This window comes from Microlunatus sp. GCM10028923 (assembly GCF_042666975.1).
GTDB lineage: Bacteria > Actinomycetota > Actinomycetes > Propionibacteriales > Propionibacteriaceae > Microlunatus.
The window spans coordinates 53,882-108,190 of the sequence record NZ_JBHTFF010000020.1 but is presented as its reverse complement, the minus strand read 5'-3'; the positions used below and the strand labels follow the sequence as shown (position 1 = coordinate 108,190).

At 69.2% G+C, this 54,309-nt stretch carries 57 protein-coding genes and 1 tRNA gene (2 of these 58 only partly in view); 33 read left to right on the top strand and 25 right to left on the bottom strand.

Annotated features, from left to right (window positions below; genetic code table 11):
* The 4 genes in view from ACFQU4_RS34180 to ACFQU4_RS34165 are tightly spaced (at most 27 nt apart) and all read left to right on the top strand, a layout consistent with a single transcriptional unit that may run on beyond the window.
* Positions 1–72: the final stretch of a carbohydrate ABC transporter permease gene (locus ACFQU4_RS34180; protein WP_377500905.1), read on the top strand. 753 nt of this gene lie to the left of the window's left edge; the window shows 72 of its 825 coding nt (coding positions 754–825); its start codon lies beyond the left edge, outside the window; it ends in the stop codon at positions 70–72.
* A 26-nt stretch (positions 73–98) separates the two neighbouring features.
* Positions 99–1,478, top strand: a complete 1,380-nt coding sequence (locus ACFQU4_RS34175; protein ID WP_377500903.1) for an ABC transporter substrate-binding protein — start codon at positions 99–101, stop codon at positions 1,476–1,478.
* 27 nt (positions 1,479–1,505) lie between these two features.
* Positions 1,506–2,963 (top strand): S10 family peptidase, encoded by a 1,458-nt coding sequence (locus tag ACFQU4_RS34170; protein WP_377500901.1) that lies wholly within the window; start codon positions 1,506–1,508, stop codon positions 2,961–2,963.
* Between the two features lie 7 nt (positions 2,964–2,970).
* Positions 2,971–3,393, top strand: a complete 423-nt coding sequence (locus tag ACFQU4_RS34165; RefSeq protein ID WP_377500899.1) for a TIGR03668 family PPOX class F420-dependent oxidoreductase — start codon at positions 2,971–2,973, stop codon at positions 3,391–3,393.
* Here ACFQU4_RS34165 and ACFQU4_RS34160 read toward each other — a convergent pair.
* Entirely contained in the window at positions 3,350–4,237 is an 888-nt protein-coding gene (locus ACFQU4_RS34160; RefSeq protein ID WP_377500897.1) for an SDR family oxidoreductase, read from the bottom strand. The genes ACFQU4_RS34165 and ACFQU4_RS34160 overlap by 44 nt on opposite strands.
* Before the next feature lie 18 nt (positions 4,238–4,255).
* Between ACFQU4_RS34160 and ACFQU4_RS34155 the strand changes: the two genes are divergently transcribed.
* The gene (locus ACFQU4_RS34155) at positions 4,256–4,864 is read left to right on the top strand and encodes a TetR/AcrR family transcriptional regulator (protein ID WP_377500895.1); all 609 of its coding nucleotides are present in this window, start codon (positions 4,256–4,258) and stop codon (positions 4,862–4,864) included.
* 72 nt (positions 4,865–4,936) lie between these two features.
* Here ACFQU4_RS34155 and ACFQU4_RS34150 read toward each other — a convergent pair whose 3' ends face one another.
* The 6 genes from ACFQU4_RS34150 to ACFQU4_RS34125 form a co-directional block, all read right to left on the bottom strand.
* The gene (locus ACFQU4_RS34150) at positions 4,937–6,094 is read right to left on the bottom strand and encodes an ROK family protein (protein ID WP_377500893.1); all 1,158 of its coding nucleotides are present in this window, start codon (positions 6,092–6,094) and stop codon (positions 4,937–4,939) included.
* A gap of 86 nt (positions 6,095–6,180) precedes the next feature.
* Positions 6,181–8,106 carry a family 20 glycosylhydrolase gene (locus ACFQU4_RS34145; RefSeq protein ID WP_377500891.1) on the bottom strand — a complete coding sequence of 642 codons (1,926 nt, stop codon included), beginning with the start codon at positions 8,104–8,106 and terminating at the stop codon, positions 6,181–6,183.
* A complete protein-coding gene (locus ACFQU4_RS34140) occupies positions 8,103–10,337 on the bottom strand; it encodes a family 78 glycoside hydrolase catalytic domain (RefSeq protein WP_377500889.1) in 2,235 nt (744 codons plus the stop codon). Before ACFQU4_RS34140 ends, ACFQU4_RS34145 begins: the two co-directional genes overlap by 4 nt.
* Entirely contained in the window at positions 10,334–11,995 is a 1,662-nt protein-coding gene (locus tag ACFQU4_RS34135) for an extracellular solute-binding protein (RefSeq protein WP_377500887.1), read from the bottom strand. Before ACFQU4_RS34135 ends, ACFQU4_RS34140 begins: the two co-directional genes overlap by 4 nt.
* Before the next feature lie 17 nt (positions 11,996–12,012).
* A complete protein-coding gene (locus tag ACFQU4_RS34130; RefSeq protein ID WP_377500884.1) occupies positions 12,013–12,879 on the bottom strand; it encodes a carbohydrate ABC transporter permease in 867 nt (288 codons plus the stop codon).
* Positions 12,879–13,802 (bottom strand): ABC transporter permease, encoded by a 924-nt coding sequence (locus ACFQU4_RS34125; protein WP_377500882.1) that lies wholly within the window; start codon positions 13,800–13,802, stop codon positions 12,879–12,881. The genes ACFQU4_RS34130 and ACFQU4_RS34125 overlap by 1 nt, the downstream gene beginning before the upstream one ends.
* A gap of 113 nt (positions 13,803–13,915) precedes the next feature.
* Here ACFQU4_RS34125 and ACFQU4_RS34120 point away from each other — a divergent pair, with 113 nt between their 5' ends.
* The 4 genes from ACFQU4_RS34120 to ACFQU4_RS34105 all read left to right on the top strand — a co-directional run bounded on the left by ACFQU4_RS34120 (position 13,916) and on the right by ACFQU4_RS34105 (position 16,647).
* Positions 13,916–14,854: a hypothetical protein gene (locus tag ACFQU4_RS34120; protein WP_377500879.1), complete on the top strand. Its 939-nt coding sequence runs from the start codon at positions 13,916–13,918 to the stop codon at positions 14,852–14,854.
* Between the two features lie 64 nt (positions 14,855–14,918).
* A complete protein-coding gene (locus ACFQU4_RS34115; RefSeq protein WP_377500877.1) occupies positions 14,919–15,473 on the top strand; it encodes a dihydrofolate reductase family protein in 555 nt (184 codons plus the stop codon).
* A 36-nt stretch (positions 15,474–15,509) separates the two neighbouring features.
* The gene (locus ACFQU4_RS34110) at positions 15,510–16,106 is read left to right on the top strand and encodes a DUF402 domain-containing protein (RefSeq protein WP_377500874.1); all 597 of its coding nucleotides are present in this window, start codon (positions 15,510–15,512) and stop codon (positions 16,104–16,106) included.
* A gap of 91 nt (positions 16,107–16,197) precedes the next feature.
* Positions 16,198–16,647, top strand: coding sequence for an HIT family protein (locus ACFQU4_RS34105; RefSeq protein WP_377500872.1), 450 nt, complete (start codon positions 16,198–16,200; stop codon positions 16,645–16,647).
* Here ACFQU4_RS34105 and ACFQU4_RS34100 read toward each other — a convergent pair whose 3' ends face one another.
* The gene (locus ACFQU4_RS34100) at positions 16,648–17,379 is read right to left on the bottom strand and encodes a hypothetical protein (RefSeq protein ID WP_377500870.1); all 732 of its coding nucleotides are present in this window, start codon (positions 17,377–17,379) and stop codon (positions 16,648–16,650) included.
* 112 nt (positions 17,380–17,491) lie between these two features.
* On the opposite strand from ACFQU4_RS34100, the gene ACFQU4_RS34095 reads away from it, so the two are divergent.
* Complete coding sequence (locus tag ACFQU4_RS34095; RefSeq protein ID WP_377500868.1) at positions 17,492–18,454, top strand: phosphotransferase family protein; 963 nt, start codon at positions 17,492–17,494, stop codon at positions 18,452–18,454.
* On the opposite strand, the gene ACFQU4_RS34090 is transcribed toward ACFQU4_RS34095, so the two are convergent.
* Both ACFQU4_RS34090 and ACFQU4_RS34085 read right to left on the bottom strand, forming a co-directional pair.
* Positions 18,429–19,361, bottom strand: a complete 933-nt coding sequence (locus ACFQU4_RS34090; RefSeq protein WP_377500866.1) for a hypothetical protein — start codon at positions 19,359–19,361, stop codon at positions 18,429–18,431. The two genes, ACFQU4_RS34095 and ACFQU4_RS34090, sit on opposite strands and share 26 nt — an antisense overlap.
* A 9-nt stretch (positions 19,362–19,370) precedes the next feature.
* A complete protein-coding gene (locus tag ACFQU4_RS34085; protein ID WP_377500864.1) occupies positions 19,371–20,117 on the bottom strand; it encodes a GH25 family lysozyme in 747 nt (248 codons plus the stop codon).
* A gap of 188 nt (positions 20,118–20,305) precedes the next feature.
* Here ACFQU4_RS34085 and ACFQU4_RS34080 point away from each other — a divergent pair, with 188 nt between their 5' ends.
* Genes ACFQU4_RS34080 through ACFQU4_RS34060 form a run of 5 tightly spaced genes read left to right on the top strand, consistent with a single transcriptional unit; the run spans position 20,306 to position 23,116 of the window.
* Entirely contained in the window at positions 20,306–20,968 is a 663-nt protein-coding gene (locus ACFQU4_RS34080) for a hypothetical protein (RefSeq protein ID WP_377500862.1), read from the top strand.
* A gap of 33 nt (positions 20,969–21,001) precedes the next feature.
* Positions 21,002–21,541: a hypothetical protein gene (locus tag ACFQU4_RS34075; RefSeq protein ID WP_377500860.1), complete on the top strand. Its 540-nt coding sequence runs from the start codon at positions 21,002–21,004 to the stop codon at positions 21,539–21,541.
* 21 nt (positions 21,542–21,562) lie between these two features.
* Positions 21,563–22,087 (top strand): DinB family protein, encoded by a 525-nt coding sequence (locus ACFQU4_RS34070; RefSeq protein ID WP_377500858.1) that lies wholly within the window; start codon positions 21,563–21,565, stop codon positions 22,085–22,087.
* On the top strand, positions 22,084–22,665 hold the full coding sequence (locus tag ACFQU4_RS34065; RefSeq protein WP_377500856.1) for a DinB family protein: 582 nt from the start codon (positions 22,084–22,086) through the stop codon (positions 22,663–22,665). The genes ACFQU4_RS34070 and ACFQU4_RS34065 overlap by 4 nt, the downstream gene beginning before the upstream one ends.
* Entirely contained in the window at positions 22,655–23,116 is a 462-nt protein-coding gene (locus tag ACFQU4_RS34060; protein WP_377500854.1) for a hypothetical protein, read from the top strand. The genes ACFQU4_RS34065 and ACFQU4_RS34060 overlap by 11 nt, the downstream gene beginning before the upstream one ends.
* 27 nt (positions 23,117–23,143) lie before the next feature.
* On the opposite strand, the gene ACFQU4_RS34055 is transcribed toward ACFQU4_RS34060, so the two are convergent.
* Complete coding sequence (locus ACFQU4_RS34055) at positions 23,144–23,767, bottom strand: NADPH-dependent F420 reductase (RefSeq protein WP_377500851.1); 624 nt, start codon at positions 23,765–23,767, stop codon at positions 23,144–23,146.
* A 40-nt stretch (positions 23,768–23,807) separates the two neighbouring features.
* A complete protein-coding gene (locus tag ACFQU4_RS34050) occupies positions 23,808–24,542 on the bottom strand; it encodes an SDR family NAD(P)-dependent oxidoreductase (protein ID WP_377500849.1) in 735 nt (244 codons plus the stop codon).
* A gap of 139 nt (positions 24,543–24,681) precedes the next feature.
* On the opposite strand from ACFQU4_RS34050, the gene ACFQU4_RS34045 reads away from it, so the two are divergent.
* Positions 24,682–25,254, top strand: a complete 573-nt coding sequence (locus ACFQU4_RS34045; protein ID WP_377500847.1) for a TetR/AcrR family transcriptional regulator — start codon at positions 24,682–24,684, stop codon at positions 25,252–25,254.
* Positions 25,255–25,568: 314 nt separating this feature from the next.
* Here the strand turns inward: ACFQU4_RS34045 and ACFQU4_RS34040 are convergent, their stop codons facing one another.
* The gene (locus ACFQU4_RS34040; RefSeq protein ID WP_377500845.1) at positions 25,569–26,303 is read right to left on the bottom strand and encodes a hypothetical protein; all 735 of its coding nucleotides are present in this window, start codon (positions 26,301–26,303) and stop codon (positions 25,569–25,571) included.
* Positions 26,304–26,835: 532 nt separating this feature from the next.
* Positions 26,836–27,660: a hypothetical protein gene (locus ACFQU4_RS34035; protein WP_377500843.1), complete on the bottom strand. Its 825-nt coding sequence runs from the start codon at positions 27,658–27,660 to the stop codon at positions 26,836–26,838.
* A gap of 704 nt (positions 27,661–28,364) precedes the next feature.
* On the opposite strand from ACFQU4_RS34035, the gene ACFQU4_RS34030 reads away from it, so the two are divergent.
* Positions 28,365–29,285: a restriction endonuclease gene (locus ACFQU4_RS34030; protein WP_377500841.1), complete on the top strand. Its 921-nt coding sequence runs from the start codon at positions 28,365–28,367 to the stop codon at positions 29,283–29,285.
* Positions 29,286–29,635: 350 nt separating this feature from the next.
* Here the strand turns inward: ACFQU4_RS34030 and ACFQU4_RS34025 are convergent.
* Positions 29,636–29,709 (bottom strand) — tRNA-Gly (locus tag ACFQU4_RS34025).
* A 95-nt stretch (positions 29,710–29,804) separates the two neighbouring features.
* Here ACFQU4_RS34025 and ACFQU4_RS34020 point away from each other — a divergent pair.
* The 6 genes from ACFQU4_RS34020 to ppgK all read left to right on the top strand — a co-directional run bounded on the left by ACFQU4_RS34020 (position 29,805) and on the right by ppgK (position 35,401).
* Positions 29,805–30,608, top strand: coding sequence for a MerR family transcriptional regulator (locus ACFQU4_RS34020; RefSeq protein WP_377500839.1), 804 nt, complete (start codon positions 29,805–29,807; stop codon positions 30,606–30,608).
* 14 nt (positions 30,609–30,622) lie between these two features.
* Positions 30,623–30,967 carry a VOC family protein gene (locus ACFQU4_RS34015; protein WP_377500837.1) on the top strand — a complete coding sequence of 115 codons (345 nt, stop codon included), beginning with the start codon at positions 30,623–30,625 and terminating at the stop codon, positions 30,965–30,967.
* Between the two features lie 86 nt (positions 30,968–31,053).
* Positions 31,054–31,713 carry a DUF1707 domain-containing protein gene (locus tag ACFQU4_RS34010; RefSeq protein ID WP_377500835.1) on the top strand — a complete coding sequence of 220 codons (660 nt, stop codon included), beginning with the start codon at positions 31,054–31,056 and terminating at the stop codon, positions 31,711–31,713.
* Between the two features lie 33 nt (positions 31,714–31,746).
* Entirely contained in the window at positions 31,747–32,235 is a 489-nt protein-coding gene (locus ACFQU4_RS34005; RefSeq protein ID WP_377500833.1) for a PH domain-containing protein, read from the top strand.
* 15 nt (positions 32,236–32,250) lie between these two features.
* On the top strand, positions 32,251–34,593 hold the full coding sequence (locus ACFQU4_RS34000) for a PH domain-containing protein (RefSeq protein WP_377500831.1): 2,343 nt from the start codon (positions 32,251–32,253) through the stop codon (positions 34,591–34,593).
* On the top strand, positions 34,553–35,401 hold the full coding sequence (gene ppgK, locus ACFQU4_RS33995) for a polyphosphate--glucose phosphotransferase (RefSeq protein WP_377500829.1): 849 nt from the start codon (positions 34,553–34,555) through the stop codon (positions 35,399–35,401). Before ACFQU4_RS34000 ends, ppgK begins: the two co-directional genes overlap by 41 nt.
* A gap of 3 nt (positions 35,402–35,404) precedes the next feature.
* Here ppgK and argS read toward each other — a convergent pair whose 3' ends face one another.
* Positions 35,405–37,042, bottom strand: coding sequence for an arginine--tRNA ligase (argS, locus tag ACFQU4_RS33990; RefSeq protein ID WP_377500827.1), 1,638 nt, complete (start codon positions 37,040–37,042; stop codon positions 35,405–35,407).
* Between the two features lie 71 nt (positions 37,043–37,113).
* Here argS and ACFQU4_RS33985 point away from each other — a divergent pair, with 71 nt between their 5' ends.
* On the top strand, positions 37,114–37,629 hold the full coding sequence (locus tag ACFQU4_RS33985; protein WP_377500825.1) for an AAA family ATPase: 516 nt from the start codon (positions 37,114–37,116) through the stop codon (positions 37,627–37,629).
* Positions 37,626–38,231, top strand: a complete 606-nt coding sequence (locus ACFQU4_RS33980; RefSeq protein ID WP_377500823.1) for a hypothetical protein — start codon at positions 37,626–37,628, stop codon at positions 38,229–38,231. Before ACFQU4_RS33985 ends, ACFQU4_RS33980 begins: the two co-directional genes overlap by 4 nt.
* Here the strand turns inward: ACFQU4_RS33980 and ACFQU4_RS33975 are convergent.
* Entirely contained in the window at positions 38,215–39,207 is a 993-nt protein-coding gene (locus ACFQU4_RS33975) for a UbiA family prenyltransferase (protein WP_377500821.1), read from the bottom strand. The genes ACFQU4_RS33980 and ACFQU4_RS33975 overlap by 17 nt on opposite strands.
* A gap of 94 nt (positions 39,208–39,301) precedes the next feature.
* Between ACFQU4_RS33975 and ACFQU4_RS33970 the strand changes: the two genes are divergently transcribed.
* Entirely contained in the window at positions 39,302–39,895 is a 594-nt protein-coding gene (locus tag ACFQU4_RS33970) for a hypothetical protein (RefSeq protein WP_377500819.1), read from the top strand.
* 3 nt (positions 39,896–39,898) lie between these two features.
* Here the strand turns inward: ACFQU4_RS33970 and ACFQU4_RS33965 are convergent, their stop codons facing one another.
* A complete protein-coding gene (locus tag ACFQU4_RS33965) occupies positions 39,899–40,618 on the bottom strand; it encodes an SDR family NAD(P)-dependent oxidoreductase (RefSeq protein WP_377500817.1) in 720 nt (239 codons plus the stop codon).
* 51 nt (positions 40,619–40,669) lie between these two features.
* Here ACFQU4_RS33965 and ACFQU4_RS33960 point away from each other — a divergent pair, with 51 nt between their 5' ends.
* A complete protein-coding gene (locus ACFQU4_RS33960) occupies positions 40,670–41,278 on the top strand; it encodes a MarR family winged helix-turn-helix transcriptional regulator (protein ID WP_377500815.1) in 609 nt (202 codons plus the stop codon).
* Here ACFQU4_RS33960 and ACFQU4_RS33955 read toward each other — a convergent pair.
* A complete protein-coding gene (locus tag ACFQU4_RS33955) occupies positions 41,214–41,846 on the bottom strand; it encodes a class I SAM-dependent methyltransferase (protein ID WP_377500813.1) in 633 nt (210 codons plus the stop codon). The genes ACFQU4_RS33960 and ACFQU4_RS33955 overlap by 65 nt on opposite strands.
* A 123-nt stretch (positions 41,847–41,969) precedes the next feature.
* On the opposite strand from ACFQU4_RS33955, the gene ACFQU4_RS33950 reads away from it, so the two are divergent.
* Complete coding sequence (locus ACFQU4_RS33950; RefSeq protein ID WP_377500811.1) at positions 41,970–42,794, top strand: aldo/keto reductase; 825 nt, start codon at positions 41,970–41,972, stop codon at positions 42,792–42,794.
* 184 nt (positions 42,795–42,978) lie between these two features.
* Here ACFQU4_RS33950 and ACFQU4_RS33945 read toward each other — a convergent pair whose 3' ends face one another.
* Positions 42,979–43,503, bottom strand: coding sequence for a GNAT family N-acetyltransferase (locus tag ACFQU4_RS33945; RefSeq protein ID WP_377500809.1), 525 nt, complete (start codon positions 43,501–43,503; stop codon positions 42,979–42,981).
* A gap of 119 nt (positions 43,504–43,622) precedes the next feature.
* Between ACFQU4_RS33945 and ACFQU4_RS33940 the strand changes: the two genes are divergently transcribed.
* Positions 43,623–45,539 (top strand): glycogen debranching N-terminal domain-containing protein, encoded by a 1,917-nt coding sequence (locus ACFQU4_RS33940; protein ID WP_377500807.1) that lies wholly within the window; start codon positions 43,623–43,625, stop codon positions 45,537–45,539.
* Positions 45,540–45,619: 80 nt separating this feature from the next.
* Here the strand turns inward: ACFQU4_RS33940 and ACFQU4_RS33935 are convergent, their stop codons facing one another.
* Positions 45,620–46,402 (bottom strand): Fpg/Nei family DNA glycosylase, encoded by a 783-nt coding sequence (locus ACFQU4_RS33935; protein WP_377500805.1) that lies wholly within the window; start codon positions 46,400–46,402, stop codon positions 45,620–45,622.
* Between the two features lie 36 nt (positions 46,403–46,438).
* On the opposite strand from ACFQU4_RS33935, the gene ACFQU4_RS33930 reads away from it, so the two are divergent.
* Both ACFQU4_RS33930 and ACFQU4_RS33925 read left to right on the top strand, forming a co-directional pair.
* On the top strand, positions 46,439–47,077 hold the full coding sequence (locus ACFQU4_RS33930; RefSeq protein WP_377500803.1) for a vancomycin high temperature exclusion protein: 639 nt from the start codon (positions 46,439–46,441) through the stop codon (positions 47,075–47,077).
* A gap of 168 nt (positions 47,078–47,245) precedes the next feature.
* Positions 47,246–47,989, top strand: coding sequence for a hypothetical protein (locus ACFQU4_RS33925; RefSeq protein WP_377500801.1), 744 nt, complete (start codon positions 47,246–47,248; stop codon positions 47,987–47,989).
* 352 nt (positions 47,990–48,341) lie between these two features.
* Here the strand turns inward: ACFQU4_RS33925 and pgi are convergent, their stop codons facing one another.
* The 4 genes from pgi to ACFQU4_RS33905 are packed head-to-tail and all read right to left on the bottom strand — an operon-like array spanning position 48,342 to position 52,421.
* Entirely contained in the window at positions 48,342–50,018 is a 1,677-nt protein-coding gene (gene pgi, locus ACFQU4_RS33920; RefSeq protein WP_377500799.1) for a glucose-6-phosphate isomerase, read from the bottom strand.
* A 35-nt stretch (positions 50,019–50,053) separates the two neighbouring features.
* On the bottom strand, positions 50,054–50,662 hold the full coding sequence (locus ACFQU4_RS33915) for a response regulator transcription factor (protein ID WP_377500797.1): 609 nt from the start codon (positions 50,660–50,662) through the stop codon (positions 50,054–50,056).
* Positions 50,659–51,855, bottom strand: coding sequence for a sensor histidine kinase (locus ACFQU4_RS33910; protein ID WP_377500795.1), 1,197 nt, complete (start codon positions 51,853–51,855; stop codon positions 50,659–50,661). The genes ACFQU4_RS33915 and ACFQU4_RS33910 overlap by 4 nt, the downstream gene beginning before the upstream one ends.
* Complete coding sequence (locus ACFQU4_RS33905) at positions 51,822–52,421, bottom strand: hypothetical protein (protein ID WP_377500793.1); 600 nt, start codon at positions 52,419–52,421, stop codon at positions 51,822–51,824. The genes ACFQU4_RS33910 and ACFQU4_RS33905 overlap by 34 nt, the downstream gene beginning before the upstream one ends.
* 192 nt (positions 52,422–52,613) lie before the next feature.
* Between ACFQU4_RS33905 and ACFQU4_RS33900 the strand changes: the two genes are divergently transcribed.
* Complete coding sequence (locus tag ACFQU4_RS33900) at positions 52,614–54,005, top strand: MFS transporter (protein WP_377500791.1); 1,392 nt, start codon at positions 52,614–52,616, stop codon at positions 54,003–54,005.
* A gap of 23 nt (positions 54,006–54,028) precedes the next feature.
* On the top strand, positions 54,029–54,309 hold the beginning of the coding sequence (locus ACFQU4_RS33895) for a DUF899 family protein (RefSeq protein ID WP_377500789.1). The gene runs 505 nt beyond the window's last position; the window shows 281 of its 786 coding nt (coding positions 1–281); its start codon is at positions 54,029–54,031; its stop codon lies beyond the right edge, outside the window.

The following is a 54,309-nucleotide window of genomic DNA, read 5'->3' as shown; positions in this document are numbered from 1 at the left end:
CCGGTGATCTTGATCGTGATGATCTTCCAGCGCCGGATCATCAGCAACATCAAGATCGCCGGCCTGAAGTAGCCCATGAATTCACGAAGGAGTGCACCATGACCTCACCCACGCCGCGGCTGCTCAGCCGCCGCAATCTGCTCGCCACCAGCGCGATCGCCGGCACCGGAGCGTTGCTCGCAGGTTGCGGCTCCGGGACGCCCGGGCAGTCCGCCTCCGAGGCCCAGAACCCGCAGTCGCCCGGCTCGACCACCACGGTGCAGTTCTGGCAGTCCAAGCTGACCAACGCCGAGGACGCCTGGTACAAGAAGATGGTCGAGCAGTTCAACACGGCCCAGTCCGAGGTCAAGGTCGTCCTCACCCAGGTGCCCGGTGACGCCTGGGAGCAGAAGATCAAGGCCGCCCAGGCCGCCGGCAAGGCGCCGGACATGTACATCGGCGTCGGCAACAACGTCTGGGTGCAGGTGGAGAACGGCGAGCTGGCCGACCTCACCGACGTGCTGCCGAAGGAGTCCTGGGACGACCTGACCGACACCGCCCGCGAACTGGTCACGGTGAACGGCAAGCACTACGCGTACCCGATGCTGTTCGAGCCGCAGACCGTTCTGTACTACCGGAAGGACTTCTTCGAGGCGGCCGGCCTCGATCCCGAGGTGGCGCCGAAGAGCTGGGCCGAGCTGGTCGACTTCGGCGCCAAGACCAAAGCCGACGGCCGGTTCGGGCTGGTCATGGGCGTGACCGGCGGCGACTTCGGCTGGCAGTCCTGGCCCTGGCAGCGCAACGTGGCCGGTCACCTGCCGATCAGCGACGACTGGTCGACCGCGCAGGCCAACGATCCCGCGTATGCGAAGCTGGCCCAGCTCTACCGTGATCTGTTCGACGCCCAGGCGATCCCGAAACAGTCGCTCGGCCCGGCCAACGACTCGACGCCGTTCGGCCAGAACAAGGCCGCGATGATGATCAACGGCTCCTGGGCGATCAGCCAGATCCTGGACGAGTTCGAGGGTCTCCGGGACAAGGTCGGCGTCGCACCGATCCCGACCCACGACGGGACCGGCGCCGCACCGGCGACCAACGGCAACATGAAGTGGATGATCGACGCCAAGTCCAAGCACATCGAGGCCGTCGGGAAGTTCTTCCTCTGGGCGCTGGCCGGGCCCGATCCGGCGGTCATGCTGGACTACTTCAAGGTGACCGGGTTCTCCAAGTTCCCGACCCGCACCTCGCTGGTCGACGCCGTCGCCAAGGCGCCGGACGCGGACACGCTGAACCCGTGGCGCAAGGTCATCCAAGATCAGGTGCTGCCGTCGGCCGCGCTCGAACCGCAGTACGACTGGACCGTCGCGGAGGCGTTCGGCCAGGCGATGGAGAAGTCCATGCGCGGCGCCGACATCCCGAAGAGCCTGGAGGCGGCGAACAGCCAGATCCAGGACATCATCACCAAGCTGAAGCTGACCGGGAAGGCACCCAAGAACTAAATCCTCTGCTTGCGGCAGAATATGGGCATGAGTGACGAAGCCTCGGGTGATCATCCGCAGCCGCCCACTGACGATCTTGTGGTCACGACCCACCAGATCGGCAGTGGGCGGTCCAAGCTCAGCTACACGGCGACGACCGGCCGGGTGGTGCTGCGGGAGGAAGTGATCACCGACGGCAAGTTCACCGGACACCAGCCGCGGGCCCAGATCTTCCATACCAGCTACGTCCTCGACGACGCCGATCCGGCGACCCGGCCGGTGACCTTCGCCTTCAACGGCGGCCCCGGCTCGTCCTCGGTCTGGCTGCACCTGGGGCTGCTCGGTCCGCGCCGGGTGATCATGGGCGACGCCGGTGAGCTGGCGCCGCCGCCGTACAAGATCGAGGACAACCTCGAGTCGCTGCTCGCCGTGTCCGACCTGGTCTTCATCGATCCGGTCACCACCGGCTTCTCCCGGACCACCGAGGGACACCAGGCGGACGACTTCCACGGGTACGGGCGCGACATCGAGTCGGTCACCGAGTTCGTCCGGCTCTGGACCTCGCGGAACGGCCGCTGGCTGTCGCCGAAGTACCTGGCCGGCGAGTCGTACGGGACGACCCGCGCGGCCGCGCTGGCCGCCCGGCTGGCCGAGAACGACGGCCTGTACGTGAACGGGCTGATGTTGATCTCCTCGGTGCTCGACCTCGGGTCGGTGCACTACAGCGAGGGGAATGATCTTCCGTACGCGCTCTACTTCCCCACCTTCACCGCCACCGCGCACTACCACGGCAAGGTCTCCGGGCGGCTGCGCACGCGGGTCGCCGAGGCGGAGCAGTTCGCCGCCGGTGATCTCTGGGTCGGCCTGGGCCGGGGCAACCGGCTCTCGGTGACCGAGCGCAGCGATCTGGTGCAGCGCTACTCGGCGCTGACCGGCCTGGATCCCGAGTACGTGGACCGGGCCGACCTCCGGGTCACCCTGCACGGGTTCGCCGCCGAACTGCTGCGCGACCGCGGCCAGGTGATTGGCCGGCTGGATATGCGGTTCACCGGCTGGCCGACCGATCACAACCGTGATCACATGGACTACGACCCGTCGCACGCGGCGATCACCGGTCCCTACTCGGCGGCGCTCAACTCCTATGTCCGGTCCGAGCTCGGCTACGCCACCGACGTCGCGTACAACATCCTGACGCCGAAGGTGCAGCCCTGGTCCTACAAGGAGTTCGAGGGCGAGTCGGTCGAGGTGGCGACGGCGCTGACCAGGGCGATGCGGGCGAATCCGCACCTGCGCGTGCACGTCGCCTGCGGCTACTACGACGGCGCGACCCCGCACTTCGCCGCCGAGCACGTCTTCGCCCACCTGAAGCTGCCGGAGGACGCGCGGGACCGGATCGAATGGGCGTACTACGAGGCCGGGCACATGATGTACGTGCACGAACCGAGCCGGCTGCAGCAGTCGGCGGACCTGGCCAAGTTCGTCACCGAGACCTCCGAGCGGTCCTGACCGGACGATGAGGCTGGACGAGGCCACCTGCCGGCGCCTGGTGCAGGGCGCCGCGGTGGCCCGGCTGGCCACCACCGGGGCGGACCAGCTGCCACACCTGGTGCCGGTGACGTTCGCGATCACCGGCGACACCGTGATCATCGGGATCGACCAGAAGCCCAAGACCACCACCAGGCTGCGCCGGCTGCGCAACCTCGCCGAGAACCCGCGGGCCGCTCTGCTCTGTGATCACTACGAGGAGGACTGGACCCGCCTCTGGTGGGTCCGCCTGGACGGCACCGCCACGGTGATCACCGAAGGGCCGGAGCGAGTGGCCCCGGTCGCCGCCCTGGTCCGGAAGTACCCGCAGTACCGGGACGACCCGCCGGCCGGTCCGGTGATCATGATCACCGTGGAGCGTTGGACCGGTTGGTCCGGCGCGCCCGGCTGACCAGGGACCAGAAGATCATCTTGGCCAGTGCCGCCGGCCGGTAGCGGACGCCGCGGCGGAACGGGCCCTCGCCGCGCAGGATCACCTCGGCGCCGCCGTCGACGAAGATCAACTGGCCGGCCATGAACGAGTTCTCCGCGCCGACCGCCCAGGCGACCGCATCGGCCGCGGCCGCCGCCGGGCCGGGGAAGCCGAGCGGTTGCGGCAGCGCCTCGGCCAGCACCCGGGCCTGAGCCGAGTCGCCGAGCATGGTGCGCCGCGCGGTCTCCGTGTCCACGATCCCGGGCAGGACCACGTTGAGCGGGATGCCGCTGCCGGCCCAGTCCGGGCCGCCGGCGTGGCGGCGCACCCAGCGGTTGATCGCGATCTTGGTCGACCGGTAGATCACCGCGCCGCGGCCCCGGGCGATCGCCCGCTCGGCGGCCCGGTCGGCCGCCGCCTCGTCGCCGCGCAGGCAGGCGTGGATCAGGTCGGTGGCGCCGGCCGAGAGCGACGAGGCCGACGAGACCAGCACCGCCCGCGGCGCCGCGGACCGCAGCAGCAGCGGCCGCAGGGCACGGAGCACGGCGAGGCTGCCGAAGTAGTTCAGCCGTACGGTGCGTACCGACGGCTCCGCGATGCCGGCCACCAGCGCCACACCGTCCAGGCCGGCCGGAGCCAGCCGTTCCGCCGCGGCGGCCAGCCGGGCCGGCTCCGCCGGGTCGGACAGGTCGGCCCGGATCTCCATCCCGGGCCCGATTCCGCAGCGGATCACCGTACCGCCGGCTTCGGTGAGCCGATCCGCGACCAGCGCACCGATCCCGCTGTCCGCGCCGGTCACCAGATACGTACGCTTTCGGTGCATATGTGCAATATTACACTTGTGCAACCAGAAGGCTTACGGGAACGCAAGCGGCAGCAGACCCGGCAGGCGCTGGTCGAGGCCGCCACCACGCTGTTCCTCCGGGACGGGTTCGACGCGACGTCGGTCGCCGAGATCGCCCGCCTGGCCGGGGTCTCGCCGCGCACCTTCTTCGTCCACTTCGCGGCGAAGGAGGACGTCCTGTTCCACCACGTCGAGCGGTACGCCGAGCTGGCCGTCGCCGCCGTGAACGCACTCGCCGACGACGCCACCCCCTGGCAGGCCGTGCACGCGGCCATGATCGCGCTGATCGATGCCGCCGACCCGATCGGGGACGAGGCCGACCGGCTGGCCCCGGTCCGGGCCGAGCTGGCCCGCCGCGGCCACGGCGCCCCGGCCTCCCTGGCGCGCCGGCTGCAGGCTCTTCAGCTCACCGTCCTGGAGGCGATCCGGGCCAGATTCGGCCGCGCACCGGGTGCCGGCCGGGTCGCCGCCCACCTCGGTGCCGCCCTGGGCGCGGTCACGGCGACCGCCGTTCATGATCAAGTTCCGGGACAGAGCCGGCTGGCCCGGCGCCGGGCCATGCACCGGGCGCTGCGGCTGGCGGAGGCAGGGTTCTCAGCGCCCTGAGCCTGTCGAAGGGCCAAGGCTGATCATGGCCTGCCCTTCGACAGGCTCAGGGAGCGTTCCGTGCTGAAGAAGTCAGAGTTGGAGGAGCTGCTGGTCCATCCAGTCCGCGGCGACCTGGAGCGCGCCGCTGCGCAGGCAGTCGGCGCCGAGGTCGGAATAGATGATCTTGGTGTCGCCGTACAGATAGGGCTCGAGGGCGGCCCGGAACGGCTCCAGGAACACGTCGCCCGCCTCGACGATCTCACCGCCGAGGACGATCACCGGCGGGTCGAGGACCAGCAGCGCACCGACCCGGTCGGCGATCTGCGCCGCGTACCGGGCGACCAGGGTGCGGGCCCGGCCGGGCTTCAGCCGGGCGGTCCGGAAGACGGCGGCGACGGACTGGCCGCGCTGCTTCGCGTAGTCGCGGATCGCCCGGTTCGTCGCGGTCCAGGACCGGGACGGGTCCTCGCCGAAGAACTCGCCCGCCGCGCCGTGGGCGCCGCGGTAGAGCTCGCCGTTCAGCACCAGCCCGCAGCCGAGTCCCTCCCCGATCAACAGGCCGACCACGTTGTCCGGTCCGGCCAGGGTGCGGTGCTCGGCCAGGGTGGCCAGGTTCGCGTCGTTCTCGATCAGGACCGGGCAGTCGAACGCCTCGGTCAGCCGCCGGTGCGCGTCCTCGCCGACCAGCGACGGCAGCTCGCCGGAGATCTCGATCACCCCGCCCGCCGAGACGATCCCGCGCACCCCGAGGACAACGATCCGCAGAGCCGCTGCCGACTGGGCGCATTCCCGCAGCGCGTGGTCGACCGCAGCCTTGATGCACGCCGGCGGGTCCGGCTCCGCGTTCAGGTCGTCGAAGCTGGTCCGCCGCTCGCCGATCACCTGGTTGCGCAGATCCGCGATCACCACCAGCAGGTCGTGGTTGGTCACGGTCACCGCCGCGACGCAGCCCGCCCAGGCGTCGAACCGGAACTCCCGGGCCGGGCGGCCGCCGCGCGGCGAGCTGACCGTCTGGGTCGTCTCCAGCACCAGACCCCGGTCGGCCAGGTCACGCAGCGCAAGATCAACGGTCGGCCGGGACAGCTCGGTCTCCCGGGCGATCACCGAGATCCCGTGCGCCTCGCCGGATCTGCGGAGGAACCGGAGCACCGCATTCCGGTTCAGATGCCGCAGCAGCGAGGTCTCGGCCCCGTAGACATCGATCGCGTCCTTGAGGCTCACCGCCGGTCTGCCGGACCGCTCCTGCATCTGGTCAACCCCTTCCGGTCCGCTCCGACGACCCTTCGGTCCCCACGATAGGCGGTTATTCGTATCACCGAGCCTTCTCCGGCCGGTCAGGCCCGCCGGGTCTGCAGGATCGAAAGGTACGCGACCGCGGTGATGAACAGGTTGTCCCAGTCACTGTCGATGATCAACTTCAGGTAGCGGCCGGAGATCTCCGGGAACCGCACCGCGTGGGCGGGCTGCTCGTCGGGCAGGATGCCGGACCAGGCCGGGCGCCAGGTGCGCCGGTCGGTGCTCACCTCGACCCGGATCGCCTTCGGTCGCGCCTTCGTGTGATGGAAGTTCTCGACCACCTTGCCGTCCTGGCGCGGCCAGACCTCGATCCCGGCCAGCGGCCGGGCGGCACCGGTGTCGATCACCACGTGGTGCGGGGTGATCATCAGGTCGTCGCGGTACTGCGTCACCCACTGGGTCTGCGGGTCCGGATCGAGCAGGTGCTGCACGGAGCCGTCCTCGTCCTTGAGTTCCTCGCTGCTCGCCTCGACGACCCGGCACTCCCGGACCAGGACGGCGGTGCGTTCGTCGTCGGCCGCTCCGATCGCGTCGGCGCGGGCATAGAAGTCAGTCGCCGACGCGGCGGCCGGGCCGCCCCAGGTCCGGTCGGCCAGCACCTGCAGCGGCCGGTGCGAGAAGAAGTGCACCCACGAGGTCGAGCGCGCCTCGGACTTGTCCATCCAGCGGCCCAGCCGGTGCCCCTCCAGCAGGTCGTCGCACGGATAGTCGTCGTCGGCGTAGATCCGTTCGGCCGGCATGTGGCCCTCGAACCCCTGCGGCGAGGTGCCGGTCGGCGTGGTGCTGTAGCCGGGAGTGACGTAGTTGCCACCCCAATTGACGCCGACCGTCCGATAGCCGCGCCGGGTCAGCTCGGCCGGATCCCCGTCCAGCCACTTGCTGATCCTGATGTCGGCGGCCGGGGCGATGCTGGCCGGTTGATCTCCGTAGTTCCACCATTCCCAGAGTTCGGCGCGCTTCCCGTGCTCGTGCAGCGTCGCGGCAAGATCATTGGCGAAGTCGATCAAGGCGTCACCGGAGTAGCGGAGCCCCTTCGATTGCGCGTACGCCAGCAGGGCAGGATCCTGTTTCTCCGCCGTCTGCAAGGGAATCTCGTCGCCGCCGATGTGAACGTACTCGCCACGGAACAGGCCGGCCAGCTCGATGATCAACCGCCGGACGACGTCACGCGCGAACTCCGAGGTCAGGTCAAGGGTCCAGCCGCCGCCGAGGCCGCCGGGCCAGCCGGCGTAGTCCATCGCGGGCGACCGCAGCCGGAGCCGCGGCTCGTACCGGGTCAGCCAGACGGCATGGCCGGGCAGGTCGAGCTCGGGGACGATCGTGACGCCCCACCGGGCGGCGTAGGCGTCCAGGTCGCGCAGCTCGTCCTGGGTGTAGTGATCGGCCGAGGCCAGGCCGGGGAACTCCAGGCTCTCGAACCGGAAGCCGTTCCATTCGGTCAGGTGCAACTGCAGGCTGTTCAGCTTCAGCCAGGCCATCCGGCGGATCTCCGACCGGAGGTACGTCAGCGGCAGGAACTTCCGGCCGACGTCGATCATCTGGCCCCGCACGGCACAGCGCGGCCGGTCCACGGTCCGCCCGCAGGGCAGCGACCGGCGCTCCGGATCCTGCTTGATCAACTGGCCGACGGTCTGGCAGCCGTAGAGCAGACCGGACCGCCCGGCCGCCCGGATCTCGACGCCGTCGGCGATCTCGAGCCAGTAGCCCTCCGGGCCGAGTTCACCGGTCAGCCGCGGGTCCATGATCAGCCGGATCTCGGCCGTCGCCGGATCGGAGTCGATCACCGGCCGGGCGCCCCGGAACAGCCGCAGGTCGTCGGCGAGCAACTCGGCGACGTCCGCGGCGTCGTCACCGGAGTGGCCGATCACGCCGGGACTGCCGAGCAGGCACCGGCCGACCCCGGGTGACCAGGTGCGCAGCGCCGGCAGGGTCGCCGGGACCAGCTCGGCGGGCGTCGACGTCATCGGGTGGCCTCCGCTCGGGCCGGCCGGGTGATCACGTGCTCACCGGCGCCGACCCGCTGCCGATGTCCGTCCGGGGTCTCGATCAGGCAGGACGACTCGTCCGGCACGGTGGCCCGGAGCCGGAACACGTCGTCCTCGATCCGCCACTCGACGGCGAAGACGCCGCGCTCGGTACGGTGGCTCGCCCTGGCCCAGTCGATGCCGCCGCACGGCCGCGGCCGGATGATCAACTTCCGGAACCCGACGTCGCCCGGTTCCTGCTGCAGCCCGGCCAGGTGCGCGAAGAACCAGTCGTCGATGGCACCGAGCATGAAGTGGTTCTGGCTGATCCCGTAGGTCGGGCCGTCCCAGGTCTCGGTCAGCGATGTCGCGCCGTGCCGCAGCTGGTAGCCGTAGCCGGGCCGTTCCTCCTGCCGCGCGAACCGGAAGATCGTCTCGTGCCGATCATGCTCGGCGAGCAGTTCCAGCATGGCCGGCAGGCCGACCTCGCCGACATCGGCCACGTAGCCGTCCTCGATGATCCGCCGCTCCAGCCGGTCCACCACGTCGGCCACCCGGTGCGGCGGCACGATCCCGTACCGGGCGGCGATCGCGAGCTCGCCGAGGGTGCCGTCGCCGGCGGTCAGGTCATGATCATTCCAGAACTCGGAGCGGACCCGCTCGGTCACCAGCCGGGCCTCGTTCCGCCACCACGCCGCGTCCGCGGCCCGGCCGAGCCGTTCGGTGGCCTCGGCGAGCACGCCGAGCAGTCTGGCCAGGGTCGCGGTGCTGACCAGCGGGACCGCCCGGAACTCCCGGCCGTCCCAGTCGCCGAGTCCGTACCGGATCAGTCCGTCGGTCCGGCTGTTCAGCAGGTGCCGGGCATAGCGGCCCATGGCCTCTTCGTTGTCCCGCAGTACGGACTCGTCGGCATAGGCCCGGTGCAGCAGCCAGGGCAGCATGATGATCGCGCCGCCCCAGTTCACGTCGCCGCGCCACGGGTCCGGGAACGGGTCCCACTCCGGCACGTACAGCGGCAGGTGGCCGTCTCGGCCCTGCGCCTCCCGGATCAGCCGCAGCGTGTTGGACAAGATCGCCAGCACGTCGTAGTTCCACCGCAGCACAGGAAAGGCGAGGTGCAGTTCCTCGAGGAAGTTGAGCTTCTCCCGATGCGGGCAGTCGGTGAAGACCGAGAACATGTTGGACGTCACGGCCCGGCGGATGATCGTGTGCAGCGCCGTGATCTTGGTGTCCGAACAGGCGAAGTCGCCGGCCGACCTGGCGGCGGCGGAGATCACCAGGCCGCGGACGTCGCCGGCCTGCAGCGGCTCGGCCAGGCCGCTCACCTCCACGTAACGCAGCCCGTTGTAGCAGAACCGCGGATGCCAGGTCAGCGGCCGCGATCCCGCGGCAACCGTGTGGTAGACGGGATCCCAGCCCTCGGTCCGTGGATCGATCGTGCCGTCCGGGTGCAGCAGCTCGGCCGGCCGCAGCCGCACCCGGGCGCCGGCCGGAAGATCAAGTTCGGCCCAGCCGGCGAAGTTCACCCCGAAGTCGATCACCTGCGTGCCCGCCGTCACCGTCCGGAGCTCGACGGGATCGAGCACCTCGCGCACCCGCAGCGGCGGCGTGGTCTTCACACTGAGCTTCAGCCGGGGCGGCACGGCCGCGATCACGGCCCGAGGCCAGCCCGGGATCCCGTCGACCGAGGCGTCCAGCGGCAGCTCGGCGTCGAAGTCCTCGCCGCCGGTCCAGTTCGAGGACCGGGTCTGGCCGACGGTCGCGCCCCAGTCGAACCCGGTGCGCACCGTCGTGGCCCGGCGGCCGTCGTACTCGACGGTCAGCGAGGCACAGGCGGCCAGCTCGCCGTACTCGGTCTTGATCTTGGTCCAGCGATCGTCCAGCCGTTGCGACCGGTACAGGCCCGGCCCGAGTTCGATCATGATCACGTTGTCGCCCGGCGTGATCAGGTGGGTCACGTCGTAGCGACAGAACTCGGCCCGCTGCGCGTAGTCCGAGTAGCCGGGTTCGAGCAGGTCCGCCGACACGGCACCGTCGTTGATCGACGCCGAGAACACGCCCAGCCCGGCGATCCGCAGCACCGCCGACACCGGCGCCGCCGGGCAGCGGAACACGGTGCCGACCACCGGCAGCGGTCCGGCCGGGTCGGTTCGCCAGGCCGGCGCGGTGATCCAGCGGGCGCCGTGCGCCAACGGGTCGTCGCGCTGTTCCTCGGGATCGGAGTTGATCATGCCAGGCCGGCCTCGAACTCTTTCCGGATCGTGTCGCCGCCGCGGCTGCGCCAGCGCTCCCGCCACTCGGCCAGCTGGCTGATCGGCCGCCGGCCGGTGATGATCCCGAACAGGTAGTCGTCGGTGAGCTGGCCGAGCGCCGCGGACTGCCGGATGTCGGTCTCCGAGATCAGGCTGCGGACCGGATTCTCGATCGACAACGGCACCGCCTTCGCGATCGCCTGCTGCGCCTCGGTCGCGGCCTTGTCGTCGCCGGGGAAGAAGAACACCGCCTCCAACGGCTGCACCAGGAACGACGGTCCGGCCACTTCGGTCAGCGGCCGATCACCGTCGACGGCGACCGGAGTGCCGCGGTCGTCGTAGGCGAAGTGCCGGCCCTCGATCCCGTAGTTGATGAAGGTGTGCTCCTCGCTGCCGAACGGCGCGCACCAGTAGTTGATCACCCGGAGCAGCTCCGCCAGTCGGGCCTCGTCCTTGCCGACCTCGGACGGGATCGCGGCGATGCCGAAGTAGCCGCCGCCCTGGTGCACCACCGGGTCGCCGCCGTCGTGCCCGGGCGGGCTGACCGCGACCACCTCGGCCGACGGATCGTTCTTCCGCAGCGTCGGCACCATGCTGCGGTAGTGCGGCGCGATGCCGGCCGGCATCAGCCCGATCCGCCCGCTCATGAACAGATCCTGCGAGTCCAGGGTCGGCAACGTCGCAGCGTCCGGATGGAACGCCCCGGCCTTCCACAGGTCGACCAGCCAGGCCACCGCGGCCTCGTACTCGTCGGTCTCGATCACGTTGATCAACGTGCCGTCATCGTTCAGCCGCCAGTCGTTCGGCACCCGGAACATCTCCAGCGCCCAGCTGACGCCGTTGCCCAGCGTGGCCAGCCCCCAGCAGTCGCCCTTGGCCTTGCCCCGATGATCACCCTTGGTGAAGCCGACCAGCAGCTCCTTCACCTCCTCGGCGTTCTTCGGCGGTTCGGCGAGACCAAGATCGGCAGCCCAGTCGGCCCGATACATGGTCACGCCGTTCACCAGCGGCAGCGCCCGCGGGACGCCGAGGATGCGGCCGTTGATGCTGGAGTTCTTCCAGGCATAGGTGGGCAGCCGGGCTAGGTTCGGGTAGGCGTCGATGCCGGATCCGGCCAGCACCTCGCTGAGATCGGTAAACGCGCCCTGCTGCATCGGCTTCACCACCGACGGCGCCGCGCTGCGTTCGACGAAGCAGAGGTCCGGAAGATCACCGCTGGCCATCAAGGTCTGCACCTTCTGGCCGTACGCGTCGCCGGCACCGAACGTCGCCTTGATCTTGGCACCGAGCCGTTGGTCGAACTCGGTCAGCCAGGGGTTGTTCGTCGGTGGCGGCGCCTGGAACAGCACCTGGAACGTGGACACCTCGCCGCCACCGCCGGGCGTCTCGGTGACCGACTTCGCCTGGTCGCTCGGATACCGGCTGTAGGCGGGCGAGACCCCGTCGATGTCGCTGATCATGGCGCCGGGCACCTGGTCCGGCGGCACGTAGTTCGGCGCGACGAACCTGGCGGTCTGTTCGGCGCCCGGAGCATCCTTCGGCTGGGTACGACAGCCGGCCAGCGCGGCCAGCCCGGCACCCAGGCCCAACACCCCGCGACGGGACAGCCGCCCTGTCCGGGTTGATTCGTTGATCATGAAAACTCCTTGTCTGGTCAGCCCTTGACCGCGCCGGTGAGGACGCCCTTGGTGAAGAACCGCTGGAGGAAGGGATAGACGATGAGGATGGGCACGGTGGCCAGCACGACCACGGCCATCTGGACCGACTTCGCCGGCGGTGGCGGGGCGGCCGGGTTCTGCAATTGGGTCAGCGGGGTGCCCTGCAGGACGTACTGGTTGAGCACCAGTTGCACCGGCCACTTGGCGGTGTCGTTGAGATAGATCATCGCGCTGAAGAAGTCGTTCCAGTACGCGACGCCGTAGAACAGCGCGACCACGGCGATCACGCCCTTGGACAACGGAACCATGATCATGCTGAGGATCTGCCAGTCGTTGGCGCCGTCGATCCGGGCGCACTCGATCAGTTCGGCCGGGATGCCCTGGAAGAAGTTGCGCACCACGACCATGTTGAACGCGCTGATCGCGCCGGGCAGGATCAGCGAGGCGTACGTGTCGAGCAGCCCGAGTTCCTTCACCAGCAGGTAGTTCGGGATGATGCCCGCACCGAAGAGCATCGTGAACAGCACCAGGTACAAGATCACCCGGCCGCCCGGGACCTCCCGCGTGTTCATCAGGCCGAACGCGAGCAAGATCGTCAGCACCACGCTGAGCAGGGTGCCGACGACCGTCACCCCGATGCTGACCAGCAGGGCCCGGACCACGATGCCGCCGGACAGCACCGAGAGGTAGGCGTCGAGCGACGGGCCGCTCTCCCCGGGCGGGGCGGCGAAGCTCTGCGCGATCACGTACAGGAAGGGATAGATCATCACCACGACAGTGACCGCCAGCACGACGGCCTTGAGCACCGTGGAGGTCAGGGTCGGCTGGTTCCAGCGCGGCCGGACCGCGACGGCGACGCTCATCAGAACGCCCCTTCCCCGCCGAGCCGCTTGGCCACCCAGTTGGCGCCGAGCACCAGCACCGTGCCGACCACGCCCTTGACCAGGCCGGCGGCGGTGGCGAGGCCCCAGTCGCCGCCGAGCACACCGCGGTAGTAGACGAAGGTGTCCAGCACCTGCGCCACGTCGGCGCCGACCGCGTCCTGCTGCAGGATGATCTGCTCGAAGCCGACCGTCAGCACCGAGCCGAGCCGCAAGATCAACAACAGCACGATCACCGGAGTGATCCCGGGCAGCGTGATGTGCCACATCCGGCGCCAGCCGCCGGCGCCATCCACCGCGGCCGCCTCGTACCGCTCCAGCGGGACCAGCGCCATCGCCGCCAGGAAGATGATCGTTCCCCAGCCGATCTCCTTCCAGATCACCTGGGACGTGATCAACAGGGCGAAGGTGTCCGGGTTGGTCATCAGGTTCACCGGGCGGTCGAGCAGCCCGGACAGCACGTCGCTGATCGCGCCGGTGCCGCCGAACAACGCCTGCCAGATCGAGACCACGATCACCCAGCCGATGAAGTGCGGCAGGTAGACCACCGACTGGACGAACCGCTTGATCCGGTCGCTGACGATGCTGTTCAGCAGCAGCGCCAGCAGCAACGGCGCCGGGAACGCGAACCCGATCTGGAGCAGGCTCAGCACCAGCGTGTTGATCAAGGCGTCGGCGACCTCGGGATCGGTGATCAGCCGCTCGAAGTTGTCCCAGGCGACCCAGGGACTGCCGGCCACGCCGAGATAGGGGCTGTAGTCCTGCCAGGCCACCGCGTTACCCAGCAGCGGGACGTAACGGAAGATCACGAAGTAGATCACCCCGGGCAGGATGAACAAGTAACTCCAGCGGGCCTGCCAGAGCCGCCGCTTCAAGGTCCGTCGCCTGGTGGCCCGCTCCAACACTTCGCCTCCCTCGCGAGTGTCCTCATCAAATCCGACCCTCCGGGAGTTAGTCAAGATGGTTACATATCCTGTCTTCGCTTCTGGGATCGACCGCCGGCCGTTACTGTCGGCGCATGATCGACCAACGGAGTTCGGGGCCGACCGAGGTGTTGATCGTCGGCATGGCCCACCTGTCCGCCGACGTACCCGACGCGGCGATCGCGGGCGGCCGGGACCGGCTGCTGGCGTGGCGCCCGGACCTGATCGCGATCGAGAATCTGCCCGGCCACCTCGTCGTCGAGTACGAGGAGCGCGGCGGCGCCTTCACCGACTTCCCGGTCGGCGGCGCGGCCGTCGCCCGGCAGGCTGCGGCGACCGTGGCCGGGCTGCGGCCCTGGTCCGTCTGGCAGGCGCGCCGGGTCGCCGTCGACGCCGAGGCCGAGCTGACCGAGCGGGTGATCGGCTGGCTGCTCGCCCGCGAACCCGAGAACGCGCTCCTGCTGCCGTGGCGGGAGGCGGAGCTCCCGGACGCAGCCGTCGACGCCCTCACCGACTTAGAGCAGTCACCGTCGGAAGGGATCCGGGTCGGGGCTGCGATCGCGCGGGAACTGGGCCACCCGTACCTGGTCCACTTCGATGATCATGCCGGCCTCGAGCTATTGGAACACTGCCCGAGCGACTGGGGCGAGGCCGAGGAGGCGTACTTCCGCACGGCCCATGATCAACTCCGGCACCCCGGCTGGGACGGGACGGACCATGATCATTGGCGCAAGTGGGTGCAGGCCGCGACGGCACTGTACGCAGACTTCTGGGAGCAACTAGAGAGCGGTGGCCGGGTCGACTATCCGGACCCGAGTGGTGTGATTCGGGTCCGGCTGGCTCAGTGGCGGACCCGCAACCTCGCCATGGCGGCCAGACTGCGGGAGGCCACCGGGCTGGTTCCCGGCGGCCGGGTGCTGGCGATCGTCGGCTGGTCACACGCCCGTCCGCTGCGGGCCGCCCTGGCGACGGATCAACACGACCTGAAGCTGCTCGTACCGGGCGATCTGGAGATTCCCGAACCGGCCCGATGAGTTTCCGAGACCGTCTCGGTCTCAACCACCAGCAACGACACAGGGCAGTTCAAGGAGAATGATCATGGGCAAGATCCGCGTTCACGAGTTCGTCAGCCTCGACGGAAGCTACGAGGACCCGAGCTTCACCTTCGACTTCGGCTGGACCGATGCGATGTTCGAGCGGATGGGCGCCGTCACCGGCAGCAGCGACGCGATCCTGCTCGGCAAGAACACCTTCGAGGGCTTCGCCCCGGCTTGGAAGGACCGCACGCCGGAGGACGACCCGGGCGCGCCGTTCTTCAACGACAGCACGAAGTACGTGGTGTCGTCGACCCTGCAGAACCCCGAGGACCAGTGGCAGAACTCGACCGTGATCGGCGGCTACGACGCCACCAAGATCCGTGAGCTCAAGGGCAAGCATCAGGGCATCTACATCAGCGGCAGCGGCACCCTGGTCCGCGCCCTGCTCGCCGACGGCCTGGTCGACGAACTGCACCTGCTGACCTACCCGGTCGTCCTCGGCACCGGCGCCCGCCTGTTCCCCGACGGCACCGACCCGCTCACCCTGTCGCTGGTCGAGTCGACCACCTACGACAACGGCGTGGTGCATCTCGTCTACGGCCCGAAGGCCGACTGACTCTGACGGCGGGCTCCGGGTGCTAGCGTCTCGGCGGTGATCGAGTTCGAGCCGGTCGAGGTCCATCGCGGTGGCCACGAGTACGACCCGGACGACCTGTTCGGCCCGCTGCCAGGGATGCGCCGTGGCGACGTGCTGGCGTACGAGATGCAGGCCCCGGACCGCTTCGAACCCTGGCCCGGCCGGTCCCGAGTGGAGCGGACCTACGTCCTGCTCGATCTCGGAATCAGCCTCGGCGTCCCCTGCTGGCGAAGGGCGTCACTCGGGGACGGGACGCTGGTCGAGATCCCGGCCGCCGACGAGAAGACCTGGTACATCGATCTGATCACCGTCGAGCGGCCGAGCCCGAACAGCTATGTGCTGCGCGATCTGTTCATCGACGTGATGGTTCCGGCCGATGCCCGGCACTACCGGATGCTGGATCTGGACGAGTTCGGCGATGCCATCGAGGCCGGCAAGATCAGCATCGGCGACGCGGTGGACGGACTGCGTCGCTGGCAGCGGTTCCTTGATCGGCACCTGCACCGGGATCGCTTCCCGCAGGCCGACTGGACCGACTTCCCACCCGCGTGCCTCCGACCGCTGATGGATTTCCCGGACGCGTTCGGCCCCGCGGTCACCTGGCCAGGCTGACCGAATCCCAGCACACATCACCCGATCCAGGCTGATTCAGGCCCGGGTGAGGAGAGTGCGCTGGATTCCGGTCATCACCTACGGTCGGTGCATGTACAACCACGAGCCGGCCGGCTACGACTGCCCGTTCTGCCGCGAGGATCCGGCGCTGGCGACTCGCCCGATGGAGATCCTGCACCGCTACGAGCGGGTCACGGTCCGGCTCAACCCGAAGTGGTGGCCGAACAATCCGGGCAGCGCGCTGGTCGTGCCGCATGATCATTTCGAGAATGTCTACGATCTGCCGCCGGAGCTCGGAACCCCCATGCAGCAGGCGATCCGGGACACCGCGCTCGCGATGAAGACCGCGTTCGACTGTCCGGGTGTCTCGACCCGGCAGCACAACGAGCCGGCCGGCAACCAGGACGTCTGGCACTACCACCTGCATGTCTTCCCGCGCTTCGACGACGATCAGCTGTACGGATCGCTGGGCGACTGGGTCGACGCCGAACGGATGCGCCGCTACGCGGACCAGCTCCGCGCGGCGTGGCCACGATCATGATCAGACGTGTAGTCGCATCAAGACGGCGGTCTCGCCGTCCCGCCCGGCCACGGTGAAGCCGAGGCGTTCGAACATCGACATCAGGCCCCGGTGCGGTGCGGTCCGCACGCCGGCCTCGGCGGCGCGGACCCAGCCGACCCGGGGGACGTTCTGGACCGGCCAGACCTCGAGGTGCTCGGCGACCTCGCGGGATCGTGGCCCGAACTCCCGGCGGGCCTTGCCGAGCTCGGGATCGTAGTGGCAGTGGACGACCGGCCGGGCCTCGACCCAGCCGCCGCCCTGCTGCCGGATCGTCTGCACCGCGACGGCCAGCGCGAGGGTGGCGACGCCGCGGCGCCGGAACGGCAGCAGGGTCAGGAAACAGGTGATCCGCCAGTCCGAGGTCGGGTCGGCGGCCAGCATCCAGTCCGGAGTGCTGCCGTTCCGCGTGATCGGCAGGTCCTCGACCCGGCCGTACTGGCACCAGCCGATCACCTGCCCGGCGCCGTACACCAGGACGCCGCGGGCCCGGCCCTGCTTGATCAACTCCCGCATCTCGTCGAGGTTCTGGTCCCGGCGAAGATCACGACTCGGCAGTTCCTTGCCGACCATGGGTTCGGCGGTAGCCGGCGGCCGGCCGCACGGATAGCGCAGACAGCCGCAACTGCCGCGGCCGTTGACCCGGAAGAACCGCTCGTAATCGCGCCAGGTCTTCGTCGAGAGTTCTCGTGTCGTGAACTGACTGACTTCCATCCATCGCCCCCAAGCTCCGACGGTGAACCAGACCAACTTTCGGCCACCGCTCGGACCGGCGTCAACTACATAATCCCTTGCCAGGCGGCAACCAGTGTGACTCGATGGTGCCATGGCCCAGTCCGAATTCCTGGTTGATCTGCATCGGCGCTTCGCCACCCCGCGTGTCGCGGTGACCGACCTGGTGCGTCGGACGACCGGTGCCGAGGCCATGGAACTGGACCGGATCGCGCGCGGGTACGACAACGAGGTGTACCGGGTGACGCTCGACTCCGGGACTTGCGTCTACGTACGGATCCGGAGCAGGGGCGACGACTTCACGGAGGAGCTGTGGGCCATGAGCCAGGCCCGTGATCACGGCGTCCCCGTCCCGGAGATCGTCGGGGTCGACCGGATCTCCGACGATCACGGCGACCGCGCGGCGATGGTGATCACGCCGGCTCCGGGACGGCAGTTCGCCGAGAGCGCCGACAAACTGACGACCGAGGAGCGAGGATCGGCGCTCGCCGATCTTGGCCGGGTGGTGGCTCGGCTGCACGAGGTCTCGACGCCCGGCCCCTGGCGTCCGGACGATCATGGACAGTGGCCGGACCCTGCCGAGCTGCGCAAGGGCTTCATCCGCGACCGGCGCGCCGAGCATGATCGACTCGCGGCCGCCGGAATGTCCGCGGCCGAGATCGAGGTGACGTTCGCGATGCTGGAGATCTCGCCGGAGCCGGCCGCCGCCGGGTTCGTCCTCTGCCACGGCGACCTGAGCCCGGAGCACGTCTTCATCGACGACGGCCGGGCGACCTGCCTGATCGACTGGGGCATGTGGCACGGCGGCTCGCGACTCGGCGAGCTCACGTACCTCAGCAACACCTTCGCCCGGGACGACTTCGCCGTGATCCTGGAGGGTTACGGTCGCCCACTCGACGACGAGCTGCGCCGCCAACTCGCGACCGTGACGATGTCCCAGCGGATCGGCCACGTCGCGCACCACGTCAGCATCGGCGACCGGGCCGCCACCGAACGCAATGTCGGCCTGATGCGCCGCGCGCTGGCCGAACTCAGGGAACTGGGTCCGGCCAGCTGACCTCGGCCAGCCGCCGCTCGGCGAGTTGCTGCCGGTCCGGGTCGCCGGCCGCGAGCTCGGCCTCCTGGTAGTCGCGGTAGAGCAGCAGGAAGTGGTTCAGAAAGTCCGGGACCCGACGGCACAGGTCACGCAGCTGGGCCCGTTCATGATCATCGTCCGGAATCCCGTACGCCCAGCGATTCCGGCACAACTCGTGGGTCTGCACGACCAGCTCGGTCCACTCGTCGGCGACCTCGCGGCGATAGAGCTCGGCGCAGGCCGCCTTGTCGCGAACGTAGCGGCCGGTGCGCAACGCGATGATCGCCGTCGCCGTCCAGCCGACCGTCGCCACCAGCAGCTTGGTGCTCGGACGCTCGACCCCGTCCGGTCCCGGCATCGCCCACTGGTCGAAGCCGAAGAACGGGCCGTCCGGATCGAGGTGCTCGAACGGATAGCTGAGGACGCCGTCATCGCTGCGCTGCGTGGCAAAGCGGTAGCTGTTGAAGGGCGTGTGGATCACCGACCGCAGGTAGCCGTCCGGCTCGAAGTCCGGCAGGCCCGGCCGCACATCGGTCCCGTACACGAGCCGCGTGCCGAGCTTGAAGTCCAGGGCCGTGCTGACGGCCTCCGGGAGCTGCAGGACCGCCTCGCCGATCACGATGATCTCCAGCAGAATCGGGCTCAGCTGTGCACAGTGATCGGCCAGCGCCCGGGCCCGGTCGAACTCGGCCCGATCGGCAAAACGATCCCGGAACAGGACGTACAGATCAAGATCACTTCCGCCGATGCTCGCGCCGCTGGCATGGCTGCCGCGCAGGTAGACGCCGAGAACCCTGCCGGGGAAGGCGATGTCGAAGATTCCGATCAGGCCCTGAGTGATCAGGTCGCAGCGGTGGTCACCGGTCGACTCGATCAGCTCAGGGCCCATCGGGTGAACCTATGCGGTGTTGTTCGCGAGCGCCAACAGCCTGGCGTCGCTGCCGTTGAACACGTTCCGGTCCACCGCTCCGGAGATCCCGGAGACGGAACCGGAGTCGGTCCACTGCCAGAACGTGTAGGTACCGAAGCCGGTCGGCATGGTCGGGCTGGACGCCGACGTCCAGCTGGCCACCCAGAGCGGCGTCAGTGCGGCGAATTGGCTCGTGCCGCCGGTGCAGGCGTTCCACCAGCTGCGCGAGGTGTAGATGACGACGTCCCGACCGGTCCGCGCCTTGTACGTGTCGTAGAAGCTCTTGATCCAGGTCCGCGTGGCGGTCTGGCCCAGCGTGCAGGAACCCTCGAGGTCGAGGGCGCCGGGCAGGGTCAGGTTGTCGGCGCTCCAGGCACCGCCGTTGGACGCGAAGTAGTTCGCCTCGGCGGCACCGTCGGCGACCGGGTCACCGTTCGGCCGGGCGAAATGGTAGGCGCCACGGATGACCCCCGCACGGTGTGCGTTCGGATAGTTGGCGTTGAACTGCGGGTCCTTGTAGTTCGTGGATTCGGTCGCCTTGATGTAGGCGAACTTGATCCCCGCACCCTTGACCGCGGTCCAGTTGATCGTGCCCTGCCAGTGCGAGACGTCAATCCCGGGCAGCCCCGCCGGCGCAGCCTGCGCCGGTTGCACGAACGTGAATGCGAGTGAGACCGCAGCGAGAGCGACGGCCGCAGTCCGCGCCAGACGGCGCAGGTGAACACTTCCCATCATGCCCACTCCTTCGGTAGAGATTTGCCATCCCCCCGGGACAGGAACCTACGGCACCGAAGTTGACTTGCCTAGACCCAAAAGTGAACCGTGTCACACTGTTCGCTGACCGGACACGCGGAGTGACTGCTCCGCAAGATGTTCCGGCCGCGCGGTGCGCCGGCAGGCGAAACCGCTCTACTGTATGTGCCATGCCGGGGGACATCTGGACATTTCTGTTGCAGGCCCAAGCGCCGTGGTTGGTCGGGCCGCTTGGTGTCCTCGTCGGCGTCATCATCGGCCTGATCGGCGCAGCCTGGGCCGCCGCGGCTCAGCGGAAGGCCGATCTGGTCCGGGCCGCTCAGGATCGGGCCCAGACCGCAACCCTCGGCGAGATCGAGCGAGTCCGGGAAGTCTGCACCGCGCTGTTCCGCGATCTGCAGGACTACTCCCGCCAGGCGCTGCTGCTGCGGACCGACGCCAACCTCGGCCGGAAGGCCAGCTTCGAGGTCACGCTGGCGATCACCGAGGCGCAGGCGTCCGTGATGGAGACGTACGCGACCGCGCGACTGAGCTCCCCGGGCCCGGTCAGCGACGCCACCGCCCGGATCGTCAGGGCGATCGGCGACTGCCCGATCCTGGAGACCCAGGAGGAGTTCGACATCTGGGCGGACTCCTGCCGGAAGCTGTCCGGGTTCCTGCTGCAGGTCGGCGAGCAGCGGATCAAGGAGTTGTCCGGCGGGGCCGTACCGAAGAATTGGTACGAGACTCTCATCCGCACCGAGCTGTCCGGGGAATCGGCGTCGACCCCGCGCGGGCCGAAGCGGGGAGCTTCGACCAACGGCCGCAGCTACGCCCGGGCCAAGTCGAACTAGTCGCCGCGGGCCGGGTAGGCCACGATGGTGGCCATGTCGGCCGAACCGTACGAGAGCTTTGCACTGCCGCACTACGCGGACCGCGACCCGGCCCACAACGCCGACCACATCCGGCGGATCCTGCGCCGCCTGCCCGACCTGTCCCGCGGCGTCGAGCCGGAGCCGCAACCGCGCCTGCTGCACTTCCTGGCCTGCTTCCACGGGCTGGCCGAGCGGATCCGTCGCGACGACGCGTTCCGGGCCGAGACCGAGTCGTTCCTGATCATGAACGGCTGGACGCCCGAGCAGGTGGCCGAGGGCTTCCTCGCGCTCGGGCGTCACCACGTGATGCCGATGACGTCGGAGGAGAAGGTCGTCCACGACGCGAACCACCTCGAACGCCTCGGCGCTTTCGGGGTCGCGAAGGCCTTCACCCGTGGCGGTGCGGACGGGCAGAGCTACGAGAGGACGCTGGCGATCTTCGAACGGAACCTCCGGATGACCCGGTTCCTGACGCCGCGCGGGCGGGCGCTGGCGACCGAGGGACTCGCGTACTGCCGGGACTTCATCACGAGGCTGCGGCTGGAACTGTGATCTTGGTGAGGAGTGATCATCATGGCGCGACGTGAGGTGCCGCCCTTCGGCGACGAGAAGGCGAGTCTGCACGCGAGCCTGGACCGGCACCGGGACGCCGTCGTGTGGAAGCTGGACGGGCTCGACGATGATCAACTACGCCGCCCGCTGGTCCCCTCCGGCACCAACGCGCTCGGCCTGGTGAAGCACCTGGCGTCGATCGAGTTCGGCTGGTTCTGCGAGCCGTACGGACGCCCGTCGGAATGGATCCCCTGGGACCCCGAGGACTGCGACGCCGACGCCCGGGTGCGGCCCGACGAGACCACCGCCGACATCCTCGCCTACTACGCCCGCGCCCGGGCCGCCGCCGACGCGGTGATCATGGACTTCCCGCTCGATGATCGACGCACCACCCCGCCCGGCCTCGGGACCGGGGAACCGGTCACCCTCCGCTGGATCCTGCTGCACGTCCTGGAGGACACCATCCGCCACTCCGGCCACCTGGACATCGTCCGCGAACTGATCGACGGCCGGGTCGGCACCTTCCCACCGCGGTCGCCGACGTGACCTCCACAGGAGCCCAGACCGACCTCAAGGAGGAGCTGTGGTCGGCACTGCGCGGTGCCCGGACCAAGATCATCGGGAGGCTCGACGGGCTCTCGGAGTACGACCTCCGCCGGCCGCTCACCCCGACCGGCACCAACCTGCTCGGGCTGGTCAAGCACCTGGCCGGCGAGGAGTACGGCTATCTCGGCGAATCGTTCGGCCGGCCCCCGGTCGAGCGGCCGACCTGGTTCCGCGACGACCCGTACACGGAGATCGATCTGTGGGCGACCCCGGACGAGACGAGCGCGTACATCCTCGACACCTATCGCCAGGCCTGCGCGCACGCCGACGCAACCATCGGCGGGCTCACCCTGGACAGCCCGGGCCGCGTCGCGCACTGGGGCAACCAGGAGACCACCCTGGCCAACCTCATGATCAGGATGATCGGCGAGACCTCGGCGCACGGCGGGCACGCCGACATCGTCCGCGAACTGATCGACGGCCGGATCGGCGGCCACGAGTCGACCGACACCGATCAGTGGCGTGCCCGGCGGGCCGAGATCCAAGCCGCAGCGGAAGAATTCCACCATGATCACTGACCCGATCCTGACCCGCATCGGCCAGGGCGCCGAACTCAACCACCACCGAGGTCAACCCGATGCCGCGCGTGACCTGTTCGCGCAACTCTGGGACGAGATCGGCGGCGAGGAAGGCGATCCGCTGCACGTCTGCGTACTCGCCCACTCGATGGCCGACGTCCAGGACGACCCGCACCAGGAACTGGTCTGGGACCTCCGAGCCCTGGCCGCCGCCGACCGGATCAAGGAGGAGCGGGCCGCCGAGGCCGGCGTCACGCTGCCGGTGGCCGGCCTCTACCCGTCCCTCCACCTCAACCTCGCCGACTGCTACCGCAAGCTCGATGATCTTGATCATGCCCGTGATCATCTTCGCCAGGCGCAGGAGTCGATCGGCGTGCTCCGCGACGACGACTACGGCCGGTTGATCAAGGAAGGCCTGGACCGGCTGACCGACCAGCTGAGCCAGGCCTGATCCACCTAGATGATCTTGCCGGGCTGCTCAGCCGTTCCATTCGTTGACGCCAAGAGCGAAGTCCCAGTGGCCCACCCCGTTGCCGGCGAGCCCCATCGTGACGAGGCCCATTCCTTCCAGCCAGTGCGCCATCTTCAGGCCGCCGACGTCCAGCGGGCGCAGCCCGATGCTCTCGATGAAGGCCTTCACGCTCGCCTTCGACCGCGCATCGTCGCCGGCGAGGAAGACGGCGGGTCGGCCCTTCTCCAGGACATTGCGGAAGATCGTGTTGAAGGCCTTCACTACGCTGGCGCCGGCCGGGGCCACCTTGGCGACCTCCTGCGCGATCGAGGTCTCCTCGCCGTGGGCCAGCCCGTCGACCGTGGCGTTGAAGGGGTTGCTGATGTCGACGATGATCTTGTCCGCGAGGGCGTCACCGTACTCGACGACAACCGGAACGACACCATCGGCCAACAGGGCCGTGATGACGATGTCCCCGGCCGGGACGGCGGCCCACTTTCCTGCCGTCGCGCCGCTGCCAAGGGCGTCGGCCAGGCCATCGGCCTTGGCCTGATCGCGGCCCATGACCTCGACCGTGTTGCCGCCCGCAATCGCCAGCGTGCCGATGGTCCGGGCCATGTTTCCCGTACCGATGATGGTGATGTTTCCCATGGGCTGTGCCCTCTTCCTGATCTTGGTTTCCGGTGGATGATCAGATTGCGGTGGTGCCGCCGTCGGCGACCAGTTCCAGGCCGTTGACATAGCTGGAGTCGTCGGAGGCGAGGAACAGGGCGACGGTGGCGATTTCCTCGGGCCGGCCCATCTTTCCGCGGGGGATCAGGGACTCGAACGCGGCCCTTGAGGGCTCGTCGAACAGTTCTTCCTGCTTGGCGGTGGCAACCTGGCCGGGGGTCAGGACGTTGACTCTGATCTTGCGGTCGCGCAGTTCGTTGAGCCAGACGCGGGCCCACGCCTGCTGGACGGCTTTGCTTCCGGCGTAGAGGCTCCAGCCGGGGTAGGCACCGAGTGATGCGTTGGAGCCGGTCATGAAGATCGAGCCGTTGTCGTTGATCAACGGCAATGCCTTCTGCACGGTGAACAGGGTGCCGCGGGCGTTGATGGAGAAGGCGCGATCGAACTGTTCCTCGGTGATCTCGCCGAGGACGGCCGGTTCGCCCATCCCGGCACTGGCCCACAGCACGTCGATCGAACCCTTCTCCCGCTTGACGGTGTCGAACAAGCGGTCCAGGTCGTCCAGCTCGGCGGCGTCGCCCTGTACGGCGGTGACGTTGCGGCCGATCAGCTTGACGGCGTCATCCAGGGCCTCCTGCCGCCGGGCCTGGATGAAGACGTGAGCTCCCTCGTCGACGAACAGCTTGGCTCCGGCCAGCGCCAGACCGGTGGATCCGCCGGTGATCACTGCAACCTTGCCATCGAGCTTTCCCACGGTCACTCCTCTGGGGATCAAGCGTTCGGGACAGTCGGCAAGTTATGTACACCGATCTGTTTGCGTAACGTACTCCCCGGTCGACCCTCGACGCAAGCTATGTACACCGCCTCGTACCCAACCGCCCTACACTGATGCCATGACGGAGTTGGAGAAGGGCCCCCGGGGCCAACGCCGTGGACGCGGCGCGCGCGAGCGCATCCTCAGCGCGTCACAGCAGCTGTTCCGAGATCAGGGCATCAACCGCACCGGCATGGACCAGCTCTGCGCGGTGGCCCAGGTGTCCAAGCGCACGGCCTACCAGCACTTCCCCAGCAAGGACGAACTCGTCGCCGAATACCTGCGCCGATTCGATCCCGACCTGATGCCCGGAGTGTTCGACTGCACCGACCTCACACCCCGCGAACGACTCCTCGCCGCCTTCGACCTGCCCGAGTCCACACCCCTGTGCCCCTACCTCGCGGCCGCCGTCGAACTCCACGATCCCCAACATCCCGCATCCGAGTACGCCCGCGACTACAAGACCGCCCTCGCCGCGAAGTTCACCGAAACCGCCCGCGAAGCCGGCGCCACCGACCCCGAGCAACTCGGCGAACAACTGGCACTCCTGCTCGACGGCGCCTCGGCCCGCACCCGAGTCCTCAACAGGGAATCCTTCTCCACCGCCGCCGCCATTGCCGCCGTCCTCATCGACAACGCCGTCCCTACGTGATCAAGGTGATCGCAGAGTCGCTGAAAGCCATGCCTGCCGCAAGGGGTTTCGATCTTGGAGCGGATGACGAGAATCGAACTCGCATTCTCAGCTTGGGAACCGGCCCAGAACTCACGATCCGGCCCTGATCCGCCGAGCTGATCGTGCGCGCTGTTGGCCTGGAGTGAACTCATCGGCCCGGCTAATGGCACGCGAGTGGCACGCCGCCACCGCTGTTCGAACCTCGGCCTACACCAGCCGCGTCCCTCGTGGACGCCAATCGTAGGGGCTCCGGGCACTGGTCCGGAGAGGGGACGCGACGAGGCCGCTACGTCTCAGCCCTTCACGGTTCTCAGCGCGTCCGAGTGCTCGAAGATCAGGCCAGCTGCCTGATACTCATCGAAGGTCGGCGGCTTCTGGACGAGGGTGTTGTCCGGGTACTTGAACCATCGCTGTCCATGGACGTCCGTGAATAGCAGATACACGTCGAACCTGAGCACATTGATCAGGAAGAAGTCGGCCATCTCCGCCCGTGGACTCAGCTTGGCCGTCAGTTGCTTGATGATTTCCGTTGCCTGCGGTACTTTTCGGCGCTCCGATGCGTTGACCTGACCAATCGGAAGCGGGTTACATCTATCCGGCCCCGGGACGAACGCGTAGACGTCGCGGATTGGCTGTTCACTTCGGTTGTCGACAAATACCAGGGGGACTAGTCGGCCGTCGCCTAGATCACGTACGTTCTCCTGGGCCGTGAAAATTGCTCGCGCCTGACGCTCGAGTTCCTCGGCTGCCTTCGTCGCGGTTTCCTCCTGGACATGGACGAACTGGGCGTAGGCGGTATAGCCGCCCCAGATTGCGATCAGGATGGCGCAAAGTGTCAGTACTGCTGTCATCCATTCGGCAACAGTTCCTGCCTGGAGGTCAATGTCAGGGCCTGCTAGCGCAACAATAGTTGCGGCTAGCGCCCAAGCACCGAGCAGGCCAATGGCGATCCGTTGCAACACGCGAAGGCGACGGTCAGCAATACCTGCTCGGCTCTTGCTTGTCGCTGGCGTTGGGTTCTCGGTCACACAGGCATCGTGAGGCATGCGGCATGCCGCAGGTGAGGATTCCATGAAACTAGCCGCGCGGCCCGCAGCGATGCGAGGACACGTGCCGCTTCCCTGCGGAGCCGGCGCCTTGATCTAGCTGTGATCAATCCAGCAGATCAGCAGCTTTGCGGTGGCCAGCATCTAGGACGCTGATCGAGCCGGTTCCCTTGCTTGTAAGGAATCGGGACGCCGGATCGGATGACGAGAACCGAACTCGCATTCTCAGGTTGGGAACCGGCCCGGGACTGTCGACCCGGCCCGGATCCGTCGATTGATCGCGGGCACGGGTGGCCTGCAGTGACCTCCTCGGCCCCGGCTAGTGGCACGTGAATGGCACACCGCCCACCGGAGTTCGAATCCTCGGCCCGCACCAGCCGGTCCCCTCGTAGGCGCCAATCGTAGGGCTCCGGGCCGTGTGTCAAGGATTTCAATCCGGAGGACGCGCAGCACCCTTGACGCGCGGCCCGGAGACTGGTCCGGAGAGGGAACACGGCCAACGGAACGTACGCAGCTATCCATCCGCCGGTTTCAATCTCCGCGAGACATCGTTAATGATCATCTGGGTCACGTCGAGCAGTTCCTGACAGTACGTCTGGACATCGGTAATGCTGCGAGCACGGCGGATACGTTCGAGCGGCTGCCGTACTTCGGCCTGGGGCTTCGTAACGTCGAGTTCGTGCGCAATCTCATTACGAGTGAGAAACGCCTGCTCAAGAAGGGTCTTCTTGGCCTGAGGTGCGATGCGCTTCCGGAGGTCAGGATCGGTGACACCAAGTGCACTGGCAATTTCCGTCACCCGCTCGGATGACTGCGCACTGCCGTCCGTAAGTGATCGGATCCAGCGGGACGTTAGGACCTCGCGTGGTGTCTCACCTGCGCTCAAGAAGAGCGCGACAACTTGCGCTGGATTAACTGCCCCGGTAGATCGGTCGGTGATCGACTGCGTTGCGAAGGTCTCCAGTTTCGCGACGGTCATGTCGTCGACTGCGACGAGCCGACCGAGCGACTCTTCGACCAGTCTCTTTAACGCTCGGTCCAGGCCCGCGCCGGCAAATAGCACGGCGGCTCGAAGGTTATCCTGTGCTGGCATGCTCCATCTGCCGCGCACGGCCTTGCCTTCCGCCACCTTCAACAGTCGATTGACGATGCTTCCGAGCCAGATGGCGCTGTCGGTCGACTCAACGGCGGCACGTAGAGCATTCTGGGACTCACGTGCATGATGCGCTACGGCTGGATCGGGCGCACTGACGGTGTCTGCTACACCGCCTTTGCCGATCACGTGACCCATCAGGTCCTGAGCAGCTCGCCTCAACTGATGCTCTGTTAGCTCCCCCATGCGCGGCCACTATAGGTATGGCTTCGATGGAATGCGTCAACGGCGCGAAATTGGCGGCGCGGCCCGCAGCGAAGCGAGGACACGCGCCGAAGGGCCGGATTCGTCTTCCCACGGCGCAGGGAGCAGGTTGCCGACCTGCTGCTGAAACAGCGCACCGGATCGCCGGGTCGTGCGCTCAACGATGCGCACCTGGGTGAAGCAAAGGCCATCGACTGGCGGGCCGCGGTCCGTGAGCGTGCAGGGAGGTCCGGAAGAGGAGTCAAGGATGCACGGGGGGATGCAGACAGCCTCGCAGAGGCCAGCACCAAGGACGCTGATCGTCCCGGTTCCCTTGTGTGTAAAGGAATCGGGCCGTTGGAGCGGATGACGAGAATCGAACTCGCATTCTCAGCTTGGGAAATGACGGCCGGCGTTCTTGATCATGACCGGCGGGTGCAGCTCCGGCCAGCTCGTGACCGTGAGTGACCGTGACTCGGGGCATGTTCTGGGCACGCTCCACCCGGTGTTCGATTCGTCGGCCCACACCAGCCGCGTCCCCTCGTCGGCGCCAATCGTAGGTCGCCGGGCCGTGTGTCAAGGGTGAAATCCGAAGGACGCGCAGCGCCCTTGACGCGCGGCCCGGAGACCGGAGACTGGTCCGGAGAGGGGACGCGGCGGACGCGACTCTCCGCCTTCCGAAGATCAAGCTGACATACAATCCGCAGGTGCTGAACTTCAAGGAACTGAGCCAGGACGGCGAAGACCTGGAACAACTGGTGCGGGAGCTGGGACTGGCGCTTGACTATCGCGTCTCGTGGTCGGGTCGAGGTTCCGATGACGGGAGGGACCTACTACTCGCGGAGCCAGGAGACCCTCTGCTGGGAAGCAAGACCCGAACTTGGGTTGTTTCGTGCAAGCACACGGCTCACGCCGGAGGCGGTAACGGCCGGGCGGTCGGAGTTAGCGACCTGGGCGGCGAGGGAGGGATGATTGATGTGGTTGACCAGCATCAGGCAGATGGCTACCTCCTTGTATGTTCCACTGTCCCATCGAGCGCTGTCACGAGAAGGCTTGCTGCTATGGAGACCGGTCGGCGCTCGATCCTCACCCATTGCTGGGATGGAGTTCAGCTCGAACGAATGCTAAATACCCCTCGCGGCTGGGCAGTCGCGCAGCGATTCATGCCGGTTAGCTCAGAGGCGTCAGGGTGGCGGGTATTTGCGACAGATTCGCCGAACCGATTCGTCGGCATCACCAGAGGCTTTTACATTCGCCTAACCAATCGCCACGGGAGCGGCCTCGGATATCAGCTATCTAGCATTGATGAGCGGCTTGATAGGGCGGAGTCCTTTGATTTGCCCGAGGGGCATCAACTCCGACCTCGCGGTATGTGGTGCGATGACAAACATGGCGCCTTTGTCTGGTACTTCGACTATCTGTACGACCGCCCGTCGCTCGGCGAACCTTCGACGGAGCCGTCACACCGGGAGATTGAGGCGATCAAGCGAGAATTCGGTGATGGCAGTGTTACATATGAAGACGGCCAGATCGACTCGTTCGAGATCACAGTGCGAGAGGTCGACAGGTGGCACGATGCATACGATGCAGATCACTATTCGTTCTACGAGGGTTTGTCATTCATGTGAGCCCCGGAGTTCCGTTGGGCCGGCGCGAGGCCCGCACGCAGGAGGACACGCAGCGCCACTTGCCGCAGCCCTCCGGCAGCGCATCGCCTCCCCTGCGGCTCGACCCGCGAAACGGTGTGCCCACCATGCTCCCGCTCGGACGGCCGAGCTGTGGGTCCTCGATCCGAAGGGCGGCATGGAGCTGGGATCACCGGATCGGCCAGCGGGTCGAGCACCTGGAACCGCAGCTCGACCAGCCGAGGGCGAGCTCCCGTCGTTCAGGGCACGTTGAGGGCACGAACGCTGGCTAGCCTCGATGTTCGAATAAAACCCCTAGTGGCGATTCAGCCTGCCACTAGGGGTTTCGATCTTGGAGCGGATGACGAGAATCGAACTCGCATTCTCAGCTTGGGAAGCTGATGTTCTGCCATTGAACTACATCCGCGCTGCCCGGCAGCATACCGGCGCAGAGTGCAGTGTAGCCAACTCGTCTGAGCGTCGCTTGACCCTCCCATTGTCGGAGGGTGCAGGGTTGCCGACATGAGCACATCGGTACCGATCGGGGAGTTCTCCCGGTTGACTCACCTCAGCGTCAAGATGCTCCGGCACTACCACGAGATCGGGCTGCTGGAGCCGGCCGAGGTGGATGCGGCGACCAGCTATCGGCGGTACGGGGTCGGCCAGGTTCCGACCGCGCTGCTGATCGCGCGGCTGCGTCATCTGGACATGCCGCTGCCGGAGATCACGACGGTGGTCCGAGCGGAATCGGAGGAGGCGCGGAACGCGATCATCGCGGAGCATCTGCGCCGGATGGAGGAGGAGCTGGACCGGACCCGGGAGATCGTCGGGTCGCTGCGCCGGCTGCTCTCCCAACCCAGGATCGGGTACGAGTTCGGCCGCAGCGACCAGCCGGAGCAACGGGTGGCGGCGATCGTCGATCGGGTGTCCCGGGACGTGATCGACATCTGGTGCGCGGAGGCGTTCCCGCGGCTGTACGGGACGCTCGGCGCCGCCGGCATCGCACCGCGGGGCCCGGGCGCCGCGACGTACGACGACACGTTCTTCACCGACGACATCGGCGAAGTGGTCGCCTACGTCCCGATCGCCGGACCTGCCCCGTCCGGGCTGCAGGAGCTCACGCTGCCGGCCGGCCGGTTCGCGACGACCGTGCACCACGGCAGTTTCACCGACATCGACCGGACCTACGCCGCCCTCGGCAGCTACGTCGCCGAGCGCGAGACGCTCGCGCCCGGGCCGGTCCGCGAGCTCTATCTGGTCGGTCCGGGCGATGTGCCCGATCCGGCCGACTACACCACCGAACTCTGCTGGCCCATCGCCGGCTGATCGAAAGGACACCCATGCACTTCGGACAGATCGTCATCGACTCCGCCGAACCGACCACGCTGGCCGGCTTCTACGCCGACCTGGTCGGCCGGCCCGTCGCCGACGGCGGCAACGCCTTCATGGCCCAGATCCACGGCGACGGAGGCTTCCCGTCGCTGATGTTCCTGGCCGTGCCCGAACCCCGTACCGGCAAGAACCGGCTGCATCTCGACCTCATCGCGGACGACTTCCAGGCCGAGGTCGAGCGGGCGGTCGGGCTCGGTGCGGCCAAGGTCGGCGAGTTCGAGGAGTACGGGACGGCCTGGGTCACCCTGACCGACCCGGAGGGCAACGTCTTCGACATCGGCCGTCCGCACTAGCCCGCCCCCAGGGTTCGCCCGGGTTCCTCCTCGGTCTGCCGGTCGAGCATGCCGGACCCGAGGAGGAACGCGTTACGGTACGGGGTGTGACCGCGAGCAACAACGTGCCGGAGCCGATCGGTCGTGAGCCGCGCGACGTCGGCCCGATCGCCGGCGGCAACCTGCGCGCGTCGGATGCCGACCGGGAGCAGGTGGCCAATCTGCTCGGGACGGCCTTCGCGGAGGGCCGGCTCACCCATGAGGAGTACGACGAGCGCCTCGAGCAGGCGATGACCGCGCGGACGTTCGACGACCTGGTGCCGATCACCAGCGACCTGGTCCCGGTGACCCCGCCGTCGCCGCCGCAGCCACAACCGCAAGCTCAGTCCAACTTCACCATCGACCAGTCCCACCCGGGCGAGGAACGCGACACCATGATCGCGATCTTCGGCGGCGCGTCGCGCAAGGGGAGGTGGCGGGTTCGTAAGTCCAGCACGGCGATCGCCGTGTTCGGCGGCGTCGAACTCGATCTTCGTGACGCGATCTTCGAGGCTCCGGTGGTGGAGATCCTCGGGTTCTGGTGCTTCGGCGGGATGGACGTCCTGGTCCCCGACGGTGTCGAGGTCCGTGATCAGACGGCCGGCGTCTTCGGCGGTACGGAGATCAGCCGGCTCGGCGATCCGGTGCCGGGTGCACCCGTGATCGTTCTCAAGGGGATGTCGTTGTTCGGCGGCGTCAGCGTCAAGGGGCCGAAGAAGCGCCGCTGACGCGCTCGCCGTCCCCACTAAGGTGGGATTGCTATGGATGATCTGTTCGCGCCCCCGCAGTACGAGTGGAAGCGGCTCGCTCCCCCGTACCGGACGTTGCGCCGCCTCACCACCGCCGTTGGCTTGGTCGTCTTCATCGTGCCGGCGGTGATCTTCGGTGTCATGACCCAGCTCTGGTGGGTCAGCGCGATCGTGATCGCCCTCGGCCTGGCGATCACCGTGCCCCGGTGGCTGCTGGTCGAGCGGCACTACCGTTCCTGGGGGTACGTGGAGCGCGAGGACGACCTCTACATCACCCATGGCGTCATGTTCCGCACCTTGATCGCGGTGCCGTACGGACGGATGCAGCTGGTCGAGGTCGAGTCCGGCCCGCTGGAACGGGCGCTCGGGCTGGCCCACGTCACCCTGGTCACCGCCAGCGCCTCCACCAACGCGACCATCCCGGGCCTGGTCCCGGACGAGGCGGCCCGCCTGCGGGACAGCCTGACCCAGCTGGGCGAGGCCCATGCCTCGGGTCTGTGATCATCGGACGCCTGGATGACCGACCAAGATCATGATCAGACCACCGTGCCCGAGCTGGCACCGGTGATCGAGGGTGCGCCCGCGGTCAAGCAGACCGAGCGCCCGCATCCGCTGACCCCGTTCATCCGCGGCTGGATCGTGCTGGTCGCGATCCTCGTGTACGGAGCCCGCGAGCTGATCCCCGACTCCAACGGGCAGGGCTTCGTGCTGCCCGAGCTGCGCTGGCTGCTGCTCGCGGTGACCGGCATCGTCCTGCTGGCCGCCGCGGTCGGCTTCGTCAGCTGGTACTTCACCCGGTTCGTCATCGACGACGAGGAGCTCCGGGTCGAGACGGGGGCGATCTTCAAGAGCTCCAAGAAGGTCCCGTTCGAGCGGCTGCAGTCGGTGGACATCATCCAGCCGTTCGCGGCCCGGATCTTCGGCCTGGTCGAGCTGCGGCTCGAGGTCGGCGCCGGCGACAACACGATCAAGCTCCGTTATCTGCAACGGGACAAGGCCGCCCGGCTGCGGGACTACCTGCTGGTCCGGGCGCACGGCGAGCAGAGCAGCCTGCACGGCGCCGAGCACGGCGAGAAGACCAGCGCCTTCACCGACCTGAGCCAGTCCGACCGGCCGCTGGTGGTGATCAGCCCGGCGATGCTGGTCGGCAGCTTCCTGCTCTCCAGCGAGTTCTTGATCACCGCCTTCCTGACCGTCGGCGCGCTGGTCGTGACCAGCATCTTCGGCGTGATCATCTACGCGCTGCCCGGCCTGGTGCCGGCCGTGATCGGCCTGGTGTCCCTGGTCGGCCGACGGCTGATCGCGATGTTCAACTTCACCCTGGCCGACTCGTCCCGGGGCCTGCGGATCACCCGCGGGCTGACCGCCCTGACCAGCCAGTCGGTGCCGCTGGACCGGATCCAGGGACTGTCCGTGTCGCAGCCGATGCTGTGGCGCCGGCTCGGCTGGTGGCGGGTCGACGTCGACATCCTCGGCTACGGCACCTCCGAGGGCGAGAACAACGACAACAACGCCACCAGCGTGCTGCTGCCGGTGGCCAACAAAGATCAACTTCAGGTGACCCTGGACCGGGTGCTGCCCGGTGTCGATCTTTCGGCGATCGAGCTGCTGCCGTCGCCGCAGCGGGCCCGCTGGCCGGCTTGGTACAACTACTGGACCCTCAAGTACGGCTACGACGACCGCGTCCTGATCACCGAGCACGGCTGGCTGACCCACCGCCGCGACATCGTGCCGCACGCCAAGAACCAGTCGGTAAGGATCGAACAGGGCCCCTGGCAACGCCGGCTGCGACTGGCCGACGTCCACATCGACACCCCGAAGGGCCCGGTCAACGCGGTCGCCCGGCAGCTGGACGAGACCGCGGCCCGCGAACTCGCGCTGACCCAGCTCGACCGGGCCCGGACCGCCCGTGCGACGGACCGGCAGCGCCGGCTGTCCGCCGGCCGCCCGGGCGCCACCGACCGCGATCAGCTGGCCGTGCTGGACCGGTTCCGGATCGGCCCGGACGCGCTGCTCGGCGGCGGTTCGGAGTCCCAGGTGTTCGCCCTCGACGACGACCGGGTGCTGCGGCTGGAGGGTCCCGGATCCCGGCCGGAGGTGGCCGCGCAGCGCCGGGCGCTGGCCGACCGGTGGGCCGGCGTCGATCTCGGCTACGCGGTCCCGCGGGTCCTCGACGCCGGCGAGTTCGCCGGCCGGCGCTACACGGTCGAGGCCCGGATCGAGGGCGAGGAACTGCGCAGCTATCTCGCCTCGACGCCGGACGAGTCGCTCCGCCGGCTGTCCCTGGAGCGCTACCTGACCGCCGCGATGGATCTGCAGCGGCTGCCCGTACCCGTGGCCGGCTTCGCCCAGCTGATCGGGCCGGAGGCGCCGCGCGGATTCGACAGCCTGGCCGACCTGCTGGCGGCGCAGCTGCACCGGACCGTCGGGGCCGTCCGGCCGCGGCTGGAGGCCGATCTGCCGGACCTGACCGAACGGTGGCAGGAGCTGTTCGACGCGCTGGCCCGCCGGCAGACCTGGCCGGCGCTGGTGCACGGCGACTACTTCCCGGGCAACGTCCTGGTCCGCCGGGAACCCGACGGTTCCGCGTCCGTCACCGGCGTGGTCGACTTCAGCCCGCACACGCTGGCCGCCGATCCGCTGCTGGACGTCGCCGGCGCGATCGCGTTCCTGGGCCTGGAGCCGGGGACGGCCGCGGCCGGGGACGAGGAGTGGCTGACCGACCTCGCGGTGGCCCGGCTCGGCGACGAGGCGCGCTACTGGATCGCGGTCTACCGCCGGTTCTACGCCTTCTATTTCGCCGAGGATCCGGCCATCTATGACTGGTCCGTGGAACAGCTGCGGCGCGATCTCCGCTGACGCCACTAAGCTCCCGGTCATGACCGAACGTCCAGTGCTGGGTATCGATATCGGTGGGAGCGGGATCAAGGGAGCCCCGGTGGATCTCGCCGAAGGGGTGTTCGCGGAGAAGCGACTCCGGATCGAGACCCCGCAGCAGTCGACGCCGAAGAACGTCGCCGCCGTCGTCAGCGAGATCGTTGATCACTTCGCCGACCAGATCGGTGACGGGCCGATCGGCATCACCGTCCCCGCCGTGGTGACCCACGGCCGGACCCGGTCGGCCGCGAACATCGACAAGTCCTGGATCGACGCACCCGCCGAGAAGATCTTCGAAGATCATCTCGGCCGGCCGATCCTGCTGGTCAACGACGCGGACGCGGCCGGGGTCGCCGAGGTGCAGTACGGCGCCGCGAAGGGGAACCCGGGCCTGGTCCTGATGACCACCCTCGGCACCGGCATCGGCAGCGCGCTGATCTACCGCGGCGTGCTGATCCCCAACTCCGAGCTGGGCCACCTGGAGATCGACGGCCACGACGCCGAGAGCCGGGCCGCGGCCAGCATCAAGGACAAGACGGGCATGTCCTACGAGGAGTACGCCCAGCGGCTGCAGCGCTACTACGAGGTCGTCGAAGCCCTGTTCTGGCCGGACCTGATCGTGGTCGGCGGCGGCGTCAGCAAGGACTCCGACGAGTTCCTGCCGCACCTCAAGCTGAACAGCCCGATCGTGCCCGCCGAGCTACGCAACAAGGCCGGCATCATCGGCGCCGCCTGGCTCGCCCGCGACGCCCAGGACAACCCGGACCCGATCAGCCACAACGTTTCCTGAGGGCTACATCCGTTCCAGGGCTTCGATGCCGAGCAGGTCGAGGCCGGCGGCCAGGACCCGCTGGGTGGCCCGGCAGAGCGCCAGCCGGGAGGCCCGGACGTCGCCCTCGGCCTTGAGCACCGGGCAGTTCTCGTAGAAGTCGGTGTAGGCGACGGCGAGATCGTAGAGGTAACCGCAGAGCCGGTGCGGCTGCAGCGTCTCGGCCACGTCGGCGACGGTCTCGCCGTACTTGGTCAACGTCAGCGCCAAGGTCTGCTCGGCCGGCTCGTCGATCACGGTGATCTCGGTCGGCACGGCCAGCTGTTCGGCCTCGGCCTTCCGGAGCACCTGGCTGCAGCGGGCGTGGGCGTACTGCAGATAGGGCCCGGTGTTGCCCTGCGCCTTGACCATCCGGTCGATGTCGAAGATGTAGTCCTTCTGCAGCCCGCTGGACAGGTCGGCGTACTTGATCGCGGCCAGCGCGATCGGCGGGGACGCCTTCTCCTCCGCCGCGTCGAGCAGGTTGATCAACTTCATCGTGCCGCCGTCCCGGGTCCGCAGCCGCTTGCCGTCGGCGCCCAGGATCAGCCCGTAGCCCGCGTGCTCGGCGACCACGTCGTCCGGCAGGTAGCCGGCCTTGCGGCAGACCGCGAAGACCTGGTTGAAGTGGTACGTCTGCTCGGTGCCGACGACGTAGATCATCCGGTCGGCCTTCAGGTCCCGGACCCGGTGCCGGACCGCGGCCAGGTCGGTGATGCCGTAGCCGTACCCGCCGTCGGTCTTGCGGATGATCATGGGCGAGTTGAAGCCCTCGACGAAGACGCACAGTGCGCCGTCGTCGATCACTGCGGTGCCGTTCTCCTCCAGCTCGGCGGCGACCACCGCAAGATCATCGTTGTACGTGGACTCGCCGGCCAGATCGTCATCGGTGAGCTTCACGCCGAGCCGGGCGTAGACGCCGTTGAAGCCCGCCACCGAGAGCGCGATCAGCTGCCGCCAGATGGCCAGCGTCTGCTCGTCGCCGGACTGCAGCGCGACCACCCGCTTGCGAGCCTTGTCGGCGAACGCCGGGTCCTCCTTGAAGTGCTCGTTCGCCCGCCGGTACAGCTCCTCGGCCTTGATCAGGTCGAGCGTCGTCGCGTCGAGCTCCTCCTCGAGGATCTGCTCGACCAGCATGCCGAACTGGGTGCCCCAGTCGCCGAGGTGGTTCTGCGGGATCACGGTGTGCCCGAGCGCGGTCAGCACCCGGTTGAAGCAGTCCCCGATCACGGTGGACCGCAGGTGCCCGACATGCATCTGCTTGGCCACGTTGGCGCCCGAGTAGTCGATCACCACCCGCTGCGGTTCGTCCGCCGGCAGCACCCCGACCGCCGGGTCGGTCAGTTGGTTGCTCGCCTCGGCAGCCAGCACGTCGGACTTGATCCGGAAGTTGATGAAGCCGGGCCCGGCGATCTCCAGCGGCTCGCACCAGGCCGACACGTCGAGGGTGTCGACGATCCGCGCCGCGACCTCGCGCGGCGGCTTGCCCTCGGCCTTGGCCAGGCGGAGCGCGACGTTGGACTGGAAGTGTCCGAACTGCGGCTTCGTGGCAGGCCGGAGTTCGGGGTCGACACCGGCAATCGCCTCGACCGCGGAACTCAGCAGGGTGGGAATCGATGACACGGGAAGCAAGTATTCCACTCTCCCGACGGCCGCTCCGCCCGGTTTCCGCGCGCCCCCGTACAGTGCGGCCCATGGCAGCCTCGGCTCTCGTTCTGATCGGCCCGAGCGGGGCCGGCAAGTCGACCCTGCTCCGGGCCCTGAGCGCCGAACTGCCCGACCTCCGAACCGTCCGGACCCTCACCACCCGCCCGCGCCGTCCGGGCGAGACCTCCGACACCCACGAGTTCGTCTCCGCCGCCGAGTTCGCCGAGCGGAAGGCCGCCGCGCTCGGCGTGCACCGGCACTACGGCCACGACTACGCGCTGCCCCGGCTCGAGGCCGGTCCGGGGGTGCCGGTCGCGACCTGTCTGCGGGCCGTCGTGCTGGACCGGCTGCGGTCCCTGCACCCCGACCTGTACGTGGTCGCCGCCGAGGCCCCGGTCCCGGAACTGCTCCGCCGGCTGGGCGAACGCGGCGATCGGGAGCGGGCCGAGCCGGAGGTGCTGCAGGCCGAGCTCGAGGCCGGCCGCCAACTGGCCGACCTGGTCCTCGACACCCGCGAGCCGGTGGCCGATTGCCTGGCCCGGATCCGCGAGGTCTGGCCGTGATCACTCTGGTCACCGTCGTCGGCACGGTGGCCCTGCTGGCCGGCTTCCTCGCCCTCAACGAACTCGTCGCCCGGCGCCGGGAGCCGCCGCTCGAGGCGAGCCGCAAGATCGCCCACGTCGGTTCGGCCGTGCTCGCCGCCGTGTCCTGCCTCTGGCTCGACTTCCGGTGGTACGTGCTGATCGGGCTGCTGTTCTCCGCCGCGCTGCTACTGGCCCGGCGCTATCTGCCGCTGCGCAGCCTGAGTTCGCGGGCCGAGGGGTCCTGGGGCGACCTGCTGTTCGGGATCGGAGTGGCCCTGGCCGGCCTGCTGTCCGACAACGCCATCGTCTTCGTGCTGGCCGTGCTGATCCTCGGCCTGGCCGACACGGCGGCCTTCCTGGTCGGCCGGCGCTGGCCGATCCGGATCGTCGTGCTGAGCCGCTCCGTCGGCGGTTCGCTCGCGTTCCTGGTGGTCGCGTTCCTGATCACGCTGCCCGCCGGTCCGGTAACGGCGACCGTGGTCGCGCTCGCCTGTACGGTCGCCGAGCTGGTCAGCCCGCGCGGCACCGACAACCTCACCGTGCCGGCGATCGCCGCGGTCCTGATCAGCGCTCTCGTCTGAGTTCTTCCAGGTACGAGTACGCCGAGACCCCGAAGACCACCACGCCGAGGGCGGTCACCACCTCCTGCTGCCAACCCGGGCCGGGATTCCAGCGGCTCACCGCCAGCGACACCGTGCAGCAGAACGTCCACAGGCTGGCCAGCCGGCCGACCAGACCGACCCAGAGCAGCCGCCGGCTCAGCCCCTCGGCGAGGCCGACCTTGATCAACAACAGCGGCGCGCCGACCACCGTGATCACCGCGGCGAGGATCAGCGCGTACCGGGCCGGCGGCATGATCGCCAGGGCCATGATCACCACGCCGGCCACCAGCAGGGCGGCCGAGGCGACCAGGGTAGCCGGCAGCCCGTGCCGGACCAGGAAGGTCAGCTTCCCGGTCCGCCGGTCGCCCTCGACGTCGCGGATGTCCTTGAGGAACAGCCTTCCGCAGAGCAGCAGGTAGAGCCCGGCCACGCCGAGCAGGCCGCGCCCGTCGACCGGCGGCTGGCCCGAGATCCCCCAGACCACGACGGCCGGGAAGATCACGTACCCGATCGGGAGCAGCAGCTGGGCGGCACCGCCGCGCCCGGACAACCGGACCGGCGGCAGCGAGTAGGCCAGGTTGAGCAGCACCATGATCAAACCGGCCAGCCCGAGCCACGGCGACAGCAACAGGCCGAGCGCGACCACCGCCACTGCCAGCAGCCAGCCGGTCAGCCGCAGCCGGCCCACGCTCGTGGTCTTGTTGATCAACGGCCGATCGGCGGCCCCGGCCAGGTTGATCGCGTCGGTGTCCGCGTCGCTCAGGTCGTTGATCGCGACCGCGTGGGCGTACCAGAGGGCGAGCATGACCAGCCCACCCAGGACGACTACCGGGTGCGGCGCGGGCAGGCCGAGCAACAGCTGGCAGAGCAGGGCCTGGAGCAAGATCAGGATCGCCGTGCCGGGCCGCAGCAGTTGCCACAGCAACGGCGCCGGCCCACGCTTCTCCCGCACCACGTACCCACCGCCTTCCCGCCTCGCCCCGACCCTAATCCAGCGGAGCACCCGCGTCGTACGGGCGGTTGATTCCGCGAAGTGGGACGATGCGGGGATGGACACCGGACCGCTGGCCATCATCCTGGTGAACCTCGTCGGCGGCGGCGCCGTGCTCGCGCTGCTGCTCCCCGCGTACGTGCTCGGCCGGCGCCGGCTGGTCGCGTCGGAGGAGCCGCTCGCCCACGACCCGGAGCTGCTGACCGGCTATCGCCGGGTCACCGGTGGCCCCCGCCCCGTGTTGATCTTCCTGGCCGCCGTCCTCGGCGTGATCGTGGTCGGCCTGGTGATCCAGTACCTGGTCACCACGCAGATCGAGCCGGAGGCCGGGACGATCGCCGTCGGGGCGTCGGTGCTGGTCCTGGTCGCCGCGCCGGTCCCGGTCGTGCTCGGGATCGTCCTGGTCGCCATGCTGATCTGGCTGATCGCGACGACCCGGTCGCGGTACCACTACCTGGAGCAGATCGCCCACCAGCCGGGCGCACCGGAGGCCGCGGCACGGCTGCGCAACGAACGCGGCTCGCTCGGCATCGCCGGTGCCGCCGGCTTCGCGGCGGTCACCTGCCTGCTGCTCGGGATCGGCTGGGTCGGCCTGCTGTTCGCCGCGGCCGGCGGCGCGATCCAGTGCGTCCGCAACCCCAAATGCCTGTAGCCGCTAGCGACTCGCCCATTCGCCTCCGTTGACGGCGACGGTCTGCCCGGTCAGCTGACGGGCGCCGGGCGAGGCGAGGAACCGTACGGTCTCGGCGATGTCGGCCGGCCGTCCCGCGCGCTTGGTCATCGTGGCCTCGACCAGCGAGGCGCGGCGTTCGTCGGTGAGATTGTCCCGGAAGAACTCGGTGTCCGCGATGTAGCCGGGCGAGACGACGTTGGCGGTGATGCCGCGGACCCCGGCCTGGCGGGCCAGGTCGATGTTCCACGAGGCCACCGCCGCCTTGGCCGCTCCGTACGAGCCGGCGCCCTTGTCCGCCGCGATGGAGCCGATGGTGATCACCGACGATCCCGCGGGCATGGCAGGCAGCAGCGCCGTCGTCATCAGGACCGCCGTGAGGAGGTTGCTGTCCAGGTTCCGCCGCCACGCCTCGGCGACCTCGGCCAACGAACTCGGCTCGGCCCCGTCGAAGTTCGTGTTGCCGCCGGCGTTGTTGACCAGGACGTCGACGGCGCCGACCTCCCGGGCCAGGCCGGCGACCTGGTCCGCGTCCGTACCGTCCAGCGGGATCGCCCGGACCGCGCCGCCGAGCTCGGCCGCGGCCTGCCGCAGCACGTCCGCCCGGCGGCCCGTGATGACGACCGCACAGCCGTCCGCGGCGAACTGCGCCGCAACCTCCCTGCCGATCCCCGTTCCTCCGCCGGTCACGATGACAGTGCGCATGCGTCTACCTCCTGTTACGTTTAGGTCTAAACGAGACTAGCAGGAGGGTGGATGGCCGAGGCAACTCCGAGTGATCCCGTCGATGCGATCGCCGCCGCCTGGGAGCGGGAGCTGCCGGGCGTGCCCGTGCGCTCGATCGGCATCGTGACCCGGGTCTGGCAGATCGCGAAACTCCTCGGCGACGACCGGGCCCGACTGCTGCGGGCCCACGGCGCCGACGCGGCCACGCTCGATCTGTTGTCCACGCTGCGCCGCGGCGGTGAGCCGTACCGGATGACGACCCGGGAGCTGGCGGCCGCCTCACTGATCACGGCCGGAGCGATCACCCAGCGGGTGGACCGCGCCGAGGCGCAGGGACTGGTCCGGCGATCCGGCCGGACCGGCTCACGCACCGTCGACGTCCAGCTCACTCCGCTCGGCCACGCGACCGTCGACGGCCTCGTCGCGGGCGTCCTGGAGCGCGAACGCGAGCTGCTCGACGGGCTTTCCGATGCTCAGCAGACCGACCTGGAACTCACCCTGCGGCGACTGCTGCAGCACCTCTCGCAACTGCTCGGGCAGCATCGGCCCGGCCACGTCGGGCACCACGGAGAAACTAGCGCCGGAACTCCGCCAGCCACGGCGACAGGTCCGGCCGATCCGGCCGCTCCCAACGGGTGATCATGACCGGTTCGAGGCCGTGCTCGCCGAACCGGTCGACGTCGGCCCGGTCCAGCGGCCACGGCGGGCCCGGCTCCCGCACCGCATCCTCGAGCGCCGACGCGATCACCAGGATGGTCCCGCCGGGCGCCACCAGCCGCGCGATCGCCGCGGTGGCGTCCGCCCGCTGTTCGCGCGGGATGGACTGCACCGTCATGCTCTCCACGACGAGGTCGAAGGCGCCGGCCCACTCCGGTGGCAGGTCGAAGACGTCGGCCACCCGGAGGTCGAGGCCGACGTCCGGGTACCGGCTCCGGGCGCCCTCGATCGCGTCGGCCACGTAGTCGAACCCGGTGGTACGGAAGCCCAGCGAGGCCACGAACGCCGCATCGTCGCCGTACCCGCAACCGACGACGACCGCCGACCGGCCGGTGCCGCCGAGCTTGCGCTCACCGGCCCAGCGGATCAGATGCGGATGCGGCGCCTGCCAGTCCCAGGGCGGTTGCCGGCCACCGGCGTTCGCGGTCCGATACGTGTCGGTGAACATCGTGATCATCTCGGGCTGCTGCGGTCGGCTCTGACCGGACATCCGGATCCTCCCTACTCCTGCTCCGGTTGGCGGGGCACCATCGTGCCGTACCCGAGTCGATTCCGCATCGCGGATCGGAAATACTCACGTCTGACACCCGACAGACGAGAAGGAGCAACGGTCATGAGCCAGGTGCCCACGATCACCCTCAACGACGGCAACAAGATCCCGCAGCTCGGGTTCGGCGTATGGCAGGTCTCCACCGAGGACATCGTCACCTCGGTGGCCAAGGCGCTCGAGGTCGGCTACCGGCACATCGACACCGCCGCGATCTACGGCAACGAGGAAGGTGTCGGCCGCGCGATCGCCGAGTCCGGCATCCCGCGCGAGGAACTGTTCATCACCACCAAGCTGTGGAACGACAAGCACGGCCACGACGACGCCCTCGCCGCGATCCAGACCAGCCTGGAGAAGCTCGGCCTCGACTATGTCGATCTCTACCTGATCCACTGGCCGACGCCGGCCAAGGACAACTACCTCGAGGCCTGGCTGGCGCTCGAGGAGATCAAGTCGAAGGGCTGGTCCAAGTCGATCGGCGTCTCCAACTTCCTCGAAGATCATCTTCGGAAGGTCGTCGCGGAGAGCTCGACCGTGCCCACGGTGAACCAGATCGAGCTGCACCCGACCTTCAGCCAGGAGCCGCTGGTCGCTGTGAACTCCGAGCTGGGCATCGTCACCCAGTCCTACAGCCCGCTCGGGCTGGCGAAGGACCTGGCCAACCCGCAGATCCAGGAGCTGGCCGGCAAGCTCGGTCGCACCCCGGCCCAGGTGATCCTGCGCTGGCATGTGCAGAAGGGGTACGTGGTCTTCCCGAAGTCGGTCACGCCGGCCCGGATCGAGGAGAACTTCGACATCTTCGGGTTCGAGCTGTCCGACGACGACCTCGCCGTGATCGACGCCGTGAACGTCGACGGCCGGAACAACCCGCACCCGAACGAGTTCAACTGATTAGTGGTGTGTCGCGGCTGGAGCGTGGTGTTCAGCGGCGCTCAGGTGCGTGGATCGCAAGGCCGACGAGGGAGGGCTGCCGGGTCGCAACGCGACCGAGGAGAACGCAGCGAGCCGCGTGCCTGAGTGTCGCTGAACGCCGCGATTCAGCCGCGACACACCACTGCGAGTGCCGGCGCCCGGCTCACGGGCGCCGGCACCAGATCCGGTCGTCGTCGACCCGATCGCCGAGGGTGAAGGTGCACCGGCCGACCTCGCTGAAGCCGTAGCGCCGGTAGAACCGCTTCGCCCGCTCGTTGTGATCGAAGACGGTCAGGTAGACCTCCGGCGCCTCGGCCGCCGTGGCCAGGGCCCACTCCATCAGCCGGTCGGCGACGCCGGTGCCGTGCCATTCCTTGAGTACGTAGAGCTGCTGCAGTTCCAGTGCGCCCGGTTCCGGATCCACCGCCGGGGCCCGGAGCGGCGTCAGCTTCGCGTACCCGATCGGGGCGCCGCCGCCGAACGCGACGAACCACCGGAGCGCCGGGTCCTCGAGGTCGCGCGCCATGCCGCCGTCCGGTCCGTACACGCTGTCCAGGAAGGCACCGAACGGCTCCGGGTCGTAGTGCCGGGCGAACGTGTCGGCGAAGCAGCGGCGGGCCATCGCCCGGAGCGCCTCGTGCTGGTCCGCGGCCGGGGCGGCGTAGTCGATCCGTTGTTGATCATCCATCTGCGTCTCCTCTCGGGAAGACGCCCTTGGATTGATCATCCGGTCGGTCCGAGCGTGGCGGAGATCCCGCTGCAGCGTCTCTCGGACTCGTCTCCCACTGTACCGATAGCCTCGACCTCATGAGCCGACTGCATCCGTTGCTGCATGACGTGCTGATCTTGGTCGCGGCGCCGACCCAGGTGCTCTCCGGCGCCGACGGAGCGATCCGTGCCGATGCCCGGACCGCGCACGGCGTGCTGCACGCCGACTGCCGGGTGATCAGCGAGGCGACCGTGACCGTTGCGTCGCCGGACGGCGCCGAGAGCGCCGGCGAGACGATCGCCACGGCCAGCACCGGCACCGCCGCGACGTTCACCGCCCTGCTCCGGGAATTGAACGTGGCGCCCAGCCCGGACCCGGTCCTGCGGCTCGACCGGGAGCGCACCGTCGCCCCCGGCACCGTGACCGAGCGGATCGTCGTGTCCTCGGTGCTGGAGGAGTCCGTCGAGTGCGTGGTCCGGCTGCGGCTGGCGGCCGACCTCGCCGGCATGGACACGATCCGTTCCGGTACGCCGGCCGAGCCGATCGAGCTGCCGGAACCGGACGGCGCCTCGGTGAGCTGGGCCGACGTCCGGACCTCGACCACGGTCACCGTCGACGACGGACAGTTGCGCCGAGCCGACGACGGCCGGGCCGTGATCGTGGAATGGCCCATCACGGTGCCCGCCCGGGGATCGGTCGAGTGCTCCTGGCGGGCCGCGATCACCGACCTGCAGCCGGTGATCATCGCGGCGTCCGGCGGCGTGATCGCCGTTCATGATCACGTGCAGGCCGCCGAGGCCGGACTGGCGGACCGCCCCGAGCCACGGCTGGGCCGCTGGCTGGAGCTGGCCCTGACCGACCTGGACGCCCTGCGGATGTCGTTGCCCGAGTCGCCGTCGGACGCCTTCTTCGCCGCCGGAGCCCCCTGGTACCTGACCCTGTTCGGCCGGGACAGCCTGTGGACCGCGCGCCTGTTGCTGCCGGTTGATCATCGTCCTGCTCTGGGTACGTTGCGAACGCTCGCCGGGATGCAGGGCAGCAAGGACGATCCGGAGACCGGCGAGCAGCCCGGCAAGATCATCCACGAGTTGCGCCGGGCCACCCAGGGCTACGGGGACAGCTGGTTGCCGCCGCGCTACTACGGGACGATCGACGCCACGCCGCTCTGGGTCTGCCTGCTGCACGACACCTGGCGGGCCGGCGGCGTCCCGGACGACGAGCTGGCCGCCCTCGGCCCGGCCCTGACCGGTGCCCTGTCCTGGATGATCGACTTCGGTGACGCGGACGGCGACGGGTTCCTGGAATACATCGACGCCAGCGGCCGCGGGCTGGCCAATCAGGGTTGGAAGGACTCCGGCGACGCGGTCCGATTCACCGACGGCAGCCAGGCCGACGGCCCGGTGGCGCTGTGCGAGGTGCAGGGCTACGCGTACGAGGCCGCGGTCAAGGGGGCCGAGCTGCTGGACGCGCTGGGGCTCGAGGGCGGTGATCGCTTCCGTACCTGGGCGGCCGGCCTGGCCGACCGGTTCCGCGACGCGTTCTGGTGCGAGCGGGACGGCGAGCGCTACCCGGCCCTCGCCCTGGACGGCGCGAAACGGCGGGTCGATTCACTGACCAGCAACATCGGCCACCTGCTCGGCACCGGCCTGCTCAACGCCGACGAGGAACGTCAGGTGGCCCGGATGATCGCCACCCCCGACCTGGACTCGGGCCTGGGCCTGCGCACGATGTCGATCATGGACGGCGGCTACTCGCCGCTCAGCTACCACTGCGGCTCCGTCTGGCCGCACGACACGGCGATCGTGATCAACGGCCTGGTCCGGGCGGGCCTGACCGACTACGCCGCAGGCCTGATCGAGGGCCTGCTCCGCGCCTCGGTCGTATTCGATCAGCGACTCCCGGAACTCTGGTCCGGCGAGGGCCGCCCGGTCCCGTACCCGGCCGCCTGCCGCCCCCAGGCCTGGTCCGCCGCCTCCGCCGTCACCGTCGCGCACGCCCTCGGCGCCCTGCCGTGATCACCGACGTTCCCTGAGCCTGTCGAAGCGCAGGCAGCATCTGCCCTGGTCCTTCGACAAGCTCAGGACGCGGTGGTCGGTCAGGGCTGACAGGTGGGGCACCAGTAGCTGAGGCGTTCCTGGCCGTCCGGGCCGAACTCCTCGCTCTTGATCATGGTGCGGCAGCGGCGGCACGGTTGGCCCGCGCGGCCGTACACGTAACTTCGGGCGCCGGAGCGAAGGTCGCCGGTGCTGGTCTGCTCGGGCCGCTCCCGGTTCGCCATGATCAACCGGCGGGCGCGGTCGACCAGGCGGCGCAGGTTCGGCACGTCGGCGACCGGTCGGCGCGGCTGGATCCCTTGCAGGAAACAGATCTCGGCCCGATAGAAGGTTCCCAGCCCGGCCAGGTTGCGCTGGTCGAGCAGGGCTTCGCCGATCGCCCGGCCGGGGTCGGCGCCGAGTCTTCGTACCGCTTCGTCGAGGTCCCAGTCCGGGCCGAGCAGGTCGGGGCCGAGGTGGCCGACGCCGCGGTCCTCCTCGTCGGTCGGCAACAGTTCCAGCACCGGCAGCCGGTAGCCGGCGGCGACCTGGTCGGCGTTCGCCAGCAGGGCCCGGAGCTCGTGCGGCGGCCCGCCCCGCGGCGGGCGCCCGGCGTGGGAGATGCGCCAGGTGCCGTCCATCCGGAGGTGGCTGTGCAGCGTCCGCCCGTCGTCGAAGCGGAACAGCTGGTGCTTGCCCCGGGACACCACCTCGAGCACCGTACGCCCGACCAGGTCGGCGGTCGCCAGGGACGGCACCCGGAGTTCGGCGCGAACGAGCGGCCGTCCGGCCAGCGCGGCGTGCAGCCGCCGGCAGGCGAGCCAGACCGTGTCACCTTCGGGCATGCCGCCATTCTGGCCGACCCTCCTAGGGTGGGACGCGTGAACAGCCCCGCGCCCCTTCCCGACACCCTCGGCCGGATCCTGACCGGCGGCGCCCTGGCCGGCGGACTGGGCCTGCTCGCCTCGATCGGGTACGTCCGCGGCGCGGCCATCGGGCACCTGTACCCGCTCGAGGACGTGCCCGCCGCGCCGGTCGCCATGATCCTCGGCGCGAAGGTGCACCCCGACGGGCACCCGTCCTCGTTCCTGTCCGCCCGGCTCGACCTCGGCCGACGGCTCTTCGAACTGGGCAAGGTCGAGCGGCTGCTGGTGTCCGGCGACGGGGTCCACCCCGACTACGACGAACCCGCCGCCATGATCGACTACCTGACCGCCGCGGGCGTCCCGGCCGAGGTGATCATGGCCGACCGGGCCGGGCTGGACACCTACGACTCCTGCCTCCGCGCCAAGACGGTGTACGGCCGCCGTGAGTTGATCATCGTCACGCAGACCTACCACCTGGCCCGCGCGGTCGGCATCGCCCGCCACCTCGGGCTGGTGGCCCACGGCGTCGGCGACCGCACCGTACGGCGGCATCGGCGGCCCTGGCTGATCGGATCGGTGCGCGAACAGCTCGCGTACCTGAAGGCGGCCGGGGACCTGATCAGCCGACGCGACCCGGCCACACCCGTCACCTGAGCCCCACCCCACCAACTTTCCTAGCTCTTCCCGCGAGAAACATCTGGCGGGAAGAGCCAGTTTTTCACGTTACGTGAAAAACCGACGACGCCCCGAAAGGCTCTAGCAGGTTTGACATGCACATGCAAGCGTGTAATGCTGTAATTAAGTAAGAGAGAGGAGAGTCAGATGACCTGGCACTCACCATGGGACGAGGGCACGCGGGAACGCCGCGGACGCCCCGGACTACGAGACGACCGCCGGCGTGGCGCCGGCGAAGGCCGCGGGCGGGGACGCCGCCGCGGCGAACCTGAAGACCCAACCGCCGAGGCACCCGCAGACGACCCGCGCGAGCGGCGTCGCCACGAACGTCGCGGCGGACGCGGCTTCGGCCGCCCGGGCGGCTGGCAGAACGTCGATCTGCCGCCGGCCGACGACGCTCAGGCCTGGTTCGAGGGACGGCTTCCGGATGGCTGGTTCTCCGACGTCGACGTCAGCGTCGACCGCGAGGAAATTCTCGTCATCGGCACGCTGCCCGACGACACCACCGACGACACCGCGGCTGCGGAGGGCCGGATCAGCCGGTTCCGCGCCGACACCCGCGGCACCCGGATGCAGATCGCCGAAGAGGCTCAGGCCCGCTATCGGCGGAAGGTGTCCTGGGGCGCCGAACTCGGGGACGTACGGACCCTGTTCACGCACATCTCCGTTCCGGTGATGACCCGGCTCCGGCAGCCCGAGCGGCAGGTCCTGGACACCCTGGTCGACGCCGGCGTCGCCCGCTCCCGGTCCGAGGCACTGGCCTGGGCCGTCAAGCTGGTCGGCGAGCACACCGAGTCCTGGCTGTCCGGGCTGCGCGACGCCATGGCCGAGGTCGACAAGCTCCGCGCTACGGGCCCGAACCTCGATCGCGACGACGATTCCGACGACTGACCGCGGGCCGATGCGACCCGCGCTGTGGATCCCCGGCTCCCGGGTCGTGCTACGACCCGAGCCGGGACGATCCGGAGCCCCGGAGGCCGTACCCCTGCTACTGCGGCTGTTCGCCGAACTCGGGCTCCTAGCCCGACGGCCCGACCCGAAACACTCGGCCCGAACTCCTGGGGCTGACTGACCGGGCACCGCCTGTCGCGGCCCGAAGGTCCCGGACCGGCCGACTCCGGCCGAGGGGACCCGAACCGATCCCCCCGCCGACCGATCACTCTCCGCCCACCGATCGACTGGGCAGTTCAGCAGCGACACGCCGCCAGAACGCCTGCTTTTGTGCCGAGTCGGCGGGGTTCGTTTACGGGGTTCGGTGGGTGCGGTAGTAGGTGATCAGGGAGCGGGTGGAGGAGTCCTGTTGGGCCAGGGCAGCCTCGTCGCCGGAGACGGCGGGCGCGAGCTGCAGGGCCAGCTGCTTGCCCAGTTCAACCCCCCACTGATCGAAACTGTCGATGCCCCAGATCGCGCCCTGGACGAAGGTCAGGTGCTCGTAGAGGGCGATCAGCTGGCCGAGGACGGCCGGCGTGAGCGCCGGGGCCATGATCGACGTCGACGGACGATTACCCGAGAACACCCGAGCCGGCACGATCGGCTCGGGTGTTCCCTCGTCCCGGACCTCGTCGGCGGTCTTGCCGAAGGCGAGCGCCGCGGTCTGGGCGAAGAAGTTGGCCAGGAACAGCTCGTGGACGTCGGTGTCGCCGTCGCGCAGCGGGTGGGCTGGGTTGGCGAAGGCGATGAAGTCGGTCGGGATCAGCCGGGTGCCCTGGTGGATCAGCTGATAGAAGGCGTGCTGGCCGTTGGTGCCGGGCTCGCCCCAGAACACCTCGCCGGTCTCCGTGGTGACCGGCGATCCGTCGTACCGGACGCCCTTGCCGTTGGACTCCATGGTCAGCTGCTGCAGGTAGGCCGGGAACCGGTGCAGATATTGCGAGTACGGCAGCACGGCGTGGGTGGCCGCGCCGAGGAAGTTGCCGTACCAGACGTTGAGCAGGCCGAGCAGCACCGGCAGGTTGCGGGCCGGCTCGGCGGTCCGGAAATGATCATCGACCGCGCGGAAGCCGGCCAGGAACTCGGCGAACCGCTCCGGCCCGATCGCCACCGCGAGCGAGGTCCCGATCGCCGAGTCGACCGAGTAGCGGCCGCCGACCCAGTCCCAGAACCCGAACGCGTTGGCCGGGTCGATGCCGAACGCGGCCACCTTGTCCAGCGCCGTGGAGACCGCGACGAAGTGCTTGGCGACGGCCGTCTTGGCTTGATCATCATCGTCAGTGATCGCCCCGGCGGAGCGCAGGCCGTCCAGCAGCCAGGCCCGGGCCAGCCGGGCATTGGTCAGCGTCTCCAGGGTGCCGAACGTCTTCGACGACACGATGAACAGCGTCGTCTCCGGATCCAGGCCGGCAGTCTTCGTGGCCAGGTCAGTCGGGTCGATGTTGGAGATGAAGCGGGCCTCCAGACCCTCCTGGACGTACGGCTTCAGCGCCTCGTACGCCATCACCGGACCAAGATCAGAACCGCCGATGCCGATGTTGATCACCGTGCTGATCGGCTTCCCGGTGACGCCGGTCCAGGCACCACTGCGGACCCGCTCGGCGAAGGCGTACACCTTGGCCAGTTCGGCGTGCACCCCCTCGACCACCTCGTGGCCGTCCACCTCCAGCCGCTCGCCGGCCGGGGCCCGGAGCGCCGTGTGCAGCACGGCCCGGTCCTCGGTGACGTTGATGTGCTCGCCGGCGAACATGGCCGCGATCCGGTCGGTCAGTCCGACCTCACCGGCCAGCGCGAGCAGCGCCGCCAGCACCTCGTCGGTGATCAGGTTCTTGGACAGGTCGGCCCGCAGTTCGGCCGCCTCGAAGGTCAGCCGCTCGGCCCGGCCGGGGTCGTCGGCGAACCAGGCCCGCAGGTCGGGTCGCAGCGATTCGGCCAGCCCGGACAGGGTCCGCCAGGCCTCGGTACGAGTCGGGTCCACCGGTGCGCTCATGAGGCCATCCTGCCAGGGGAGGATCCGGGCCGTGATCAGAGCCAGCCCTTGACCTCGGCCCGGCGCGCCGCCTCCACCCGGTTGCTGGTGCCGAGCTTGCGGATCGCGTTCGACAGATAGTTGCGTACGGTCCCCGGCGACAGGTGCAGCCGGTCCGCGACGGCGCTGATCGACGCCCCGTCGGAGGCGGCCCGGAGCACGTCGCGTTCCCGTTCGGTCAGGGGGTTCTCGCCGTCCCGGACCGCGGTGATCGCGAGGTCGGGGTCGATCACCCGCTCGCCGGCGGCGACCTGCCGGACGGCCTCGGCCAGCTCGGACGCCGGGGCGTCCTTGAGCAGGAAGCCGACCGCGCCGGCCGTCATCGCCCGCCGCAGGTAACCGGTCCGGCCGAACGTGGTCAGCATGATGATCTTGGTCCCGGGCAGCTGCCGGGTCAGCTCGGCGGCCGCACTGATCCCGTCGGCGCCGGGCATCTCGATGTCCAGCAGCGCGACGTCCGGCCGCGCCGTCAGGGCCACCGGCACCACCTCGTCGCCGCGGGACGCCTCGGCGACGATCTCGATGTCGCCCTCCATCGCGAGCAGCGCGGACAACGCGCCGCGGACCATCGCCTGGTCTTCGGCGATCAACACCCGGATGATCATGGAACCTCCGCTTCGGCCGGCACACAGACCCGGAGCCGGAAACCCGGCCGCAGGTTCTCGATGGTCAGCGTGGCCCCGTCGGCCTGCCGGACCCGTTCCGCCAGTCCGGCCAGTCCGCTGCCCGTTCCGGCCGCGGCCGGGACGCTCCGGGCGGGGTCGGCCGGGCCGCGGCCGTCGTCGTCGACCTGCAGCCGGACCAGCCGGCCGGACCGGGTCAGTTCGATCCGGCAGGAGGCCGCGCCGCTGTGCCGGACCACGTTCGTCACGGCCTCCCGGACGGCCCAGGCCAGGACGACGTCGTGCGGTACCGGCCCGCTCCCGAGTTGATCATCGATCACGGTCTCGATGCCGGCCGACTCGAGCAGTTCGCGGGCCCCGTCGAGCTCGGCGACCAGCACCGGGCGGCGGTAGCCGGCGACCGCCTCGCGGACCTCCCGCAGGGACCGCCGGGCCACCGCGTGCGCGTCCGTGATCTCGGCCCGGGCCCGGACCGGATCGGTGTCGATCAACCGCTCGCCCAGCTCGGTCTTCAGGCTGATCAAGGAAAGGCTGTGCCCGAGCAGGTCGTGCAGGTCCCGGGCGAACCGCAGCCGCTCCTCGGCCACCGCCAGCTCGGCCAGCCGGCGCCGGGCCGTGATCAACTCGGCCAGGTTCGCCGTCTGCCCGATCGTCGCCGCGCCCCACAGTCCGAGCAGCCCGGCCGGCAGGCCGAGGAACGACAGCCCGTACGGAAAGCCGAGGACGAACAGCACGACCAGCAGCACCACCACGCCGACGTACGCCTCCCGGGCCGGCAGCATCACGCCGACCGCCATCCCGACGTGGAAGAAGAGCGAGAGCCACTGCGGCCCGGTGACCTCGGCGAGCATGATCAACAGGACCGCCAGCCCGAGGATCAGACCCCGGCGCAACCACAGCTCGGCCGCGCTCGGCGGCCCGATCAGCAGCCGGGCGGGGCGCAGCCAACACATCAGGTACGTGAAGCCGGCCGCGAACAGGGCCGCGCCGCCGAGGCTGATCATGGACGTCGGCAGCGTCGGCCCGGCCTCGACGGCGGCCCGGATCGGGTAGCCGAGCAAGATCAGACTGAGCGGCGCCAGCACCTGCCACCAGTGCCGGTAGAACCGCCGCGGCAGCGATCGCAGCTCGGACCCGCTGATCACGCCGGTCGCCGCTTCCGGATCCGACCCCACGGCTTGAAGACCGCAAGCACCATCGCGATCGTCAGCGCGGTGGGCGAGACGATCGGCGGATAGATGATGTTGCTCAGATCCGCCGTCGCGGTGGGATCGGCGGCCAACAGCCGCCCGTACGCGCCGAGCTCCTGTACGCCGCCGAGCAGGGCCAGCGGCACCAGCGCGGTCAAGATCAGATTCAGCACGAGCTTGATCAACACCCACCAATAGCGGGCGATCCCGTACCGCGAACCCCAGCCGAGGAAGATCCCGGTGATCAGACAGACCAGGCCGGTGCAGAGCAACGGCAGCACGGTGATCGTCTCCAGCGCCTGGAACAGCGACGCGGCCAGCTGCGGATCGTCGGTGGTCAGGCCGGTGAAGACCGCGAACGCCATCGCCACGTCCAGCCCGAGCCAGATCCCCGCGGACATGATGTGCAGCAGCAGCACGAGCTTGCGTACCGGGGTCTTGAGCCGCAGCCGGATCGGTGACCCGGCCGCCGTCGTGGTCGCCATCTCGCCCTCCTCGCTGACGCCAACCCTGCCCGCCTCCCGGATGAACCGGCCAGTGATTTCTGTCATGCCGAAATCCTCGCCGCGCGGGACGTCGCTGTCGTCGGCCCAGCAACGGCTGTCGGCTCAGCATCCGGCGCAGGACGGCGGCCTGCCACTACGTCTCCCGACGTAGCCGGAGATTTCTTGCGCGCCGATGTCGATCTCGGGAATCGGCCGTTCGTCGGTGGGGCAAAGCAGGTTTCCGGAGGGAGATTTCCGATGTCGTACACAGCAACCAGGACCGTGGCGGCGCCGCCCAGGAGCGTCACGGCCGGCCTCGTCCTGGGCCTGGCCTGCGCGGCCGATGCCATGGTCGGGCTGGACATGGCGATCGTCAACGTCGCGCTGCCGTCGATCCAGCGCGAGCTCGGCGTCGGCCAGGGCGTCGTGCAGTGGGTGATCGTGGCCTACGGGCTGCTGCTCGGCGGCTTTCTGCTGTTCGGTGGGCGGCTGGCCGACCAGTTCGGCCGGAAGCGGGTCTTCCTCGCCGGCCTCGCCGTCTTCACCGGCTCCTCGCTGCTGGCCGGGATCTCCGCCGAGGCGTGGCAGCTGATCGCCGCCCGCGGGATCCAGGGCTTCGGCGCCGCGCTGATCGCCCCGACGGCGCTGTCGCTGCTCGCGGTGGCCTACCCGGAAGGACGGCAGCGCAACCGATCTCTTGGCGTCTTCGCGGCCGTCGGCGGCGTCTCCGGTTCCCTCGGGGTGGTCGCCAGCGGGCTGCTTACCGGCGGGCCGGGCTGGCGCTGGGGCTTCCTGATCAACGTCCCGGCCGGGCTGGTGATGATCACGCTCGCCGCCGTCTTCCTGACGTCGGACCGGGTGGGTCGCCGGACCGCGCGGCTCGACACGGCCGGCGCGGCGACCGTCACCGGCGGCCTGCTGCTCCTCGTGTACGCGCTGCACCATGGCGCCACCCACGGCTGGCTCGCCTGGTCGACCCTGGCCCTGGGCGCGGCGGCCGTGGCGTTGCTCTACGTCTTCGTACGGATCGAACGCCGCACCGCCAACCCGCTGGTCCCGCCGTCGACCTGGCGGAAGCGGACCCTGATGGTGGCGAACGCGGCGGCGTTCCTGACCACCTGCGCCTTCCTCTCCTTCATCTTCATCGCCTCGCTGCTGATGCAGCAGGTGCTCGGCTACTCGCCGCAGCTGACCGGCGTGGCCTGGCTGGCCACCACGGCGACGATCTTCCCGGTGGCCATGATCGGCGGCCGGCTGACCGCCCGGCTCGGGGTTCGGCCGCTGCTGATCATCGGCCTCGGACTGTTCGCCGTCGGGGCGGTCTGGCTGACCCGGGTACCCGCGACGGGCAACTACTGGACCGACCTGCTGCCCTCGTTCCTGGCCGCCGGGATCGGCTTCGGACTGTGCGTACCGGCACTGCAGGTCGGCGCGCTGGCCGGGGTCCCCGAGGAGGACTCCGGGCTGGCCTCCGGCCTGGTCGAGACGATGCGCGAGGTCGGCGGAGCCGCCGGCGTGGCCGCCGTGTCGACCGTCCTGGTGGCCGGCGCCGGCCTGGCCGGCTTCCACCTGGCCTTCCTGTTCATCGGCATACTGGCGACTCTCGCGCTGGTCACTGCCGCCATCGGGTTCGCCGGACGGCGAGCCTGACCATCCGATCCGAGGAGACTGAGATGACCATCGAGAACGCACCAGAACCCGTGATCGCCGACCGCGCCACCTTCGAGACCGAGCTGGCCGAACTGCGGCTCCGCGAGAAGGCCCACACCAAGGCCGGCGACGCCCTGGCCGCGGCCCGGCGCCGGCTGCCCGTGGTCGAGGTCGACCCGGCCACCCCGCTGATCGGCGCGAACGGACCGGTGCCGCTGATCGACACCTTCGAGGGCCGGCAGCAGCTGATCACGTACTACTTCATGTGGTACCCGGGCCGGTCCGCCGCCGATCAGTGCGAGGG

What these genes read in the sequence shown, in the direction of transcription:
- ACFQU4_RS34130 (WP_377500884.1), bottom strand. Translation starts at nt 12,879, where the DNA reads ATGAGCGTCGCCGTCGCGGTCCGGCCGCGCTGGAACCAGCCGACCCTG.
- ACFQU4_RS34080 (WP_377500862.1), top strand. Translation starts at nt 20,306, where the DNA reads ATGCCGGGGGACATCTGGACATTTCTGTTGCAGGCCCAAGCGCCGTGG.
- ACFQU4_RS33935 (WP_377500805.1), bottom strand. Translation starts at nt 46,402, where the DNA reads ATGCCCGAAGGTGACACGGTCTGGCTCGCCTGCCGGCGGCTGCACGCC.
- ACFQU4_RS34060 (WP_377500854.1), top strand. Translation starts at nt 22,655, where the DNA reads ATGATCACTGACCCGATCCTGACCCGCATCGGCCAGGGCGCCGAACTC.
- ACFQU4_RS34095 (WP_377500868.1), top strand. Translation starts at nt 17,492, where the DNA reads ATGGCCCAGTCCGAATTCCTGGTTGATCTGCATCGGCGCTTCGCCACC.
- ACFQU4_RS33940 (WP_377500807.1), top strand. Translation starts at nt 43,623, where the DNA reads ATGAGCCGACTGCATCCGTTGCTGCATGACGTGCTGATCTTGGTCGCG.
- ACFQU4_RS33965 (WP_377500817.1), bottom strand. Translation starts at nt 40,618, where the DNA reads ATGCGCACTGTCATCGTGACCGGCGGAGGAACGGGGATCGGCAGGGAG.
- ACFQU4_RS34105 (WP_377500872.1), top strand. Translation starts at nt 16,198, where the DNA reads ATGTACAACCACGAGCCGGCCGGCTACGACTGCCCGTTCTGCCGCGAG.
- ppgK (WP_377500829.1), top strand. Translation starts at nt 34,553, where the DNA reads ATGACTGGTCCGTGGAACAGCTGCGGCGCGATCTCCGCTGACGCCACT.
- ACFQU4_RS34090 (WP_377500866.1), bottom strand. Translation starts at nt 19,361, where the DNA reads ATGGGCCCTGAGCTGATCGAGTCGACCGGTGACCACCGCTGCGACCTG.
- ACFQU4_RS34135 (WP_377500887.1), bottom strand. Translation starts at nt 11,995, where the DNA reads ATGATCAACGAATCAACCCGGACAGGGCGGCTGTCCCGTCGCGGGGTG.
- ACFQU4_RS34000 (WP_377500831.1), top strand. Translation starts at nt 32,251, where the DNA reads ATGACCGACCAAGATCATGATCAGACCACCGTGCCCGAGCTGGCACCG.
- ACFQU4_RS33955 (WP_377500813.1), bottom strand. Translation starts at nt 41,846, where the DNA reads ATGTCCGGTCAGAGCCGACCGCAGCAGCCCGAGATGATCACGATGTTC.
- ACFQU4_RS34015 (WP_377500837.1), top strand. Translation starts at nt 30,623, where the DNA reads ATGCACTTCGGACAGATCGTCATCGACTCCGCCGAACCGACCACGCTG.
- ACFQU4_RS34005 (WP_377500833.1), top strand. Translation starts at nt 31,747, where the DNA reads ATGGATGATCTGTTCGCGCCCCCGCAGTACGAGTGGAAGCGGCTCGCT.
- ACFQU4_RS33960 (WP_377500815.1), top strand. Translation starts at nt 40,670, where the DNA reads ATGGCCGAGGCAACTCCGAGTGATCCCGTCGATGCGATCGCCGCCGCC.
- ACFQU4_RS34100 (WP_377500870.1), bottom strand. Translation starts at nt 17,379, where the DNA reads ATGGAAGTCAGTCAGTTCACGACACGAGAACTCTCGACGAAGACCTGG.
- ACFQU4_RS34020 (WP_377500839.1), top strand. Translation starts at nt 29,805, where the DNA reads ATGAGCACATCGGTACCGATCGGGGAGTTCTCCCGGTTGACTCACCTC.
- ACFQU4_RS34140 (WP_377500889.1), bottom strand. Translation starts at nt 10,337, where the DNA reads ATGATCAACTCCGATCCCGAGGAACAGCGCGACGACCCGTTGGCGCAC.
- pgi (WP_377500799.1), bottom strand. Translation starts at nt 50,018, where the DNA reads ATGAGCGCACCGGTGGACCCGACTCGTACCGAGGCCTGGCGGACCCTG.
- ACFQU4_RS34165 (WP_377500899.1), top strand. Translation starts at nt 2,971, where the DNA reads ATGAGGCTGGACGAGGCCACCTGCCGGCGCCTGGTGCAGGGCGCCGCG.
- ACFQU4_RS34085 (WP_377500864.1), bottom strand. Translation starts at nt 20,117, where the DNA reads ATGATGGGAAGTGTTCACCTGCGCCGTCTGGCGCGGACTGCGGCCGTC.
- ACFQU4_RS34045 (WP_377500847.1), top strand. Translation starts at nt 24,682, where the DNA reads ATGACGGAGTTGGAGAAGGGCCCCCGGGGCCAACGCCGTGGACGCGGC.
- ACFQU4_RS34150 (WP_377500893.1), bottom strand. Translation starts at nt 6,094, where the DNA reads ATGCAGGAGCGGTCCGGCAGACCGGCGGTGAGCCTCAAGGACGCGATC.
- ACFQU4_RS33950 (WP_377500811.1), top strand. Translation starts at nt 41,970, where the DNA reads ATGAGCCAGGTGCCCACGATCACCCTCAACGACGGCAACAAGATCCCG.
- ACFQU4_RS33915 (WP_377500797.1), bottom strand. Translation starts at nt 50,662, where the DNA reads ATGATCATCCGGGTGTTGATCGCCGAAGACCAGGCGATGGTCCGCGGC.
- ACFQU4_RS33985 (WP_377500825.1), top strand. Translation starts at nt 37,114, where the DNA reads ATGGCAGCCTCGGCTCTCGTTCTGATCGGCCCGAGCGGGGCCGGCAAG.
- ACFQU4_RS34175 (WP_377500903.1), top strand. Translation starts at nt 99, where the DNA reads ATGACCTCACCCACGCCGCGGCTGCTCAGCCGCCGCAATCTGCTCGCC.
- ACFQU4_RS34035 (WP_377500843.1), bottom strand. Translation starts at nt 27,660, where the DNA reads ATGGGGGAGCTAACAGAGCATCAGTTGAGGCGAGCTGCTCAGGACCTG.
- ACFQU4_RS34115 (WP_377500877.1), top strand. Translation starts at nt 14,919, where the DNA reads ATGGGCAAGATCCGCGTTCACGAGTTCGTCAGCCTCGACGGAAGCTAC.
- ACFQU4_RS34070 (WP_377500858.1), top strand. Translation starts at nt 21,563, where the DNA reads ATGGCGCGACGTGAGGTGCCGCCCTTCGGCGACGAGAAGGCGAGTCTG.
- ACFQU4_RS33970 (WP_377500819.1), top strand. Translation starts at nt 39,302, where the DNA reads ATGGACACCGGACCGCTGGCCATCATCCTGGTGAACCTCGTCGGCGGC.
- ACFQU4_RS33900 (WP_377500791.1), top strand. Translation starts at nt 52,614, where the DNA reads ATGTCGTACACAGCAACCAGGACCGTGGCGGCGCCGCCCAGGAGCGTC.
- ACFQU4_RS34120 (WP_377500879.1), top strand. Translation starts at nt 13,916, where the DNA reads ATGATCGACCAACGGAGTTCGGGGCCGACCGAGGTGTTGATCGTCGGC.
- ACFQU4_RS33945 (WP_377500809.1), bottom strand. Translation starts at nt 43,503, where the DNA reads ATGGATGATCAACAACGGATCGACTACGCCGCCCCGGCCGCGGACCAG.
- ACFQU4_RS33925 (WP_377500801.1), top strand. Translation starts at nt 47,246, where the DNA reads ATGACCTGGCACTCACCATGGGACGAGGGCACGCGGGAACGCCGCGGA.
- ACFQU4_RS33905 (WP_377500793.1), bottom strand. Translation starts at nt 52,421, where the DNA reads ATGACAGAAATCACTGGCCGGTTCATCCGGGAGGCGGGCAGGGTTGGC.
- ACFQU4_RS34145 (WP_377500891.1), bottom strand. Translation starts at nt 8,106, where the DNA reads ATGACGTCGACGCCCGCCGAGCTGGTCCCGGCGACCCTGCCGGCGCTG.
- ACFQU4_RS34075 (WP_377500860.1), top strand. Translation starts at nt 21,002, where the DNA reads ATGTCGGCCGAACCGTACGAGAGCTTTGCACTGCCGCACTACGCGGAC.
- ACFQU4_RS34170 (WP_377500901.1), top strand. Translation starts at nt 1,506, where the DNA reads ATGAGTGACGAAGCCTCGGGTGATCATCCGCAGCCGCCCACTGACGAT.
- ACFQU4_RS34160 (WP_377500897.1), bottom strand. Translation starts at nt 4,237, where the DNA reads ATGCACCGAAAGCGTACGTATCTGGTGACCGGCGCGGACAGCGGGATC.
- ACFQU4_RS34055 (WP_377500851.1), bottom strand. Translation starts at nt 23,767, where the DNA reads ATGGGAAACATCACCATCATCGGTACGGGAAACATGGCCCGGACCATC.